This window comes from Aphanizomenon sp. CS-733/32 (genome assembly GCF_028330045.1).
In the GTDB taxonomy this organism is placed as follows: Bacteria; Cyanobacteriota; Cyanobacteriia; order Cyanobacteriales; family Nostocaceae; genus Dolichospermum; species Dolichospermum gracile.
In genome coordinates this window covers 1-57,671 of the sequence record NZ_JAQMSE010000033.1, presented here as the reverse complement: position 1 = coordinate 57,671, position 57,671 = coordinate 1, and the positions used below count along the sequence as shown (strand labels likewise).

At 38.1% G+C, this 57,671-nt stretch carries 53 protein-coding genes, 1 tRNA gene and 3 pseudogenes (1 of these 57 running past the window's edge); 41 read left to right on the top strand and 16 right to left on the bottom strand.

Features of this window, described 5'->3' with window-relative positions; genetic code table 11:
* Positions 1-821, bottom strand: the 5' portion of a protein-coding gene (locus PN471_RS02720; protein WP_442867124.1) for a mechanosensitive ion channel family protein. It extends 439 nt beyond the left edge of the window; only the first 821 of its 1,260 coding nucleotides appear in the window; the start codon lies at positions 819-821; its stop codon lies off the left edge, out of view.
* Between the two features lie 198 nt (positions 822-1,019).
* Here PN471_RS02720 and PN471_RS02715 point away from each other — a divergent pair, with 198 nt between their 5' ends.
* Complete coding sequence (locus PN471_RS02715) at positions 1,020-1,829, top strand: hypothetical protein (RefSeq protein ID WP_271775560.1); 810 nt, start codon at positions 1,020-1,022, stop codon at positions 1,827-1,829.
* A gap of 9 nt (positions 1,830-1,838) precedes the next feature.
* Here PN471_RS02715 and PN471_RS02710 read toward each other — a convergent pair whose 3' ends face one another.
* The gene (locus PN471_RS02710) at positions 1,839-2,156 is read right to left on the bottom strand and encodes a helix-turn-helix domain-containing protein (RefSeq protein WP_271775559.1); all 318 of its coding nucleotides are present in this window, start codon (positions 2,154-2,156) and stop codon (positions 1,839-1,841) included.
* 237 nt (positions 2,157-2,393) lie between these two features.
* On the opposite strand from PN471_RS02710, the gene ahcY reads away from it, so the two are divergent.
* Complete coding sequence (gene ahcY, locus PN471_RS02705; protein WP_271775558.1) at positions 2,394-3,671, top strand: adenosylhomocysteinase; 1,278 nt, start codon at positions 2,394-2,396, stop codon at positions 3,669-3,671.
* Between the two features lie 61 nt (positions 3,672-3,732).
* Here ahcY and PN471_RS02700 read toward each other — a convergent pair whose 3' ends face one another.
* Both PN471_RS02700 and PN471_RS02695 read right to left on the bottom strand, forming a co-directional pair.
* Positions 3,733-7,167 (bottom strand): nSTAND1 domain-containing NTPase, encoded by a 3,435-nt coding sequence (locus tag PN471_RS02700; protein ID WP_271775557.1) that lies wholly within the window; start codon positions 7,165-7,167, stop codon positions 3,733-3,735.
* Positions 7,151-7,489: a CU044_2847 family protein gene (locus PN471_RS02695; protein WP_271775556.1), complete on the bottom strand. Its 339-nt coding sequence runs from the start codon at positions 7,487-7,489 to the stop codon at positions 7,151-7,153. The genes PN471_RS02700 and PN471_RS02695 overlap by 17 nt, the downstream gene beginning before the upstream one ends.
* Positions 7,490-7,632: 143 nt before the next feature.
* Between PN471_RS02695 and PN471_RS02690 the strand changes: the two genes are divergently transcribed.
* The 13 genes and pseudogenes from PN471_RS02690 (at position 7,633) to PN471_RS02630 (ending at position 12,592) form a co-directional block, all read left to right on the top strand.
* Complete coding sequence (locus PN471_RS02690; RefSeq protein WP_271775591.1) at positions 7,633-7,923, top strand: XisI protein; 291 nt, start codon at positions 7,633-7,635, stop codon at positions 7,921-7,923.
* 169 nt (positions 7,924-8,092) lie between these two features.
* Positions 8,093-8,371: a hypothetical protein gene (locus PN471_RS02685; RefSeq protein ID WP_271775555.1), complete on the top strand. Its 279-nt coding sequence runs from the start codon at positions 8,093-8,095 to the stop codon at positions 8,369-8,371.
* Positions 8,371-8,775, top strand: coding sequence for a type II toxin-antitoxin system tRNA(fMet)-specific endonuclease VapC (gene vapC / locus PN471_RS02680; RefSeq protein ID WP_271775554.1), 405 nt, complete (start codon positions 8,371-8,373; stop codon positions 8,773-8,775). The genes PN471_RS02685 and vapC overlap by 1 nt, the downstream gene beginning before the upstream one ends.
* Before the next feature lie 25 nt (positions 8,776-8,800).
* Positions 8,801-9,217, top strand: coding sequence for a XisH family protein (locus tag PN471_RS02675; protein WP_193891799.1), 417 nt, complete (start codon positions 8,801-8,803; stop codon positions 9,215-9,217).
* Positions 9,205-9,534 (top strand): annotated as a pseudogene (locus tag PN471_RS02670) (XisI protein). Before PN471_RS02675 ends, PN471_RS02670 begins: the two are co-directional and overlap by 13 nt.
* Before the next feature lie 173 nt (positions 9,535-9,707).
* Positions 9,708-10,127 carry a XisH family protein gene (locus PN471_RS02665; RefSeq protein WP_271775553.1) on the top strand — a complete coding sequence of 140 codons (420 nt, stop codon included), beginning with the start codon at positions 9,708-9,710 and terminating at the stop codon, positions 10,125-10,127.
* On the top strand, positions 10,115-10,447 hold the full coding sequence (locus PN471_RS02660) for a XisI protein (RefSeq protein WP_271775552.1): 333 nt from the start codon (positions 10,115-10,117) through the stop codon (positions 10,445-10,447). Before PN471_RS02665 ends, PN471_RS02660 begins: the two co-directional genes overlap by 13 nt.
* 45 nt (positions 10,448-10,492) lie before the next feature.
* Positions 10,493-10,720, top strand: coding sequence for a hypothetical protein (locus tag PN471_RS02655; protein WP_271775551.1), 228 nt, complete (start codon positions 10,493-10,495; stop codon positions 10,718-10,720).
* Positions 10,710-11,126 carry a putative toxin-antitoxin system toxin component, PIN family gene (locus tag PN471_RS02650; protein WP_271775550.1) on the top strand — a complete coding sequence of 139 codons (417 nt, stop codon included), beginning with the start codon at positions 10,710-10,712 and terminating at the stop codon, positions 11,124-11,126. The genes PN471_RS02655 and PN471_RS02650 overlap by 11 nt, the downstream gene beginning before the upstream one ends.
* Positions 11,127-11,168: 42 nt before the next feature.
* Positions 11,169-11,576, top strand: a pseudogene (locus tag PN471_RS02645) (element excision factor XisH family protein).
* Positions 11,564-11,854, top strand: coding sequence for a XisI protein (locus PN471_RS02640; protein ID WP_271775549.1), 291 nt, complete (start codon positions 11,564-11,566; stop codon positions 11,852-11,854). The pseudogene PN471_RS02645 and the gene PN471_RS02640 overlap by 13 nt, the downstream one beginning before the upstream one ends.
* Before the next feature lie 212 nt (positions 11,855-12,066).
* Positions 12,067-12,315 (top strand): hypothetical protein, encoded by a 249-nt coding sequence (locus PN471_RS02635; protein ID WP_271775548.1) that lies wholly within the window; start codon positions 12,067-12,069, stop codon positions 12,313-12,315.
* A gap of 151 nt (positions 12,316-12,466) precedes the next feature.
* On the top strand, positions 12,467-12,592 hold the full coding sequence (locus PN471_RS02630; RefSeq protein ID WP_334311892.1) for a hypothetical protein: 126 nt from the start codon (positions 12,467-12,469) through the stop codon (positions 12,590-12,592).
* A 168-nt stretch (positions 12,593-12,760) separates the two neighbouring features.
* Here PN471_RS02630 and PN471_RS02625 read toward each other — a convergent pair whose 3' ends face one another.
* The gene (locus tag PN471_RS02625; RefSeq protein ID WP_271775547.1) at positions 12,761-13,084 is read right to left on the bottom strand and encodes a type II toxin-antitoxin system HicB family antitoxin; all 324 of its coding nucleotides are present in this window, start codon (positions 13,082-13,084) and stop codon (positions 12,761-12,763) included.
* Complete coding sequence (locus tag PN471_RS02620; RefSeq protein WP_271775546.1) at positions 13,077-13,349, bottom strand: toxin HicA; 273 nt, start codon at positions 13,347-13,349, stop codon at positions 13,077-13,079. Before PN471_RS02620 ends, PN471_RS02625 begins: the two co-directional genes overlap by 8 nt.
* A 284-nt stretch (positions 13,350-13,633) precedes the next feature.
* Here PN471_RS02620 and PN471_RS23390 point away from each other — a divergent pair, with 284 nt between their 5' ends.
* Complete coding sequence (locus tag PN471_RS23390) at positions 13,634-13,960, top strand: element excision factor XisI family protein (RefSeq protein ID WP_442867123.1); 327 nt, start codon at positions 13,634-13,636, stop codon at positions 13,958-13,960.
* Between the two features lie 71 nt (positions 13,961-14,031).
* Here PN471_RS23390 and PN471_RS02610 read toward each other — a convergent pair whose 3' ends face one another.
* Positions 14,032-14,997 (bottom strand): N-acetylmuramoyl-L-alanine amidase, encoded by a 966-nt coding sequence (locus PN471_RS02610; RefSeq protein ID WP_271775545.1) that lies wholly within the window; start codon positions 14,995-14,997, stop codon positions 14,032-14,034.
* Between the two features lie 163 nt (positions 14,998-15,160).
* Between PN471_RS02610 and bchH the strand changes: the two genes are divergently transcribed.
* From bchH to PN471_RS02595, 3 genes and pseudogenes are all read left to right on the top strand, one after another.
* Positions 15,161-18,844 (top strand): magnesium chelatase subunit H, encoded by a 3,684-nt coding sequence (bchH, locus tag PN471_RS02605; protein WP_271775544.1) that lies wholly within the window; start codon positions 15,161-15,163, stop codon positions 18,842-18,844.
* A gap of 132 nt (positions 18,845-18,976) precedes the next feature.
* A pseudogene (locus PN471_RS02600) lies at positions 18,977-19,345 on the top strand (Uma2 family endonuclease); the annotation flags it as partial.
* A 561-nt stretch (positions 19,346-19,906) separates the two neighbouring features.
* Positions 19,907-20,257, top strand: a complete 351-nt coding sequence (locus PN471_RS02595; RefSeq protein ID WP_027402922.1) for a hypothetical protein — start codon at positions 19,907-19,909, stop codon at positions 20,255-20,257.
* 3 nt (positions 20,258-20,260) lie between these two features.
* Here PN471_RS02595 and PN471_RS02590 read toward each other — a convergent pair whose 3' ends face one another.
* Positions 20,261-21,247, bottom strand: a complete 987-nt coding sequence (locus tag PN471_RS02590) for a cyanophycin synthetase (protein WP_271775543.1) — start codon at positions 21,245-21,247, stop codon at positions 20,261-20,263.
* Between the two features lie 626 nt (positions 21,248-21,873).
* On the opposite strand from PN471_RS02590, the gene PN471_RS02585 reads away from it, so the two are divergent.
* Positions 21,874-22,131, top strand: a complete 258-nt coding sequence (locus PN471_RS02585; RefSeq protein WP_271775542.1) for a hypothetical protein — start codon at positions 21,874-21,876, stop codon at positions 22,129-22,131.
* A gap of 85 nt (positions 22,132-22,216) precedes the next feature.
* On the opposite strand, the gene PN471_RS02580 is transcribed toward PN471_RS02585, so the two are convergent.
* Complete coding sequence (locus PN471_RS02580; protein ID WP_271775541.1) at positions 22,217-24,322, bottom strand: M3 family metallopeptidase; 2,106 nt, start codon at positions 24,320-24,322, stop codon at positions 22,217-22,219.
* Positions 24,323-24,849: 527 nt separating this feature from the next.
* Here PN471_RS02580 and PN471_RS02575 point away from each other — a divergent pair.
* Both PN471_RS02575 and PN471_RS02570 read left to right on the top strand, forming a co-directional pair.
* On the top strand, positions 24,850-25,227 hold the full coding sequence (locus PN471_RS02575) for a DUF1823 family protein (protein WP_271775540.1): 378 nt from the start codon (positions 24,850-24,852) through the stop codon (positions 25,225-25,227).
* A 315-nt stretch (positions 25,228-25,542) separates the two neighbouring features.
* Positions 25,543-26,586 carry a 3-deoxy-7-phosphoheptulonate synthase gene (locus tag PN471_RS02570; protein WP_271775539.1) on the top strand — a complete coding sequence of 348 codons (1,044 nt, stop codon included), beginning with the start codon at positions 25,543-25,545 and terminating at the stop codon, positions 26,584-26,586.
* 151 nt (positions 26,587-26,737) lie between these two features.
* Here PN471_RS02570 and PN471_RS02565 read toward each other — a convergent pair.
* Both PN471_RS02565 and PN471_RS02560 read right to left on the bottom strand, forming a co-directional pair.
* Positions 26,738-26,811, bottom strand: a tRNA-Arg gene (locus tag PN471_RS02565).
* Positions 26,812-26,844: 33 nt separating this feature from the next.
* On the bottom strand, positions 26,845-27,942 hold the full coding sequence (locus PN471_RS02560; protein ID WP_271775538.1) for a tocopherol cyclase family protein: 1,098 nt from the start codon (positions 27,940-27,942) through the stop codon (positions 26,845-26,847).
* 622 nt (positions 27,943-28,564) lie between these two features.
* On the opposite strand from PN471_RS02560, the gene PN471_RS02555 reads away from it, so the two are divergent.
* From PN471_RS02555 to tnpA, 15 genes are all read left to right on the top strand, one after another.
* Positions 28,565-29,905 carry a sugar transferase gene (locus tag PN471_RS02555; RefSeq protein ID WP_271775537.1) on the top strand — a complete coding sequence of 447 codons (1,341 nt, stop codon included), beginning with the start codon at positions 28,565-28,567 and terminating at the stop codon, positions 29,903-29,905.
* Complete coding sequence (galE, locus tag PN471_RS02550; protein ID WP_271775536.1) at positions 29,902-30,879, top strand: UDP-glucose 4-epimerase GalE; 978 nt, start codon at positions 29,902-29,904, stop codon at positions 30,877-30,879. The genes PN471_RS02555 and galE overlap by 4 nt, the downstream gene beginning before the upstream one ends.
* A 272-nt stretch (positions 30,880-31,151) precedes the next feature.
* Positions 31,152-33,344 carry a GumC family protein gene (locus PN471_RS02545; RefSeq protein WP_271775535.1) on the top strand — a complete coding sequence of 731 codons (2,193 nt, stop codon included), beginning with the start codon at positions 31,152-31,154 and terminating at the stop codon, positions 33,342-33,344.
* A gap of 524 nt (positions 33,345-33,868) precedes the next feature.
* Positions 33,869-34,441, top strand: a complete 573-nt coding sequence (locus PN471_RS02540) for a Uma2 family endonuclease (RefSeq protein ID WP_271775534.1) — start codon at positions 33,869-33,871, stop codon at positions 34,439-34,441.
* A 211-nt stretch (positions 34,442-34,652) separates the two neighbouring features.
* The gene (locus tag PN471_RS02535; RefSeq protein ID WP_271775533.1) at positions 34,653-35,225 is read left to right on the top strand and encodes a Uma2 family endonuclease; all 573 of its coding nucleotides are present in this window, start codon (positions 34,653-34,655) and stop codon (positions 35,223-35,225) included.
* 79 nt (positions 35,226-35,304) lie between these two features.
* Positions 35,305-36,132 (top strand): Uma2 family endonuclease, encoded by an 828-nt coding sequence (locus PN471_RS02530; RefSeq protein ID WP_271775532.1) that lies wholly within the window; start codon positions 35,305-35,307, stop codon positions 36,130-36,132.
* A gap of 102 nt (positions 36,133-36,234) precedes the next feature.
* Complete coding sequence (locus PN471_RS02525) at positions 36,235-36,825, top strand: hypothetical protein (protein WP_271775531.1); 591 nt, start codon at positions 36,235-36,237, stop codon at positions 36,823-36,825.
* 70 nt (positions 36,826-36,895) lie between these two features.
* Positions 36,896-38,362, top strand: coding sequence for an oligosaccharide flippase family protein (locus tag PN471_RS02520; protein ID WP_271775530.1), 1,467 nt, complete (start codon positions 36,896-36,898; stop codon positions 38,360-38,362).
* A 67-nt stretch (positions 38,363-38,429) separates the two neighbouring features.
* Positions 38,430-39,233, top strand: a complete 804-nt coding sequence (locus tag PN471_RS02515; protein ID WP_271775529.1) for a DUF268 domain-containing protein — start codon at positions 38,430-38,432, stop codon at positions 39,231-39,233.
* Positions 39,234-39,277: 44 nt separating this feature from the next.
* On the top strand, positions 39,278-40,603 hold the full coding sequence (locus PN471_RS02510) for a hypothetical protein (protein WP_271775528.1): 1,326 nt from the start codon (positions 39,278-39,280) through the stop codon (positions 40,601-40,603).
* Positions 40,604-40,891: 288 nt separating this feature from the next.
* The gene (locus PN471_RS02505) at positions 40,892-41,548 is read left to right on the top strand and encodes a hypothetical protein (protein WP_271775527.1); all 657 of its coding nucleotides are present in this window, start codon (positions 40,892-40,894) and stop codon (positions 41,546-41,548) included.
* A 637-nt stretch (positions 41,549-42,185) separates the two neighbouring features.
* The gene (locus PN471_RS02500; RefSeq protein WP_190383310.1) at positions 42,186-42,959 is read left to right on the top strand and encodes a hypothetical protein; all 774 of its coding nucleotides are present in this window, start codon (positions 42,186-42,188) and stop codon (positions 42,957-42,959) included.
* Complete coding sequence (locus tag PN471_RS02495) at positions 42,952-44,007, top strand: glycosyltransferase family 2 protein (RefSeq protein ID WP_271775526.1); 1,056 nt, start codon at positions 42,952-42,954, stop codon at positions 44,005-44,007. The genes PN471_RS02500 and PN471_RS02495 overlap by 8 nt, the downstream gene beginning before the upstream one ends.
* A 321-nt stretch (positions 44,008-44,328) precedes the next feature.
* Entirely contained in the window at positions 44,329-44,550 is a 222-nt protein-coding gene (locus tag PN471_RS02490; protein WP_271775525.1) for a hypothetical protein, read from the top strand.
* Between the two features lie 192 nt (positions 44,551-44,742).
* Positions 44,743-45,123, top strand: coding sequence for an IS200/IS605 family transposase (tnpA, locus tag PN471_RS02485; RefSeq protein WP_271775524.1), 381 nt, complete (start codon positions 44,743-44,745; stop codon positions 45,121-45,123).
* A 109-nt stretch (positions 45,124-45,232) separates the two neighbouring features.
* Here the strand turns inward: tnpA and PN471_RS02480 are convergent, their stop codons facing one another.
* Together PN471_RS02480 and groL are read right to left on the bottom strand one after the other, a co-directional pair.
* Complete coding sequence (locus tag PN471_RS02480; RefSeq protein WP_271775523.1) at positions 45,233-45,973, bottom strand: dienelactone hydrolase family protein; 741 nt, start codon at positions 45,971-45,973, stop codon at positions 45,233-45,235.
* Between the two features lie 336 nt (positions 45,974-46,309).
* Complete coding sequence (gene groL / locus PN471_RS02475) at positions 46,310-48,001, bottom strand: chaperonin GroEL (protein ID WP_271775522.1); 1,692 nt, start codon at positions 47,999-48,001, stop codon at positions 46,310-46,312.
* 162 nt (positions 48,002-48,163) lie between these two features.
* On the opposite strand from groL, the gene PN471_RS02470 reads away from it, so the two are divergent.
* Positions 48,164-49,243 (top strand): MraY family glycosyltransferase, encoded by a 1,080-nt coding sequence (locus PN471_RS02470; RefSeq protein WP_271775521.1) that lies wholly within the window; start codon positions 48,164-48,166, stop codon positions 49,241-49,243.
* 131 nt (positions 49,244-49,374) lie between these two features.
* Here PN471_RS02470 and fabG read toward each other — a convergent pair whose 3' ends face one another.
* Together fabG and PN471_RS02460 are read right to left on the bottom strand one after the other, a co-directional pair.
* Positions 49,375-50,115, bottom strand: coding sequence for a 3-oxoacyl-[acyl-carrier-protein] reductase (gene fabG / locus PN471_RS02465; protein ID WP_271775520.1), 741 nt, complete (start codon positions 50,113-50,115; stop codon positions 49,375-49,377).
* A gap of 79 nt (positions 50,116-50,194) precedes the next feature.
* Positions 50,195-50,959 carry a pantothenate kinase gene (locus PN471_RS02460; RefSeq protein ID WP_442867125.1) on the bottom strand — a complete coding sequence of 255 codons (765 nt, stop codon included), beginning with the start codon at positions 50,957-50,959 and terminating at the stop codon, positions 50,195-50,197.
* A 95-nt stretch (positions 50,960-51,054) separates the two neighbouring features.
* Between PN471_RS02460 and PN471_RS02455 the strand changes: the two genes are divergently transcribed.
* The 3 genes from PN471_RS02455 to PN471_RS02445 all read left to right on the top strand — a co-directional run bounded on the left by PN471_RS02455 (position 51,055) and on the right by PN471_RS02445 (position 55,690).
* Positions 51,055-51,651, top strand: a complete 597-nt coding sequence (locus tag PN471_RS02455) for a hypothetical protein (RefSeq protein WP_271775518.1) — start codon at positions 51,055-51,057, stop codon at positions 51,649-51,651.
* Positions 51,652-52,070: 419 nt separating this feature from the next.
* Positions 52,071-53,795, top strand: a complete 1,725-nt coding sequence (locus tag PN471_RS02450) for a diflavin flavoprotein (RefSeq protein WP_271775517.1) — start codon at positions 52,071-52,073, stop codon at positions 53,793-53,795.
* Positions 53,796-53,983: 188 nt separating this feature from the next.
* Positions 53,984-55,690 (top strand): diflavin flavoprotein, encoded by a 1,707-nt coding sequence (locus PN471_RS02445; RefSeq protein WP_271775516.1) that lies wholly within the window; start codon positions 53,984-53,986, stop codon positions 55,688-55,690.
* 92 nt (positions 55,691-55,782) lie between these two features.
* Here the strand turns inward: PN471_RS02445 and PN471_RS02440 are convergent, their stop codons facing one another.
* Entirely contained in the window at positions 55,783-57,216 is a 1,434-nt protein-coding gene (locus PN471_RS02440) for a GTP-binding protein (RefSeq protein WP_271775515.1), read from the bottom strand.
* Positions 57,217-57,671 lie beyond the last annotated feature (455 nt).

Here is a 57,671-nt window from a genome sequence, read left to right as displayed (position 1 = left end):
ACTGTAATCATATCACCCAAAGCATATTGATCTTCTAAAATAATTAAAAAGCCATTAATTGCATCTTTAATTAAGTTTTGAGAAGCCAGAGATACCGCTACACCAACTAAACCAGCACCAGCCAGAAGAGGAACAATATTTATTCCCAAGGCAATTAAGGACATTAAAATTCCCGCACCTACCCAAATAATGGTGGTGATACTTTTAGTGACACCGGAAAACGTGGATATTCTCAATTGGAGACGTTCGGAAGTTTCTGGAGTTAGTAATGCTCCACCACTAATGATGGTAGAGGTAAAATGATCTATGATCGCATAAGTAAACCGGACTATGACATAGGTTCCCACACCAACAATAATTAATTTGATGGGAATTTTGGCAATGGTGAGAATTCCAATTTGTAGGGCTTGGGTAGCAGGAAATAGTCCTAAAATAATTAAACTACCACTAACCCAAATTCCAGCTTGTGCGAGTTGAAATAGTCTGGTTTTAACTTCTTGAAGATGTTGCTGTTGTTGTTGATTAATTAATTTGGTAATGGGTTGATCCTCTAGGGAATTAGACTCAGAGGATGGTAGTAAATTATCACTTAAACGTTTTTGGAAACGACGGACTCCCCAACTCATAATCATCATAGTGATGGTACTAGCAGTAGCAATACCAACTTGTTGGAAAAACTGAGTTTGCGTTTCTGGTTGGGTTAATGCTGTTTTGATAAATGCAGTTTTGTGTAAATTCTCTGGAGTTTGGGCTGTAGCTTTAGGTATAGGTGCAATAGATATGATCATTGAACCCGTAATAGCTAAAAATTGAACTAGCACTCAAATACCTCCTTGGGTAACTCGCAAGGTTGCTATAGTCTTACCAGAGAAGGATGAAAAAGCCAAAAGTTAGATCAGGTCTTAATCTTACTTATATTGAAGATAAAGGTAGTATCTACTAGCTAATAGGTATTTATGATAAAATATGGCTAATTAAATGTATAATATCTTAGAAAGAATATTTCTGAAAAATTTCCTATGTCTCGACCATCTTTTGTGATTTTTGCCCAAGATTACCTTTCTATACTACTTAGTAATTATGGTAATATTTTCCTGAATGAACTTATTCCCCGCAACCCTAAATTAAGAGTCTATAAACATCCTTCTCGATCTGGTTGGGAACGTACATATATAGAAACACTCTTTACTAATAACCCTAATATATTAGTTAGTCCCGAAGTGGTAGCGGAAGCAAAAATAGTAGATGTATTGTTTGAACCTGATATCAATAAATCTAGGATATCCTTGGGATTATTGGGAGAACTTACTTCAACTCCCTGTATTATTCAACCTTTACGCTGGACACCAAACACGCAGGAAGTAAGAAACTGTATAAATCATTTTTTAACGTGGACAAGTGAAACTAATGGCGGGATTATTCCTGTAAATGAAACTTTAAAAGATATAGATCAGGAAAAATCGGAAGAGGATGATAATAAAACTCAATTGATCATCGTTCCCTCTATTTTTCCTGACCATTTTCAAGGATTTGGAATTAAATCATCTGCTGTGAATATTCCAGGCGTTTATAATTTACCTGCAATTTTTTCTACTACTATCGTTGTTACAAATGAACTACCTATAGATATTTCCACTCTCTGGTTGAGGATTTTAGGACGGGGAAAGACTCAAAGACAGGCGATAATAGAACTTTTTCACTCAGGTATTGATGATCCGCTTTATACTTTAGCTCGGCAACAGTTACAACAATGGTATCAATTTTTATTGCAAGGTGATATTGGTAAGGAATCTCATCTGTTAATGCAAACTTTGGCTTCATTAATTTAGAAAATACTCTCACCCCTGCACACTAGCAATTATCTGGCCGATATTCTGGGGAGTTGCACCAGTAGCTAACATTGCACGTATTAATAACTCAATGGAAACAGAAGCATCTCCATTTTCAGCATGAGCAATTCTGGGTTGACTAGAATGAATTTTAGTAGCTAATTCAGTCTGAGTCATTAAATTTTGTCTTCTTACTTTCAAGTTGCGACTGAGAGCTAATTTAATTTCTACTAATGCTGCTTCCTCTGGAGTTAATTCCAAAAATTCTGTCGCTGTGCCAATTTTCCCACCTTTAGCTTCTAGACGTTCTCTCTTTAATTGATCCATAAAATTTTATCTTCTCAGTTTTCACCTGTCCATGGAACCAAACTAGAGGTTTATCAGTTTGTTCCATATTTTTTGTTATATCAAATCTGATATATTTTGCCATATAAATGGAAAAATTACCTTTGCTGATAAATCGGGAATCAGTATTTACGAGAAAATATGGCTAGTTGTCAGAAAATATTGTTAAAGTACGTAAAGGTTTATAGACCTGTTTTATTTTTTAGAGGATAATTCTTCATGATTGCAACTGCTCCCATATTAAAGCACGAGGTTAAAGACCTCGCCCTCGCTCCCTTGGGAAGACAACGGATTGAATGGGCTGGAAGAGAAATGCCGGTATTGAAGCAAATCCGCGATCGCTTTGAGAAAGAAAAGCCCTTCGCTGGTTTACGCCTGGCTGCTTGCGCCCACGTGACCACAGAAACCGCACATTTAGCGATCGCCCTCAAAGCCGGTGGTGCTGATGCAGTTTTAATTGCGAGTAACCCCTTATCAACTCAAGATGACGTAGCTGCGAGCCTTGTAGCTGATCATGGTATTGCTGTATTTGCTCAAAAAGGCGAAGATGCCGCTACATATAACCGCCACGTGCAAATAGCATTAGATCATCGCCCCAACATCATTGTTGATGACGGTAGCGACGTGGTAGCAGAATTAGTTCAACACCGTAAACACCAAATTGCCGATTTAATTGGTAGCACCGAAGAAACCACCACTGGTATTGTGCGTTTACGCGCCATGTTTAAAGAAGGCGTTCTTACATTCCCCGCCATGAACGTCAACGACGCAGACACCAAGCACTTCTTTGATAACCGCTATGGTACTGGTCAATCTACCTTAGACGGAATTATCCGCGCTACAAATATTTTGTTAGCTGGTAAAACTGTTGTGGTTGTCGGTTATGGCTGGTGTGGTAAGGGTACAGCCCTCCGCGCTCGTGGTATGGGTGCAAATGTCATCGTCACCGAAATTGACCACATCAAGGCTATTGAAGCCGTTATGGATGGTTTCCGGGTGCTACCAATGGCAGAAGCAGCGCCTCACGGTGATATCTTCATTACTGTGACTGGTAACAAGCACGTCGTTCGCGGTGAACACTTCGATGTCATGAAAGACGGTGCGATCGTTTGTAACTCTGGTCACTTTGATCTGGAACTTGATTTGAAATACTTAGCCGCTAATGCTAAGGAAATCAAGGATGTCCGTCCTTTCACAGAAGAGTATAAATTGACAAATGGTAAATCCGTAGTTGTACTCGGACAAGGACGTTTGATTAATTTGGCTGCTGCTGAAGGACACCCCAGCGCAGTTATGGATATGAGTTTTGCTAACCAAGCTTTGGCTGTTGAATACCTGGTGAAGAATAAGGGTAGTTTAGCTGCTGGTTTGCATTCTATTCCTAGAGATGTGGATGAAGAAATTGCTCGTTTGAAGTTGCAAGCTATGGGCATTTTCATTGATAGTTTGACAGCCGAGCAAATTGACTATATCAATTCTTGGACTTCTGGAACGTAAGTCATTTAGTTGATTTTTTGGGGATAGGCTTTTGGGCTTATCCCTTTTTTTTCGTTTTGTGTTATGGATTTCTACAAGTATCATCTCTCGTTGTAGTTCGCTTAGAAACTGCTGGCGATAGCTTGATGCCTTTATCTTTGATGGTTTGGCAATCTAACCACGTATGAAATGGTGGCATTCCAACCGGCTCATGACCAAGTTTCTTTTCAGGATGATAAAAGTTTTTTAACAAGATTTCAGCACCTAATTCACCAACTTTCTTATCATATACAGATACGACAATTCCTGCGTATTTTACGTTTTCTGGAGCGTATGTTGATGGAATTACCCACTTATCTCTCAAAAGTTCGGCACCTCCTACACTATTAAGTATATTATCCAAACCGTACCATGCAAAATAGACTTCTTTTGCATCATTGGGATTTTTTGGATCACCCAAATCAGTTGGCTCAACAGGTCGAGGAAATGGACGGTTTATAAAACGGTCATCACCATTGTTTTTGAGTTGATCTATATCTTTAGCAACATAAGTATCCTGTGGTGTATCCTGATCGTATACAAAAACTAGCTTTTGATCTGGGGGAAAAAGAGAAGCAATCTCCTTACCATAATCAAGCCCACCTGTGCCGTAGCGCACACCAGCAATATTTGAGTTTTCGTAACGATTATCAAGAGATGTCACGATTCCGCTGCTAATAGGGTCAGTGACTCCAAGGAATATCTGTCCTTTGGCACCAAGTTTCTTAACTAAGTCAGCGTCTCTAATTGCTTTGGTAGCAAAAGATCCTGCTGTTACTATATAATCTATGTTCTGATCCTTATAGCGAATGGCAATGTCCTTAGTTATTTTGTTCCATAACTCTTTACCTGACAGTTTGCCTAAATGTCCACATGGCTCTTCGGGTATTTTCACGCTGTCGGGAGACTCAAGACAACCTTTTTCTGGAGGCGGAGCAATAAGCTTAATTTTAGGCTCATTTATGAGACGGTCACGAAAAGCTTGAATCATTATCTGTTCGTAGGGTACATTTTCGCTCGTTACTATCACAACAGATAATTTTTTTGAAGGCCAAAAATAGTAACTGATAACACCAATACTAAACAGAGAAGTGATTGCAAGCCCCCAATTAACTAACATCCGACGACGCTTTTGTTCCTTCTTTTTCTTGGCTTCAAATTCTAAACTTTGGTTAATAAAATTTTGTTCAGATGAACTCATTTCACTTCCCCTTTGCTGTAACTTTTCTCCAGCAATTACTAAAGATGTACCTTTTAATAATAAATTAGATTCCCTGTGAGCAGATTCCCATTCATTAATTTTTACCTTAAGTTGTTCTTGCCAAGTGCAAAACTCACGATTGGCCTCAAATTTTGAACTCTGCTGAATAAAATCTTGTTCAGACAAACTCATTTCATCTTTTCTTTCCTGTAACCATTCTTCAGCTATTACTAGAGATGTACCTCGTAGTAATGCATTATAGTCCCTGTTAACAGACTCCCATTCATTAATTTTTACCTTAAGTTGTTCTTGCCAAGTGCGAAACTTACGATTGTCCTCAAATTTTGAACTCTGCTGAATAAAATTCTGTTCAGACAAACTCATTTCATCTTTTCTTTCCTGTAACCATTTTTCAGCTTCAGGTAAAAATACACGTTGTAATAATGCCTGATTGTCCTTTTGAACAGACTCCCATTCCTTAATTTTTACCTTAAGTTGTTCTTGCCAAATGCGAAACGCCCGACTGTTTTCCATCCAAGTTTGTAGCGTTTTCCATTCTCGAATCAATGCTTCATGAATGATCTCGACGGTTTCTTGATCTGTTTCCTCTTTTTCATTAATCTTCTTGATTTTATTTATCACCACCAAACGAAAATTATGAGAAGCCAACTGTGTTACTAAATCCCAGTTATCTGCTCCAATTTCTTCACGGGTAGCTAATCTTCGAGTATCTTCTGTTCCCTCCCCTGGACGCACTAACTGAATAAATACTCTTTGCACTCGTAGTTGATCTTTTTCACTGAAACTTTGATATTTATCTTCAGCATATTTTGCGAGTGCCTTTTCTAGACGATCAATTTCGTCATAAGCCTGATGGGTTAACTGACCATTTTGCCGTTTTTCCCACAGTTTCGTAAGAGTAAATTCTAGTATCGGCAGGTTTCCAGGTTGAACGTTCACTGCATCCAAAATGCTTTCTGTTAGTCCACGCTCAATTGTTAATTGAAGCAGTTGGGCGGGTTTTTCAATGACATCTTTTAGTTCTTGTCTATTCATCGGACCAAGTATTTGATTAGCATCCTGCAAAGCTTCTGCAAAAGAACGCTCAGAAATCGCATATTTGAAAAAATCAGCCCGTAAGGTAAGAACAATCTTAAAATTCTCTATCTGCTTAATGGTTAATAACAATTGTTCAATAAATATATTGCGTTCCTTTTCCTGGCAAAGAGTGTAGAGTTCTTCAAATTGATCTGCTATCAGTAACAATTTAATACCAGAATTTTTATTCAAGATAGATGTTACGATATTCTTTAATCCTGAAACGTCCTGCTGAAATTCTTGAACTAGCCTATTTTGTGTAATCAACTGCTCACTACTACTGTTTTCAGGGTCTAGCAGAGAAACTAACTTAGTTACTAAATTTCTGAAAGGGTGATCGCCAGGACGAAAATCTACAATCAACCAATTTTTTTCCAAACGCAGTTGAGGGATTAAACCAGCAAACACCACAGAAGATTTACCGCTACCCGAAGCCCCAATTACAGTTACTAAAGGTTTCCTTTTTACAGATTCTACTAACTGCTTTATAAATTCATCTCGTCCAAAAAAGAATTTAGCGTCCTCTTCTCGAAAAGCAGATAAACCTCGATAAGGGCAATCTGCGATCGCTGGCCATGCTTTAATTAGCACATGAGAGGGAATCATAAAAGCAACTTTAGCATCGGGTCGTCTCATTTCAGCCGCCACAGCTATTCCTGCTACACCCTGAAGTTTTTCATCCCAGATAGGCGCACCACTAAAACCAGGTTCTAATCTAAAACCAGGTTGTTTCACATCCTCTAGCTGTACCCAATCTTTAGCTGTGCGTCCACGTAAAACCCCAGTAGCCCAAACACCATGTGGTTGTGCTGCTGGAAAACCATATACTCGGAAAGAATGTTCCTGCCAATCATCAGATGTAACTAATGGTACTTTTTGTGCTACTTGAGGAGAATTTTCTAACTCCAATCCAGCAATATCTTCTACTTGCTCATCGGGATTCACTGGTCGCCAAAAGACCACTTTAGCTGTGAAACGTGGTCTATCTGGCACTAGAGGAAAGTCCAAAGTAATTTCTACACCTAGCATTTCAGTAATATTTCTGGTATCTCCCAAAGCATCAGCTACTACATGAGCGCAGGTGAGAATGTACTTTTGGGAAACTAAGAAGCCAGCACCAATTACCCCGCCATTATTGGAGTAAATTCTGACAATAGATGAATCAAACTGTGGGCGCATCTTGTGAATCCTTTTTCCACTTTAAGGTGATTTCATAGTTGACTTCACTATTACCAGAAGCTACAACAGCCCCAAGTTGGGCGCTAATTTTGATACCAAACTTAACTTCCACTTCATCTGCTGGCTGTTTGAGGCTACTCACTTTGGTAATAATTGCATTTGCTATAGGCTTAACGGTTTCTAAAGCGGACTCAAAAGTTTGTGTAGCCTTATCAACTACTTGATCTCGCAAACCGATGCGATTATCGGTTTCTGTTGCTTCGTCGAGTTCAACAAAAATAAATTCGCCACTTTCAAGAGGAAATTTTACTATGCGTTTCATAATATACTTAAAAAAATGTGAAAATATCTTTTAAGTATAATCGCATAATTTAAGGCTGTGTGTCAATAATAATAATAATAATAATACCTGGCTTTTTATCTCCAGATATATACTTTAAAATATGAGAGGTTTTACTGCAATGGATACCTTACTTAGATAAATATCGCCAAATCATTCAAAAAATCTTAACCGAATATTCCCAACTTCCCTACGCTTACGGTGAACTAGAAAGACAACTAATAATAGACCAAACCGCCAACCATTACCTATTACTAACATTAGGCTGGGAAAATAATCAACGAGTACATGGTTGCTTAGTTCATATAGACATAATCAACCATAAAATCTGGATTCAAAGAGACGGAACAGAATACGGTATAGCCAACGAACTTGTTAACGCTGGTATTCCTAAAAATCAAATAGTTTTAGCCTGACCACCAGCCGATATCAGACAATATACAGAATTTGCAATTACTTAGTTTAAAACTTTAGTTGAAGCCTTTGGTTTTTCGTTGCAACTTAACCTAACCTGGGAATTATTACTAGGTAAAGAATAATGAAATTAGGATAGAATTTAATGTAAAACAATGATAAAATAAAGTAATGTCGAAAAAACGTAAATTACTAGAGAAAGGAAAATTAAAAATGGAAAGTTTAAGACTGCGATCGCGCATTGGTAAAGATGGACTATTAAAAATTCATTTACCACAGGCTAAAGAAGGAACTGAATTTGATATTATTGTTATTTATGAAATAGCTGTACCAAAAGAAGAAACAGCCACAGAACAAACCATGAAATTGAGTGATTTTTATGGTTGTATCCAAGATGAAACATTTATTAGACATCCACAATTAGAACAACCTGAAAGAGAAGCATTCTGATGATTTACTTATTAGATACCAATACCTGTATTATTTATCTTAAAGGTAAAAATATTCATCTAAAAGAGAAATTAGATAGTATCTCAACTTCTGAAATTGCAGTTTGTTCCATTGTCAAAAGTGAATTATTCTATGGTGCTATGCGGAGTGCTAAACCGGATAGTAATTTAAAATTACAACAAGGATTTCTTGATAAATTCGTCTCTTTACCCTTTAATGATGAAGCAGCTATAATTTTCGGTAATATTCGTGCTGAACTTACTAGCAAAGGAACACCCATTGGTGGTTATGATTTACAAATTGCTGCTATTGCTTTAGCTAATAATTTGATATTAGTTACACACAATACTAGGGAGTTTTCCCGCATTCCTCAATTACAATTACAAGACTGGGAAGTAACATAATTAAACATCATCACTTTAATTTTATATGTCCGCGAAAGATTTTTTTCACAATGCAGTTAGGTTAGCTTTAGAAAAAGATGGTTGGTTAATTACTGATGATCCTTTATCATTTACAGTAGATAGTCTTGATTTTAGAATTGATTTAGAAACAGAAATACTTTTAGGAGCAGAAAAAGAAGGTCAAAAAATAGCAGTTGAGGTAAAATCTTTTTTAGCTGACTCAATCGTAAATGAATTTCATACCGCTTTAGGACAAACACTTAATTATCGTACTGTTTTAAGAAAAAAAGAACCCAACCGCATTTTATATCTAGCAATTGGTAATGACATATACAAAGAGTTTTTTCTAATTCCGTTTATTCAAGAAATAATTGCTGAACATAAATTAAAATTATTGATTTTTGAAATTATTAAACAGGAGATTGTTTTATGGAAGGAATGAATTATCCTGAATTAGTAAAAACCGTGTTAGCAAGACATACCGAAAATCATAGATCAGAAGGAACCGAAAAGGAGTTAATTTTTGATAGTGAAAGAAATAGTTATTTAGTAGTTCATGTAGGATGGCAGAATAACTAAAGGGCTTATGGTACAGTTATTCATGTAGATATTAGAGATGGAAAAATCTGGATTCAGCGAGATTTAACTGAAGAAGGTGTAGCTAGTGAACTGGTAGAATTAGGAGTACCAAAAACCGATATAGTTTTAGGTTTTAAATCTCCTTTTGTGAGGGAATTTACTGGTTTTGCAGTGTGTTAGTTGTAGGTTGGGTTGAAAAACGTTCGCGTAGCGTGCCGTAGGCATAACCCAACATTTTTATAATTTGATTGCGTTGGGTTGCGATGCAGCTTAACCCAACTTACAAATATAATACAGAGCCATTACTTAAAAAACAAGGTATAATCCAATATAAAATATCACTTTAAATTTTTATGTCAGCAAAAGATATATTTCACAATACAGTTAAAATAGCATTAGAAAAAGAGAATTGGCAAATTACTGATGATCCTTTATATTTACGCCTAACAGCATTAGTGAAAATCAGGATAGATTTAGGAGCAGAAAAGCTAATTGGTGCTGAGAAAGATAATCAAAAGATAGCAGTAGAGGTAAAAAGTTTTCTCGGACTTTCAGCAATTTCCGAATTTCATACAGCAATTGGTCAATTTTTAAATTATAGGATAGCATTAGGACAGCAAGACCCTGAAAGAGTATTATATTTAGCTATATCTCAAGATATATATCAAGAGTTTTTTACTGATAGTTTCATTCAAACCGTTTTACAAACTTATGAGATTAAATTATTAGTTTTTGACATTAATAAGGAGGAAATAGTGTTATGGAAACCTTAAATTATCAAGAGATAGTAAAAGATATTATCTCTAAATATGCAAAAGACCAAGCAGAGGAAGATTTAGAAAATACAGAAATTGTTTTTGATACAGAACGGGATATTTATTTATTATTGTATACAGGATGGAAAGACGAAAATAGAATTTATGGTTGTCCCATTCATATTAGTATTAAAGATGGTAAAATTTGGATTGAAAGGGATTTTACAGAAGAAGGAATTCCTAATCAATTAGTAGAGTTAGGAGTACCGAAAACAGATATTGTGTTAGGTTTTAGAGCGCCTCATATTAGGCAGTTTACTGGTTTTGCAGAGGGTTGATTTTTACTCGATTTTCTGTGATTCTGATTCAAAAAATATAATACCATGATACAAAAAACATACCCACTTCCTCTAACCTTCGAGCAAATTCTTAATCTTGTATTACAACTTCCTCCACAAGAACAAGAAGAAATTATCCAACAAATAAAAATAAACTTACCAAAAAAGAAAGAAGAAGATTTACTGACTGTTGTTGATAGAATTGGTAAAAATGCTCAAGCAAAAGGACTTACAGAAGAAATTTTAGCAGAATTATTAGCTGATGAATCATAAACTAATTGTCATTGACACCAACGTTTTACTTAGTGCTGCACTCAGTCCAGATGGAACAGCCCGTAAAGCCCTAGATAAAGCCTATAAACAATTCAAAATAGCTCAAAGTGAGCAAACCTATCAAGAATTAAAAACACGCATTTACAAATCTAAATTTGATAAATATATTTCAGATGAAGAACGGCAAGATTTTTTAGAAGTAGTCAAAAAATACAGCCAATTTATAGAAATAACAACTCAAATAGATATCTGTAGAGATCCAGACGATAACAAATTTTTAGAACTCGCAAAAGAAGCCAATGCCGAATTTTTGATTACAGGAGATCAAGACCTTTTATCACTTAAAACTCTAGTCGAATATCAAAACCAGATTATTACTCCGAGAGACTTTATCAGCATTAATTAAATTTTCGCTTTCTTATCACCCCTTGAAGATGTTTGACTTTGCATAGACATTTACCATAATACCGTTAGAAATGCCCTAGAAAAAGATAATTGGCAAATCACCAAACATCCATTTGTTCTCAAATGGGGTATAAGAGATTTATATATAGACTTAGGTGCAGAAAAACTCATAGCAGCCGAAAAAACTGGACAGAAAATAGCAGTCGAAATTAAAAGCTTTATAGGTGCTTCTCTAGTCACCGACCTAGAAAACGCTTTAGGGCAATATATCTTATATTACGACATTGTCTCACGCTGAGAACCTGAACGCCGGTTATATCTCGCTATTCGTCAAGAAACCTACTCAGAACTATTTCAAGAACCAATTGGTAAAATATTATTAGAAAATCAACGCCTTTGTTTACTTGTCTTCGACTCCAAACGAGAGGAAATACTGCAATGGATACCTTAGATAAATATCGCCAAATCATTCAAAAAATCTTAACCGAATATTCCCAACTTCCCTACGCTTACGGTGAACTAGAAAGACAACTAATAATAGACCAAACCGCCAACCATTACCTACTACTCACATTAGGCTGGGAAAATAATCAACGAGTGCATGGTTGCTTAGTTCATATGGACATAATCAACGATAAAATCTGGATTCAAAGAGACGGAATAGAATACGGTATAGCTAACGAACTTGTTAACGCTGGTATTCCTAAAAATCAAATAGTTTTAGCCTGACCACCAGCCGATATCAGACAATATACTGAATTTGCAGTTGCTTAGTTTAAAACTTTAGTTGAAGCCTTTGGTTTTTCGTTGCAACTTCACCTAACCTGGGAATTATTACTAGGTAAAGAATAATGAAAGTAGGATAGAATTTAAGGTAAAAAAATGATAAAATAAAGTAATGTCCAAAAAACGTAAATTACTAGAGAAAGGAAAATTAAAAAATGGAAAGTTTAAGACTGCGATCGCGCATTGGGAAAGATGGACTATTAAAAATTCATTTACCACAGGCTAAAGAAGGAACTGAATTTGATATTATTGTTATTTATGAAATAGCTGTACCAAAAGAAGAAACAGCCACAGAAGAAACCATGAAATTGAGTGATTTTTATGGTTGTATCCAAGATGAAACATTTATTAGACATCCACAATTAGAACAACCTGAAAGAGAAGCATACAAGACTGGTAAATAACATAATTAAACATCATCACTTTAAATTTTTATGTCAGCAAAAGATTTTTTTCATAATGCAGTTAGGTTAGCTTTAGAAAAAGATTAGGACAAACACTTAATTATCGTTACATTTAAAAAAAGCAGCATCTGAGCGTCTTTTATATTTAGCAATTAGTTATGAAATATATACAGATTTTTTTCTGACTCCTGTAATTCAAGAAATAATTGCGGAACATCAATTAAAATTACTTATTTTTGAAAGTCTTAAACAGGAGATTGTTTTATGGAAGGAATGAATTATCCTCATAGTTTACTAGTTTTGCATCGGTTTAGATTTTTACTTGATTTTCTGTGATTCTGATTCAAAAAATATAATACCATGATACAAAAAACATACCCACTTCCTCTCATCATAAAAAAGGAGGCTTAAAACCTCCACCAAAATAAATTTTATTAATCAACAATCAAGAAAGTTTATAACTAATATATCGGTTCAGACTAACTTTTTCTTCTGCGGCTTCTATAGCTAATTTACGGTGTAGTGCCGGAGTGATGCGTACCTGAAATTTACCACTATATTGCTTTTCTGCTAGTGGTTCTGGAGGTATCTCCCCAGTAGTTTCCATATCAGCTAGTATATCTTTCACTAGCTCTGTAATACCTTTGAGAGCAGTAAGATTATCTTCATGAAGATAAGACAGGCTAGGAAATTCAGCACACAAACCCACAAATTCTTGATCCTCTTGTGACCAAGTAACTCTATATGTATAGTGGTTGTGATTAACCATTTTCCGATTCCTCAGTTTCTTCAATTGCTGCTAATTTTTCGATTGCATCTAAAACTTGTCTAACTTGATAGGGCTTGGCCTTTCCTTTGTCGTTTTGGATGTTGACTCGCGGATCTCCAGCCCAGGGCATTTTGTAGACACAGTGGCTTGTTCCTTGCTGTCTAGGTTCTCCAAAATAATGAGTACAAACCTTTACTAAATCAGTAAAATTTACGTTCTGAGGATTATTTTTGAGTTCAGCAAGGATTTTTTTTATTTGTGCCATCTTTAGGTTTCCTTTTGTATATAAAATCCATGTCAATGTCAATTAAGTAAAATCTAAGTGATTTTACTCAGTATTAACAATGCACGAATGTAGAAACCTTAAGCACTCTTCCCAGTCAAGGTGGATAAATGCTGATCATAAGAAATTGAACTTTAGATAGAATGCCATAATGTTGATAGCTCAATTATAGGATCAATATTGGTACTATGTCAATCCTTTTTTGATGGTAGATGTAGATATAGCGGAACTGTTACCAGGGGCAAGGTCAGTAGTTGTAGGTTGGGTTGTTCGCGTTAGCGTTGCGGAGCAATCGGAACGAATGGGAAAATAATCAACGGGTGCATGGTTGCTTAGTTCATATTGACATAATCAACGATAAAATCTGGATTCAAAGAGACGGAACAGAATACGGTATTGCTAACTCAGGACTAATAATAGCCATAGAACTTTTATACTACACACGGGTGAGATTTAAACTTTCCGAGTTATTTAGTCATCTTGAGATGACTTCTGCTATTAGACTGGGAACTCATTCCCAGGCGGGCTTTACCCCTACGTTTAGAATCAAACAGTCAAGCCCTTATAAAAATATAAATTTGTTTCTAGTATAGGGAGTAAAACCCCCTATTTACCAGCAATATCCTTTATGAAATCTGGATAGATATTAGCTAAAAAATTGCTCCTAACCTATCAATTTCTGCCAAGTCATTGCCCCAATAATACCATCAGCAGTTAAACCATTTTGCTGTTGAAATTTCTTGAGTGCTGCTTCCGTTTGCGAACCATAAATACCATCGGGATTAGCACCTATACGAAATTGTAAGTACCTGATAATTACGCCACTAGCATGAGTTCCTTGAATAACTCGTTTAGCTAATATCTGATTGATAGCATCCCAGGTAGTGTTACTAGCAATTCCTGTTGGTAAAACTCCCACAATTCTCTGGAATTTTTCCGTTGCTGAAGATGTAGCTGCTCCCATGCCATTATCTTCTACTAAGGGACGATTATTTTTATCAGTAATTTTCAGCCGATTTAAAGCCTGTTGTAGTCTGAGAATGCTCTTATCTTTATTCTGTTCCTCATCTATAACAGGATTTACAGGCGTATTAGAAGCAGGATTTACAGAAGTACTTGCTACTTTACCTGTCAACCCGGCAACTATGGCATTAGCCATTGCTTCACCATCATATATTTGCATATCTTTGGCAGAATCAATGAAGCAACCTTCTATGAGAATTCCTGGCATATTTGTGTTTCTGAGAACATAGAGGTGTGAACCACTTTTAACACCACGATTAAAAAAGCCTAATTTGACAATTTCATCTAATACTTTTTGGGCAACTTTTCTGCCGGCATCGCTAATAGCAAATACTTCTGTCCCATTAGCTTGTCCATTAAAAGCATTAAAATGAATAGATACAAAAAAATCTACTCGGTTATTATTGGCTTTGTTGCACCGGCTACCTAATGATTGATTTACTGTACTGGCACTATTTGGTTTGCATGAGATTACTGTATGTCCTAAACTTTCTAATTTAGCAATAACCTTATTACCCACTTCTGTTGTTAACTTATCTTCCGATTTAATACCACCTGCACCACTATCGGGAGGGCAGTTGTGACCAATATCAATGCCGAATTTCATTTTTATCTCCTTAATTGACTTTGTTGCTATGCCAAGAGTCTGCTACTGGTTAATTTAGTTCCAAAAAGCATAGACATCATTTTAATCTCTAGGTAGAGATTCCCCCATTAATCCCCAAAAATGTTTAAGATCAATGTAAAGAAATATTTCGTAGCAAAAGCGCATGAAACGCATTGTCTTGATTGCTGGGTTTGAATCGTTTAACGCGGACTTGTACCGAAAAGCGGCTGATTTGGCTAATTCCCGGTGTCCAGAGTTGGATATTCGAGTATTTAGCGATCGCAATATTACCACCAATAGCCCGGAAGTAGAAGCAGCACTCAAAAACGCAGATGTGTTTTTTGGCAGCTTACTATTTGACTATGACCAAGTTATGTGGTTGCGAGAGCGTGTCGCTAACATCCCTATCCGTCTCATTTTTGAGTCAGCACTGGAATTAATTAGTTTAACCAAAATAGGATCATTTGCGATCGGTGACAAACCCGCAGGAATGCCTAAACCCGTTAAATTCATCCTTGACAAATTCAGCAACGGTAAAGAAGAAGACAAACTCGCCGGTTATATCAGTTTCCTGAAAATCGGACCAAAGTTATTAAAATTTATCCCCGTCCAAAAAGTTCAAGACCTTCGTAATTGGTTAATTATCTATGGTTACTGGAACGCCGGCGGTTCAGAAAACGTCGCTGCCCTATTTTGGACAATTGCGGAAAAATACTTAGATTTAAAAGTTGGAGATATACCCCCACCTATCGAAACCCCCGACATGGGTTTATTACATCCCGAATATCAAGGGTTTTTTAGATCACCGCGTGAATATTTACAATGGTATCGGAAAAGAGACCAGGACGTAGGGGCGCAGGGCCTGCGCCCAATCATCGGTATCCTACTTTACCGAAAGCACGTTATCACCAAACTGCCCTATATTCCCCAACTAATCCGCTATTTTGAAAAAGCCGGGTTAACCCCCTTACCCATCTTTATCAACGGCGTAGAAGGTCACGTAGCCGTCAGAGATTGGATGACCAGTGACTACGAAACCCAACAACGTCAAAGAGGTAACATTGAAACTCCTTCCCTTACCACAGAAGCAGTAAAAATTGATGCCATAGTTTCTACCATTGGATTTCCCCTCGTTGGTGGTCCGGCTGGTTCAATGGAAGCCGGAAGACAGGTGGAAGTAGCTAAACGCATTCTCACAGCCAAAAATGTCCCTTATATCGTCGCTGCACCTTTATTAATTCAAGATATTTACTCTTGGACGCGCCAAGGTGTAGGCGGTTTACAAAGTGTTGTCCTATATGCTTTACCAGAATTAGATGGTGCGATTGATACAATTCCCCTCGGTGGTTTAGTCGGTGAACAAATTTATTTAGTTCCTGAACGAATGCAGCGATTAACTAATAGAGTTAAAAACTGGGTTTCCCTCCGCCAAAAACCTATTTCCCAACGAAAAATAGCCATTATTTTATATGGTTTTCCCCCTGGCTATGGTGCAGTGGGAACTGCTGCATTATTAAACGTTCCTCGCAGTTTAATTAAATTACTTCATGCACTCAAAGCACAAGGTTATAATGTCGGCGAAATTCCCGAAGATGGAGAAGAATTAATTCGCCAAGTTAAAGAAGCAGACGAAATTAATCCCATGAATGTAGAGATGTTTCATGAAACGTCTCCACAAAATAAAAATACCGTTAATGCCAGAACCTTAGAAAAATGGTTAGGTTATCTTTTCACAACTCGCATTGAAAAGCAATGGAAATACCTCACCGGTAGCGGCATTAAAACCTATGGTGATGAGTTCAATATTGGTGGTGTGCAATTAGGAAATGTGTGGATAGGTGTCCAGCCACCCTTGGGAATTCAAGGTGATCCCATGCGGTTAATGTTTGAAAGAGATTTAACCCCCCATCCCCAATATGCAGCTTATTATAAATGGCTACAAAATGATTTTCAAGCTGATGCAGTTGTTCATTTTGGAATGCACGGAACGGTAGAATGGTTGCCCGGTTCACCATTAGGAAATACTGGCTATTCTTGGTCGGATATTCTCTTGGGAAATATGCCCAATCTATATATCTATGCCGCAAATAATCCTTCTGAATCAATATTAGCTAAACGTCGCGGTTATGGAGTATTAATTTCTCACAATGTCCCTCCCTATGGACGCGCCGGTTTATACAAAGAGTTGGTGAATTTACGCGATTTAATCGCCGAATATCGGGAAGATCCAGAAAAGAATTATCTGTTAAAAGAAGGCATTTGTAAAAAAATAGTTGATACTGGTTTGGAAGTGGATTGTCCTTTTGATGATGCCAAAAGGTTGGGTATTCCCTTTACACCGGAAAATGTGAGAATGTTCAGTAATCATGCTTTTGATCATTATTTGGTCAAGTTGTATGAATATCTCCAAGTTCTCGAAAATCGTCTTTTTTCCTCTGGTTTACATACTTTAGGTGAAGCACCAAATCAGGAGGAGTTAATTGGTTATTTGGATGCTTATTTTGGCAACGAACCACAGAGGCACAGAGAACACAGAGAGGAGGAGGAAATTACAAGGTTATTAAATCAATCTACTGATGAGTTAACGAATCTTTTAAGAGGTTTAAATGGTGAATTTATTCCTCCTGCACCTGGTGGAGATTTATTGCGTGATGGTGCTGGTGTTTTACCGACGGGTAGGAATATTCACGCTTTAGATCCTTATCGGATGCCTTCTCCTGCGGCTTTTGAAAGAGGTAAGGAAATTGCCAAGAAAATCATCTCTCAGTCTTTGGATGAAAATAAGAAATATCCAGAAACTGTGGCGGTTTTATTATGGGGTTTGGATGCTATTAAAACTAAGGGTGAATCTTTGGGAATTCTCTTGGAATTGGTAGGCGCTGAACCTGTGAAGGAAGGAACAGGACGCATAGTTAGATATGATTTAAAACCTCTGGCTGAGGTTGGACATCCGCGTATTGATGTGTTAGCAAATCTATCGGGAATTTTTCGAGATAGTTTTGTAAATATCATTGAATTGTTGGATGATTTATTTCAACGGGCTGCGGAAATTGATGAACCAGAAGAAATGAATTTTATTAGAAAACACGCTTTGATTTTGAAAGCTAAAGGTGTGGAAAATTCTTCGGCTAGATTGTTTTCTAATCCTTCTGGTGATTTTGGTTCTTTAGTTAATGATAGAGTGGTTGATGGTAATTGGGAATCTGGAGAAGAGTTGGGGAATACTTGGGAAAGTCGCAATGTCTTTAGTTATGGTAGAAATGATAAAGGACAAGCTAGACCAGAAGTATTACAGACCCTATTAAAAACTAGCGATCGCATAATTCAAGAAATAGATTCGGTAGAATATGGATTAACCGATATTCAGGAATATTATGCCAACACAGGCGGTTTGAAAAAAGCCGCAGAAAAACAAAGCGGCAAAAAAGTACAAGCCAGTTTTGTCGAAAGTTTTTCTCAAGACACCACACCCCGCAATTTAGATGATTTATTGCGAATGGAATACAGAACCAAGTTATTAAACCCCAAATGGGCTGACGCAATGGCTAATCAAGGTTCTGGAGGTGCTTTTGAAATTTCCCAACGCATGACAGCCTTAATAGGTTGGGGTGGAACTGCCGATTTTCAAGACGATTGGGTATATGATCAAGCAGCAGAAACCTATGCTTTAGATCCAGAAATGGCAGAAAAATTACGCAAAGCCAATCCTGAAGCATTTAGAAATATTATCGGCAGAATGCTAGAAGCATCAGGACGCGGTTTATGGCAAGCTGATGGAGATAAATTAGACAAATTGCGTCAGTTGTATGAATTAAGCGATGAACAATTGGAAGGAGTGACAGTTTAATAGCTTTAATTGTAGGGTGCGTTAGCGACAGCGTAACGCACCACATTCCACATCATATTTTAAAATAATTCTCTAATACAATCTCTCAATATCTCAATCAATTCTTCTTTACTCACTTTATTATCAGCAACCTTCATCACCGACATGAAAACCAGAATAGAATCTATCAATCGTTTTTACTATCCTGATGTGATGGTTACTTGTGATGAAAGAGATAAAGCAACATTAGGTTATAAAAAATTCCCCTGTTTAATAATTGAAATATTATCTGATTCTACAGAAGCATTTGATCGTGGTGATAAATTTGCAGATTATCAAACCATAGAAACTTTACAAGAATACGTTTTAATTAATGTCAAAAAATCCAAAGTAGAATGTTTCCGTCGTAATTCTCAAGGTTTATGGGTATTACAATCTTATCCAGAATCATCTTTCGACTTACAAAGTATTAATTTTCATGGCAAGATGGATGATTTATATGAAGATGTAAATTTTTTATAACGGACAACTGTTTTTAAGGAACGGAATAAAAAATCTAACTTGAATTTAGGATGCGTTAGTGTTCTCAAAATCGCTTGCACTTTCAAAAGTAACCATAAAATTATTGATACACAATAAGTAGGTAGGCAAAAATAAATAGAACTATGTTAAGTAAGTTAACAGATTTTGAAATTGGCTCGTAGTTAGGGCTTTAGCCCTACTTTCAGGTCTAAAGCCCTAACTACAAACCTTTAATTATTTACGTTACTCTACTTAGATCACACTCTTATTCTTACCTAAAGTGTCTTACTAATTACCATTTCATCCTCGAACTTTCTATTTAAACTAGATATTATTAACCTTGAAATTATCCTCTAAATCATAGATAATACAATGTAACAATCAAATAAACCCTAGCACTCACAAGGGTTGAGTGCTAATTTCTAGCTTAATATTGAAACTGATGTAGTAGGCAAAAATTCTCCTTTTTCTAGATAGAGTTAGCGGACTTTTTCGCCATAGATTCTTGCCCAAAATTCAAGTTTCTCAGCAATTGATAAATTCATTCGGAGGACTAGAATGATTAAATACAGCTTCAATCTGGTAGGTGTATCTCCTGTTTTGCATTTTTTCAATCACCAACAACAGAGTTTTATAAAACCGCAGCATCAAGGCATAGAATATATAGGAACTCATACTTGCACATTAGATGCCTTTCTATCATCCATAGAACCAATCCCCGTTAAATGGGGTTGGAACTTAGATCAAGTAGTAGATACAGTCATTGACTTTTGGATGAATAATGCTGAAAGTATTAACTATTGGAAATCTCGGTTAAACGATGCCGGACATGATAGTTTACTTGTAGCTAGAGTCGCAGATATGAACTCTTTGTCAGAGGAACTCGAATCACTACTCAGAAAAAACTTGTAACCCTTAACTCTCATTCTCCATCAAGTGGAGAATCTTCAAATATAACTCTTCCACCCTCTTTGCTGCTACCTCACCACTAGCAGCATAGTGATTTAACCCAGGAGAACCATTCACCTCAATCAGCGTATAATCTACCATCGGCATAGTAATATCATGGGTAAGTATATCCACCCCAGCTAATCTTAGTCCCATATCTTTAGTAATATTAATTGCTAACTTCTGAAAATCAGGATGAATAGTTTCCGAAAAATCTACCACTTCACCTCCACTCGATAAATTAGCACTATCTAAAAGATAAACAGTATGATGATTAGGAATCACACTATCCCAATCAAGATTTTGTGTTTTTAATTTTTGGGAAATCCGAAAATCATCAAATTTAATCACATTTCTTCTACCCGTATTTAGGATTTTTTCCTGTTTTTGTTGTAGCAACTCCAAAACATTAGATATACCATCACCAACAACACACAAGGGAATTCTTTGATAAGCCGTAATCACCTCATCATCCAACACCACAATTCTATAGTCATTACCACCATAGAACTTTTCAACAATCAATCCTGATTTAATTTGGAATATCTTATTAGCCACATCATAATATTCTTCCCGATTATGCACCTTCGTCACCAATATACCTTGACTCAGATTCAGCGGCTTCACAATCACAGGAAATCCCATTGATTGTGCATAATGAAATCCATCATCAATATTCCGGGGATGAGCTATTTTAGCACACATCTGATCACTGAAAAACGTCTTGCCCTCTGTTACACGATATCCAAACTGCTTCAGGAAAAAATTACTATGGGCTTTATCTTTAGCTAATTCGGCTGAAGCAAAACCATTAATATTCAATTTAGCATGACTAAAAACTGACTTTTTCCCATTTTTAAACGTAATATGCCCCACAAATTCATATTCAGGTTCAACTAAAACCACCGCCCCTATTTGCAAAGCCACTTTTTGGATGATTGATGTAATTGACATTGTTTATTTTCTCGGATTCTTTCAAAATTACCCTGAAAAAGTATGGCAATATTCGTAAATACAGCAGGTTAAATAAGCAGGTGAACACAATAAAACCAAACTGTGTAAAGAAACGTAAAATCGCTGAAAACTTTTTTAATCTTGCCTCTTGCTTTGCTATAACCACAATTTTCAACGCCAACCTACTAGTCTGTCAATCCAAAAATGACGGGTAAAGGCAAGTAGGGGGAGAAGAGGGGGTAGGGGGAGTAGGGGAGGGAAAACAGAAGTTTTTTCCTATCATTACCCGTCAAAATAAATTTGACGAACTACTACTTATTTATGAGGTACAAAATCTCAATTGAGACCCATACACAAAGCCAGTTTTACTCTTGACCACTGAATTATGCCACATATTATACAAGGATTTTCATCTTTATGTATGTCTAAACACTAAAATACTCAGTAAATGCTCATTGGCATCAAATAAAACTAAACATTTTTAAAAGATAAGTTGTTGCATTACGTATTGACAATTTTGAAAATATGTAATAACAAGATGGCATCATCAATAAAAGACGCTAGTACATCTTTGGCTAAGAGACATACTAACGCCCTTCACTCAAGTTCATACGCATAAAATAATCATGCCACAAAATACGGATTACAAAAATATCACCTCAGAAAATCAAGCCATGCCTACAGTAAGAGAAGATAACGCCTACAAAAAAAGGCTGAATGGTTGGGCTGTAGCCCGTGTCGTTACTGAACAAGAAAAAGTAATTGTTTCCCGGTTTCGCAGTCGTTCTGATGCCGAAGGCTATATTCAGCACATCCGTCAGATGATTCCTGACACTGTTTTTGAGCTTTTCTTTGATTGCCAACGGGAAGAAATAGTCCTGTAAATCTACTAGAGGCAAGAGGTAAGAGGCAAGAGGCAAAATTCCAGATAAACATTCTCCTGATTCCCTCATCCCTTCCATTCCTAACTTACACAGCAGCCAGCAGCCCATTGTGCTTGAGTAAAGCCTTGGTACTGGGTTCTCGCCCCCGGAAGGTTTTAAAGACATCCATGGGATGCTGACTGCCACCTAGTGCTAACACCGTATCTCGGTAACGTCTGCCAATCGCATGGATTGCAGCCTCATCTTCCAAACCTACTTCCTCAAAAGCAGCAAAAGCATCAGCACTGAGAACTTCAGCCCATTTATAGCTATAGTATCCCGCTGCATAACCCCCTTCAAAAATATGACCGAAAGCACATAAAAACGCATCTTCGGGTAATGGTGGTAACACAGTCGTTAACTTAGCAATCCGATGTCGCACATCTGTCACAGTTTCCTGACTATTAGGGCAGTAGCGGTAATGTAACTCCAAATCCACACTACTAAAATCCAGTTGCCGCAACATACTTGAACCACTCATGTAATTACGTGCCGCCAACAATTTTTGGTAATAATGTTCCGGTAATGCTTCTCCCGTTTCATAATGTTTCGCCATACCAAACAATGTTTGACGGTCATAACACCAGTTTTCCATAAACTGGCTCGGTAATTCCACTGCATCCCATTCAACATTATTAATACCTGCCGCCCCCAGATAATCCACCTTAGTCAGCATATGATGTAAACCATGTCCAAATTCATGGAACAATGTCTCAACTTCATCAAAAGCCATCAAACTCGGATTACCATCCACAGGGGGAGTTTGATTAGAAATCAAATAAGCTACAGGTAGGCTAACAGTAGTCAAACCATTTTCTGTAACTTTGCGACGGTGAATACAAGCATCCATCCAAGCACCACCACGCTTTTCCGCAGGACGGCTGTAAGCATCTAAGTAAAAATAGGCAATGGGTTCACCATATTTATCAGCAATTTGGAAATAACGAACATCCTCATGCCATATTGGGGCTTGACCATCAGCAGGTGTCACAGTCACCCCAAAAAGCCTTTTTACCAGCCCAAATAGCCCATCTAGAACTTGAGGCAGGGGAAAATAGGGAAGTAACTCCTCAGCCGTAAAGGCAAATTTTTCTTCCCGTTGGCGTTCAGCCCAAAAGCTAATATCCCAATGCTGCAAATTTTCGGCTTCTGCTGCTCCTTTCGCCTTCGCAAAAGCTTTGAGTTTTTCTAAATCTTTGACAGCAGCATTATAACTAGCTTGACGGAGTTCTTCTAATAGCTTTTCGACGGAGGGAATATCCTTAGCCATCTTACTAGCCAAACTCAGTTCCGCAAAAGTTTCAAAGCCAATTAATTTAGCTAGTTCTTTTCTTAACTCTAAAATTCGGATAATCAAAGGATTATTATCTAATTCCCCGGAAGATGCTCTGGTAATATAAGCCTTATAGAGTTTTTCCCGCAAATCCCGCCGGGTACTGTGCTGCATGAATGGGAAATAACTAGGAAAATCTAAAGTAATATGCCAAGGTCCATATTCTGGGGTGGCATTTTCTTCTCCAGATGCACGAGCAGCTTGGGCTGCAAGACTCAACAAGCTACTTGGTAAGCCATCAATCTCATGAGGGGTGGCGAGAACTAAAATAAAGCCTTTCGTCGCATCTAGAACGTGATTAGCAAACCTGGTTGCCAGTTCCGCTAATTCCATCTGAATACTATTAAAACGTTCTCTATCTTTTCCTTCTAATCCAACACCAGACAATTCTGCATCCCGAATTGCAGCTTTGATGATTCTCTGTTGGGCTGAATCTAAAGTTTCCCAGGTAGGACTATTCCGAATTGCTTTAAAAGCATTATAAATAGGTTGACTTTGACCCAGGATATTCATAAACTGAACTACTTGCGGCTGCACCTTTTCATAGGCAATACGTAGTTCTGGACTATTTTTTACACCCATTAAATGATTCAGTATTCCCCAACTCCAATTTAGTCTTTCTGTCAATTTTTCTAGAGGTTCTACTAAACCGCTCCAAGTAGGCTCTATATTTGCCTCCAAGTCAATTAATTGCTTTTCTAGTTCTGCCAACAGATGACTAAAAGCTGGTTCGACCTGCTCCGATTTAATAGCCGCAAATGCGGGTAAACCACAGCTTTGAAGTAGGGGATTCTGATCAATGGTAGCAATTGCACGCATGGTAGTGAGTTAATAGCCGATGAATTAGTGGGGAACAACGATTGATTTTTCTTTATATAACTAATAATTTAGCGTTGCGACAAAATTTCGCGTTGCTAGAATGGCAATCTTACTAAACAGAAGTTAGGAGATTAGCATCAACTAAGTATGTTTTTATACGAAAAATGATTTATCTACCTCTATTCTTATGCCAGTTATACAAAAAGTTCACTCTGATAGCGTAGCGTAGTGTGGCGTAAACCATACTCCTGCAACTTTATAACTACTGAATTTATTTTTGATAGCTCAGACATATCATAGAAAACCAATATGGGGAAGATTAACAATCAAAAGTTCTTCCAAATGCCTTTGGGTAAGTAATGGGACGGAATTAATTACACAACTGATTTTTCTGTTCCCTGTTCCCTCTCTCAACGAGTGAATTTAATTTTGTCTGACTACTTGTTATCTAAGTATATTCTGTCCGCAGAATCTCACTCCCTTTAGGGATGAGAGTGTCAACTATTCCTTCCTATTCTCTTAAAATCATGTCTAATCTTCCACCGCTAAATACACAAACAATTTGGGCAATTATTAACGATACAATTGATGATCCTACTGTAAACCAATTATTATGGTATCACTTAGGTTATCGTTATGATGCAATTACAGAAACTTGGGATAATAGTCAAGTAGCAACAACATGGCGAGATGAATATCCACAACCACCGGATTTCATTGATTCTCGTCCAGCAATCATGAAATTAACTCGTTCTATTCCCCAAGAAAATAAACAGATACTCAAGGAGAAACTCGGTTTTAAAGGTTACAAAATTGGTGAATTTGGTCCTCGACAAACTCGCAGAGCAACAGCAGCAAATTGGTTATTAAGTTATATGTTGGTAACTACTGGTACAATTGAGTAAAATTGCTACATTCGGTAATTGATCAAAACATCCCCAACTTCTCTAAGTAGTTGGGGATATGAGCTTTTTCCCTGATTGGCAAAATTAAATTATTGTTTTATGTCTAAATGTTATGGAAATAACACGGACTTATCTTGTATTTTCTCACAAAACTGTGTATATTAATATATTCTACCCTTGCATATAGTAATCTTGGCTAATTTGTGCAACTTGTTTTTCTAACTAACTACTTTAGGGGTAACAAGAATAAAAACCGAGTTCACAAATAATTTAGGTAGGATTACTACTGTAAACACAAATCAAGAGATTTCTGCTATGATCAACAAATTAATTAATACTAACATTAAGAGTTCTCATGTTTTACTAACTCCTAATGAGGTTAAGGTAAAATTACCCTTAACTAAAACTGCTGAAAATACAATTTTAAAATTCAGACAAGAAATAGAAAATATTTTAGATTTTCAAGATCGACGTAAATTCATTGTAGTCGGTCCTTGTTCAATTCATGATCCAAAAGCAGCGATAGAATATGGAGAAAGGTTGCTAAGTTTAGCAGAAAAGGTTCAGGATAAACTACTGTTAATTATGCGGGTTTATTTTGAAAAACCCAGAACTACTGTAGGCTGGAAAGGATTAATTAATGATCCCAAAATGGACGATTCTTTTCATGTAGAAGAAGGAATTTTGATTGCCCGAAACTTACTATTAAAGTTGACAGATTTAGGATTACCAACTGCTACAGAAGCACTTGATCCAATCATCCCTCAATATATAAGCGAACTGGTTTCCTGGTCTGCAATTGGTGCAAGGACAACCGAATCGCAAACACACCGAGAAATGGCTAGTGGGTTATCTATGCCAGTAGGGTTTAAAAATGGCACTGACGGTAATATTCAAGTTGCTGTAAATGCCCTCAAATCAGCAAAAACCCCCCATAATTTCCTGGGTATTAATCAAAAGGGACAAGTGAGTGTATTTCAAACTAGAGGAAATGCTCATGGTCATGTAATTTTGCGTGGTGGAAATCAGCCTAATTTTGATGCCGAGAATATTCAATTAGTAGAGGAACAATTAAAAGCAGCTAACTTATCACCAAGAATAGTTGTTGATTGTAGTCATGGTAATACTAATAAAGATTACAGATTACAATCTATGGTGTTTGAAAATATTATTCAGCAAATAGTGGATGGTAATAATTCCATTGTAGGCATGATGCTAGAATCGAATTTGCATGAAGGTAGTCAAGTAATTACAGGGAATCGTGAAGATTTAAAATATGGTGTTTCCGTAACAGATAAATGTATCAATTGGCAAGAAACAGAAAGAATTATTTTAGCTGCTCACGCTAAATTGGAGTAAACTTACAGCATTTTTCATGTATTTACTTTCTTCCTTTGCTTTGCGTCTTTGCGCCTTTGCGTGAGACTTAAAAATGTGGTTAATTTACCTAAAAAATAGCTGCTTTGTAGTTGCGCTTTAATTCAAAGTGCAGCTACATGACAAATACAAATGGGATTGGTGCGGATCGAACGCACGGCCTAGCGCTTAGGAGGCGCTCGCTCTATCCAACTGAGCTACAACCCCAAGGATAACGTAAATATCATAATAGCAGCATTTTTATGGCGATCGCCAACAATCATCCCAATCATCACCGCCAACCTCTAACCCGCAAAGATTACTACTTGCAGTCAGGATAACTTGAGATTTGCCGCTATTAAGTTCTCGCAGTTCTAAGTTTATTTCTCCTTGCATGGTATCTCGACAACAAAAAGTTAAACCATTAGTTGTGGGTGCGCGGAGGGGTGTACCGGGAAGATTAGTAGTACCTGTTAGTTCAATTTCGTAATTGAGGTTTTTGGCTTGTATTTGCCATCTACCCCAAGGTTGAATTTGCCATGTTACCTGTGAGTTCCAGGGAACAAATTCATAAAATTTACCTTGGTGGTGAATACCAATCATGGCGACTGATTCCATCCACCATAATACACCACGTTTGCCGCCACCGGCTGTTAAAGCTAAGTCTGGTTGATTGATGAAGGCATTGCAATTTAGCCAAAACCATTTTTGGGGAAAAGCACCACCCCAGTTTTTTTCCGCGTATGCTGGGGCATTTGTGAACTCATAAATTTTACCATGCCAATCTATCCAACCACTCGCTAAACCATGAGCCATTAAAATTTGCCAACCAGGTTCAAATATCTGAGAAAATGATAACCAACCGGCGGTTGATTGCTGGAAACTACTTTGATTACCCCATGCGTATACAGGTTGAATTGCATACTCCCATCGGCAATAATTACCAGTGGTAGGATCTGTAATTATGCCTTGGTTTAAGGTAGCTGTGGCTTGATAGCCTTCTTGAATATGGTGTGTAAATTCACTGGGAATAAGGTATAAAGGTGAAACTTGTAAGTTGGTTTTTCCCCAATGTCCTAATCCCAAAATATCCCGACTTGCCCAAAATTTGTTGATATTAGGGAAAGTGCGACAAAGGTATTCATCATTTATACCCAGGATTTGGGCTGCTCCGCCACTGTAGGGCTGATTGCCTCTTGGGTCTTCGATGGAATACATGAAGGCGATTGTTTGCTGAATTTCGGGCAGTGTGACGCGGTAATACCAGCCCTCAAAAAAACGGCGATCGCTCCCATCCCAATGATAGCCGCTATGGGGAGTTTGGGTGAAATCAAAGAAACTTTTGGGAATATTCAGCATAGGTTATGTTTGATTATTTATTTTTTGGTATTGGCAATGGGGAAATTTTCGATTAAAATGGAGCATTCATTACATATTCCGTATTTTAAACGTCATCATCAATTACTGAACAAAAAATGTCAGCCAAAAATAAAAGTTAGATCCTCCTGTTACAAAAAGACATTTTATCAACCATCTTCCACATTCCGCGATGATACTTAGCTTGATGCGTCTCGGAATCAATCCTATGTTGTCCCGCTTCCTATCACTGAGTCTCAACTCCAACGCTTAATAGTTATGCAACTGAGTATGGCGGTTGATTAAATACGTCCTGATTAAGTGTTTAACATTAGGTAAACGTATTTTAAATTTACTTACCAACTGTTGTCAAATCTCACCTTGTGGTAAAGTATATGCATTCGGGAATATTTATCAAAGATAGTGCTTGTTCTTCTACGATTATACATCATCCCGTTTAGACTCTTTTCGTTTATAAGTTAACTGAAGAGCCAGGGAAAGCATTGCTACAAGTTTATGTACAAGCGAAGCTAACAAAAAAACACTTATGCTAGAGATAGGATTTGAGACTAATAGGAACCCTATTAAGTTAGTAAAACTCCCACGCTTGATCTCTCTATTTCTGATGATGGGAGATGTTCTTGGCCTATTTGTCTGTTTAGGAATTAGTTCTTACGGGACTTTGGATCATCCATTGACAGGATTTGATCCATTGGTATATGGATTCATAATACTGACTTTAACAGGAATGTATTTGTTAGATACATACCATCCAGAGAAAGAAATTGCTGGATTACAAGCTCCGACTCGCATCCTGATCAGCAGTTTAATAGTTGCCATCATAACCTCCGTGTTAATTAACCTATCGGGAAACTGGGAACGTAATCCAGTTGGGATGCGGAGTATACTGCTGGTTAACCTGGGAATCTTTACTATCTGGGCAATGATCTTAAGAATATGGGCATTTAATTGGTGGCGATCGCAAGCTCAACAAAGTCGTTGGTTAATGCTAGGAGTCAACAATCATGCCATAAAATTTGCCCAAATGTTCTTAACCCAAAATCCATTAGGGCGATTAGTGATTCTGACGGAAACTGGTCAACATATCCCTGAATTAGCAGAAATCGAACCCCAATTAAGTCATGAAGGCTCTCTCAATGACTTATCTTATTGGAGTCATCAACCCTTATCGGGAGTGGTAGTAGGAACTCAAATCAGTCTCTCTGATCAACAAGTGCAGAGTCTCATGCAACTCCGACTAAAAGGGGTTCCCGTGTACCGTCTACCTGATATTTGGGAAACTCTATGCTACAAACTTCCCTCATCTCTACTTGAGGATGAGTGGTTTGCCTTTAGTAGTGGGTTTAACCTCGTATTTTGTGGTGACAGACTCAAAATCAAGCGGATTATGGATATAATCGTCACTGGTCTGTTGTCTGTGCTGGTGTCGCCACTCATGATACTCGTAGGACTGATCATCAAATTAGATAGTCCAGGGCCAATTTTTTATAGCCAATTACGAACAGGATTATATGGTAAACCATTTCGGGTTTACAAATTCCGTTCCATGTATCAAGACGCAGAAAAGAGAGGCGCACAATGGGCCAGTCAACGTGACCCACGCATTACCAGAGTAGGATATTGGCTAAGAGTTCTGCGAATTGATGAACTTCCCCAAATTTGGAATGTATTATGTGGAGAAATGAGTCTGATTGGTCCGCGTCCAGAAAGGCCAGAGTTTGATGTTAAGCTCAAAGAAGCAATTCCCTATTACGAAATGCGTTATCTAGTCAAACCAGGAATTACTGGTTGGGCCCAGGTGCTTTATGCCTACGGAGCTTCCCTAGAAGATGCCTATGAAAAGCTATCTTACGACCTTTACTACATCAAAAACTATTCGTTATGGTTGGACATAGCCATAGTCTTGAAAACCATCAGAGTTGTTTTATTAGGTAAAGGCAGATGAATCAAAAAGTCTTGGTGACAGGAGGTGCCGGCTATATTGGTTCCCACGTGGTGCGTCAACTAGGTGAAGCTGGTTATGATATGGTTGTATATGATAATTGTTCTACAGGAGTAGCACAAGCTGTACTTCATGGTGAGCTAATTGTTGGCGACTTAGGAGATATAGACCGCCTTTACCAAGTCTTTGGCAAACATCAATTTAGTGCAGTGCTGCATTTTGCCGCCAGTCTAGTTGTACCAGAATCCGTTGCCCAGCCCCTTGATTACTACGCCAACAACACCCGGAACACTCTGAACTTACTCCGGTGCTGTAGTGTCATGGGGGTTAAGCAATTGATATTTTCCAGCACAGCTGCGGTTTACGGCGAACCTAAAGAAAATCCCGTCACAGAGCTTGCTCCTGCCCTGCCCATTAACCCCTACGGTCGCTCCAAACTGATCAGCGAATGGATGATTCAAGACTACGGAATGGCATCTCGTCTGCGGTATGTAATTCTCCGCTATTTCAACGTCGCCGGAGCAGACCCCGGCGGTAGAATCGGACAAAACTCAAGCAATGCAACTCACTTGATTGCCAATGCTTGTAATGCAGCCCTGAAACGCCAACCAGAATTCAAGATATTTGGCAATGATTTCCCCACCCCAGATGGGACAGGAATTAGAGATTATATCCATGTTGAAGACCTAGCCGCAGCCCATGTTGATGGGTTACGCTATCTAGAACGGGGTGGTGAAAGTCAAATCCTTAATTGTGGTTATGGAGAAGGTTATAGTGTCAGGCAAGTTGTGGAACGGGTCAAGACAATTTCTGGGGTAAATTTTCCCGTGATTGAAGTGGCGCGTCGTCCTGGAGATCCAGCCTGTGTTACCGCTGATGCAGAAAAAATCAAACAGGTATTGAATTGGCAACCCAAGTATAATAACCTAGATAATATCATCTCTAGCTTTCTCGCTTGGGAAAGAAGCAAAGTTTGACAGAATTATCCGGTAAGCGTAAAGCTGAGTGTCGTGTCTTTGATTAAAGAATCCCAGGGGCTTCAGCCCTAAGAGTGTCAATTAGTTTGATACGCCTTATGTGAGTTAAAAATGTCCTGGTTATTTTAAGGGTTTCAGACTTCACTTTACCGACAAGTCCTAGTCTTACGAACTAGATTGCGTTGTCCTAGCCGCCAACTCAGATAAACAAATAATCTACAATTTGCACAGCGTGTAAGTCCTATATTTAGTATATTTTCTTGAATTAATTTATGTCCATTAACCAAGAAGACCAAGATTCCTCTATTGATATCCAACAATACTGGCTAATATTCAAAAGACGTTGGCCTGTGGCATCAGTTGTCTTTGCTCTTGTCTTCGGAGTCACAGCCCTTGTCACTTACTCAACAAAACCAGTTTATGAGTCAGAAGGGAAATTGGTTTTCACTAAAAAAAGTGGTGCTTCATCACTCACAAGTCTCTCCCAACAAGTGGGAGAACTGGGCGCACTGACAAACCTCAGCAACCCAGTAGATACAGAATCCGAGATCATTCGTTCCTACCCCATTGTTAACAAAACTATTACCACCCTGAAGTTAACTGATGATCAAGGCAAACAGCTTTCCTTAGAAGTTTTTCTCAAAAAATTGAAGCTGAAAACTATCCGAGGTACGGATGTCATGCAGCTTTCTTACAGGAGTACAAATCCCCAGGAAGCAGCCAAGGTGGTAAATTCCATCATGAAATATTACCTAGAGAGTAATGTTCGCACCAATCGTACAGAAGCTAGATCAGCGCGAGAATTTTTATCTAAGCAATTACCAGAGGTTGAGAAACGAGTTACAAAAGCAGAAATGAACCTGCGTAGGTTTAAAGAAAACAATCGAGTAGTCGCTCTGGATGTAGAAGCCAAAACCGGCTTAGAATCTCTAGGAAAATTAGATGAAGCAATTACAAAAAGCCAAGGGGAATTAGCGGCGGTCTTGACTCGTTCTGTAGCCTTACAGAATGAAATGAAATTGGGTACGCAACAGGCCGTTGATCTCAGTAGCTTAAGTCAATCCCCTGGTGTACAACAGGTACTTACAGAATACCAAAAAACACAATCTGAACTAGCAATAGCACGAAGTCTTTACACCAATGACAATCCAAAAGTTGTGGATTTAGTCATGAAAGAGGCATCCCTGAAAAACGTACTCAAACAGCGAGTTACCCAGACAGTTGGTAGTTCCGAATCCCTACCCAAACAGAACTTGCACATAGGAGAACTCAAACAATCACTAACTCAAGACCTTGTCAAATCAGAGGTAGAAAGGTTAGCATTAACAAAACAAGTAGAGGAACTGCAAAGGGTATTTATAGTTAACAGAAGACGTTTGGATAGTTTGCCTCGACTGGAACAACAACAACTACAGCTACAGCGGCAGTTAACCGTAGCACAACTCACTTATCAAGAACTCCTCAAGCAATTCCAGTTCATTGAAGTATTGGAGAATCAGAATGTCGGTAATTCACGGATTATATCTGAGGCTTTAGTTCCTGAGCGTCCCGTTTCTCCCAAAATTCCCCTCAACTTAGCACTAGGCGGATTTTTAGGAATTATTTTGGGTGCAGGAACAGCCTTGGTGTTGGAATCCATGAATCAATGCCTCAAAAATATTGAAGAAGCCAATCGGCTGTTGGGCTTTCCTTTACTGGGAACTATCCCCCAATATATTGAAAAGAATCCTAAGAATCCCCAAGAAGGTCGGCAAGAATTACCTGTGTTGAATAACCCCTATTCACCAGTCAGTACATCCTTTGAAATGCTTCAGACTAACCTGGGATTCACCCTATCTGACAAAGAATTACGGGTAATTTTGCTGACTAGTTCCATACCTGGAGAGGGTAAATCTTTCGTGGTGGCAAATTTAGCCTTAGCAGCCGCCGCCCAGCCAGGAAGACGAGTGCTATTAGTGGATGCCGATATGCGTCGTCCCCGTCAACAAAGCATTTGGGAAATACATAATTTATTGGGACTAAGCAATATCCTAGCTGGTCAGGTGGAGTTAAAAAATGCTGTCCAGGAAGTATCTCCCCAGGTGCATATATTACCAGCAGGAAGAACTCCACCCAGCCCAGTCACACTTTTGGATTCCCAGCGTATGGCTGACTTAATTGAAGAAGCAAGGCATGAATATGATTTTATAATTATTGACACGCCACCCTTAACTGCCGTTACTGATCCCCTGATTGTTAGCAAATACGTAGATGGATTACTGCTGGTTGTCCGACCTGGTGTTGTGGAGTATTCAGCGGTGAAATCTGCGAAGTCATTACTTGAGCAGGCGAAAGTGCTTACTCTAGGAATGGTCGTGAATGGTATTAGTGAGGAAAATGGTTATGGAGGTTATTACAAGTATAAGGATTATTACGGAGAAAAAGTAGTAAATAAGGAGAAGCGATCGCAAGCTAATGTGCGGTAAGGCTTGCCCCTTGCCTGGCTATAAGGACGGTTTTCAATGCTAACCTACTTAGCTGAAAAACAACTTGAATTATCTGTGTTTTAGGAGTTGAGCTTTGATGGTCTTTTGATCTCGGTTCCTCCCTCGCAACCCGCTCATAACTGAGAAGGCCGAAGCAGGGGAAAGCTGTGTCTAATTATGGTGTAACCCTCGAAACAATATCTGAGATCGCCAACTAATACTGATGCAGAAACCCGATATTCTGCCTGCATTGGCAGGAGTAGATTTAAAATTAACTGTTGATCATGTATTTGGCTGGTTGAAAATGGCTTAACTAAGTAATATATTGGATAAGATAAGAATCTTAGAGACTTCCAATAAAAAAATATCCCAAAATTTCTTGTAGTGCAGGCATCTTGCCTGCTAATAATACAAGCAGTTCATCTTTTTTGTGGAGTTCTCTTAGAGGATGTTTGAAAAGGGTAACTTATTTTTTGGTGTTCCCTTAAACGATTTCCACAGTCGGCTACCCCAATCATAAAGATATGACCATCAGTGCCGTAAAAGATATTACAAAAGATATTACATTAGAAAAGTTCTTAATGATGCCCGAGACCAAGCCCGCATTAGAGTTCTTGGCTGGAAATATTATTCAAAAACCTATGCCTAAAGGAAGACACAGTTGTTTACAGTACGAATTATGTAATGGAATTAATCAGATTACAAAAAAGGGGAAGTTAGCTTATGCTTTCCCTGAATTGAGGTGTAGCTTTGGTAATCGTTCAATTGTTCCTGATATAGCAGTTTTTACATGGGAACATATTCCTTTCCTTAGCAGTGGAGAAGTCCCAGATAGATTTGAACAGTCTCCAGATTGGGTAATTGAAATTCTCTCTCCTGAACAGAAATCAAATAAAGTGATTGGCAATATCTTGTATTGTATGGAGCATGGATGTAAATTAGGATGGTTTCTTGATCCTGATGATTTAAGTATTCTAGTATTTTTGTGCGATCGCCAACCAATACTGATGGAAAAAACTGACATTCTGCCTGCATTGGCAGGAATAGAGTTAAAATTAACTGTTGATGATGTATTTGGCTGGTTGAAAATGGCTTAACTAAGCAATATATTGGATAAGATAAGAATCTTAGGGACTTTCAATAAAAAAATATCCCAAAATTTCTTGTAGTGCAGGCATCTTACCTGCTAACAATGCAAGCAGTTCATCTTTTTTGTGGAGTTCCCTTAGATGATGTTTGAAAGGGGTAACTTATTTTTTGGTGTTCCCTTAAACGATTTCCACAGTCGGCTACCCCAATCATAAAGATATGACCATCAGTGCCGTAAAAGATATTACAAAAGATATTACATTAGAAAAGTTCTTAATGATGCCGGAGACCAAGCCCGCATTAGAGTTCTTGGCTGGAGATATTATTCAAAAACCCATGCCTAAAGGAAGACACAGCCGACTACAAGGGAAACTTAGCAGCGAGATTAATTTGGTGAGTGAATCTGAAAAAATTGCCTATGCTTTTCCTGAACTCAGGTGTAGCTTTGGTAGTAGGTCAATTGTTCCTGATATAGCAGTTTTTACATGGGAACATATTCCTTTCCTTAGCAGTGGAGAAGTCCCAGATAGATTTGAACAGTCTCCAGATTGGGTAATTGAGATTCTTTCTCCTGAACAGAAATCAAATAAAGTGATTGGCAATATCTTGTATTGTATGGAGCATGGATGTAAATTAGGATGGTTTCTTGATCCTGATGATTTAAGTATTCTAGTATTTTTATGCGATCGCCAACCAATACTGATGGAAAAAACCGATATTCTGCCTGTATTGGCAGGAATAGAGTTAAAATTAACTGTTGATGATGTATTTGGCTGGTTAAAAATGGCTTAATCAAACAATACCTTAGAGAAGTTATCTCCCCGCCACCAATGTTAAATTAGTCCCTATGGGGATGCCATCGCAGGATACTATGACTGAATCAACATTGTCTAAACTAAGTAACCCACAGATAGATAGTTTATCACCAGATTTTGTTAAGCCGCCGACACAAGACGAATTACTCTACGATGATGGGATTCCCATGGAGACTTACCGCCATAAACTGCAAATGGATTTACTAGTTGATCCTTTGTCATATTGGCTACGCGATCGCGATGCCTTTGTGGGCGGAAATATGTTTGTTTATTTTAGCCCCCATCAATTAAAAAATCACGATTTTCGCGGTCCAGATATGTTTGCCGTGCTAGACGTTCCCAAAGGTGAGCGTAAATGCTGGGTAACTTGGGAAGAGGGTAAAAGTCCAGATGTAGTAGTAGAGTTACTGTCTGCAAGCACCGCGTCGCTGGATAAAACAGAGAAAAAAGAAATTTACCAAAAACGGCTGCGAGTACCAGAGTATTTCTGGTTTGATCCCTTTAATCCCAGTGATTTTGCTGGGTTTAGTATGGGCAGTGATGGTTATGAACCGATAATTCCCGATGACCAAAATAGACTGGTTAGTAAGCAGTTAGGGTTAGCCTTAGTGCAGTGGTCGGGGGTGTTTGGCTATGCCGATACTGTTTGGTGTCGGTGGGCAACTTTGGATGGGGTTCTTTTACCTACGGAGCATGAACTGGCTCAGGAAGCACAACAGCAAGCTCAGGAAGCACAACAGCAAGCTCGAAAGGCACAACAGCAAGCTCAAGAGGCACAACAAAGAGCAGAGGGAGCAGAATTATTACTAGCACAAGAACAACAGAGAATGGAGAAGTTGCTGGCACAATTACGGGCAAAGGGAATAGATCTCAATGAACTCTAGTAGAATCGAAAAAACTATCAAGAATTTCTCTAAAATCACCATTGACAAGATCTAGAATGAAGTAACCCGGCATACAAACCATACTCCCCAAAGAGCAAAATCATGTCTTATAATCAGTACAAAAATATTGCCCAAGTCTTAGGGGATTTTCCTTTAACTTATCAAGAAGAGAATTTCATCCAAGAAAATCCCTTAGAGATTGATGATTACTTTCGTAATCGTTTTGAATTGGTTTTACGGGAAGGAGTTGTATTTAACTCAGAGTATGCTATTTGTGAAGGAGTTATTTTTCCTATTTTAATTGAAATTTGGCAAAAGTATAAAGATAAGTTATTAATATGGAGTCATCAGCCATTAAATTTTGATGAAAGACTATCAGGTATCCCTGATTATATTGTTGCTAAAAGATCGCCTAGAGGCAAAATTGTTTTTGAGTCTCCTTATTTAATATTAGTAGAAGCTAAAAAAGACAACTTTGAGGAAGGTTGGGGACAATGTTTAGCCGAATTAATTGCCGCTCAGAAGATAAATAATCAACCGGAACAATTATTATATGGTATTGTTTCTAATGGTAAAATATGGGAATTTGGACAACTGCGAGAACAGAATTTTATTAAAAATATCCAAGAGTATAGTATATCTAATTTAGATAAATTATTTGCCGGACTTAACTATGTTTTTCGACAAAGTTAGTTATTTATGCCAGGAAATATGCCTAAAATGAAAATTAGCCCATGCTAAGTAAATTAAATTTCAAGAAAAAGTGAACAACAATTTTTTAAAGAATGGATTATATAATGCCGCTGGTGGAATTATCCGAATTGGATTAGCTATCCTGACAATTCCCTTACTAATTCGCCTGATTGGCGTTGAGGAATACGGTTTGTGGACACTTTCTTCCACTGTAATTACAATTGTTGCTTTAGCTGAGGCTGGTCTTGCTACAGCAACTACTGTGTTTGTTTCCCAGGATTTAGGAAAAGAAGATATTAATGAGTTATCGCAAACTTTAACCGTAACTGTTGGGGGTATGCTTATACTGGCTACCATCGCAGCGATCGCTCTTTTCTTTGGTGCTGATGGTATTACTGATCTGTTTCCTAAAGTAGGAACAACAAAACATTCAGTAGTTGTACAAGCGTTACAGATTGGTGGACTCGTTATCTGGGCAAAGTTATTTCAACAAGTTTTAATAGGTATAGAGCAAGCTTACCAGCGTTATAGTTTACTAAATATCTTGAATACGATTCAGAATTTTTTGCTGAGTTTTGGGCTATTTGGGGTAGCCTGGTTTGGTGGTCGGACGGTAGCACTCATGCAGTGGCAAGCTTTGACTACAATAGTAGCATTATTAAGTCATATTTGGGTGGTACTATCTCTAATTCGTGGTGTCAACCTAAAGCCTATTTGGAAAACAGAAAAGGTTATGGCAATTGCTAACTACAGCTTAACTATCTGGTTAATGTCATTAGGGACTGCTGTATTCAGTAGGGGGGATCGGCTGATTGTTGGTTATTTTTTGGGTTCTGAAACCCTGGGAATGTATGCTGGAATTACTGATGCAACATCGGCAATTAATTCATTTTCAGCATTACCTGTTCAGCCTCTTGTTCCAGTTCTGAGTAATTACTCAGCAACCGATGGTATGGGTAATCCAGGGTTTACCCAAAAGATAAAACAGGCTTTGGAAGTGAACGCTCTCTTTGCCCTTGCTTCGGCTGGTTGGTTGTTTATGTTTGCCCCATTAGTTATGAATTTAATGTTTGCAGGTGTAGCTACTGAAAGCACTGTACTAGCTTTTAGGATTGCGACATTAATTTATGGACTTTTTTCACTGAATGCTGTGGGATTTTTCATCCTCCTGAGTATTGCCCCCAAGCTAGTGATGATCATTCAGTTGATCAGTGGGTGCTTTTCATTAACACTGATTGCTATTGGGGCAAGCAAATTCGGTTTTTTAGGTGCTGTGGCAGGTAATATTGGATTTCTTTTAACTTGGCTGATGATTTTCTCAGGACTTAAACTGTTAAAGTTACCTAAATGGTTTTGGCTAAAATCTTTAATATTTCCTTTAATTTGGTTTCTGATATGTACACTAATTGGATTATTAGTTTCTCAACTTGAGTTTATGGTTATTATTTCTACAATCCATGTAATGATCTTAATTGGTTGGTTTATCAATATTTATAAGCAAACAATTATTGTTATGCTAAGTAAAACAAGTTTTTAGTAACTCATCAATAAAATAGAGATAATTGCCCTATCAGTCCATCTTCAAAACAAACATGAACAAAAATATGAGCCAATCATTGATGCCCAAAATACGTTATAATCTTAAGATAGTTTATCATGTTATTTCCGAATTAGGATTTACTCCTCTTAATACAATTTCATTTTTCAGAGGTGTTCCTATTTATATTTCTCAGTTCCTAAAATTTTATTTGGAAAGTCAGAAATCCAATCGAGCTATTGCTATAGGAAATCTATTTCCATGTATGATAGACAGATATGAAGGGGCTGGTCATATCACTAAACATTATTTTCACCAAGACCTATGGGCAGCACGCAAAGTCTATCAAAATAATCCAGAGCATCACATAGATGTTGGCTCAAGAATTGATGGTTTTGTATCCCATCTGCTGACTTTCCGTGATATTGAAATTCTCGATGTTAGACCTATGGCTTCAAATGTTTCTGGCATGACTTTTCGTCAAGCTGATTTGATGCAATCGGAAAGCGTACCAGTCAACATTTGTGATTCTCTTTCTTGTTTGCATGCATTAGAACATTTTGGACTGGGGCGATATGGAGATCCAATTGATCCCGAAGGGCATATTAAAGGTTTAACTTCTTTAACAAAGTTATTAAAACCAGGTGGAACTTTATTGTTATCAGTTCCTATTGGTTTTGAGAGAGTTGAATTTAATGGACATCGTGTATTTTCAGTTGAAACTATTCTCTCCTTAACTAAATCAGATTATGATCTGATTTCTTTTTCTTACATTGATGATAATGATGATTTTTACGAAAATTATGATCCGGCAAAGGTTCCAGCCATAATTTATGGCTGTGGTCTATTTGAGTTTAAGTTTAAAAAGTAGCTTTTATCAACAGAACAGCAAAAGCCAATTTTATTAGAATGAAAATGAGTCATTTAGAAAAAATTACAATAACATCGTCTAAATTAGAAATTAACCTTATTAATATTATTTTTATTTCATGTCTTTTTCCTTTCTTTAAGGTAATACCATATATAACTGCTGAAGTGCAGCCTATAGCTAGTATTTTTGCTGCCATATACATTTGGTTTTTTCCTTTAAAAAGAAAGTATAGATTTATGCATAAAATAGTATTGATATACTGTACAGTTATTTTATTTTATTTTGTGTCCGCCATTTTACAGTCACAATATGAATTAGTGAATTTTCTGGATTCTCTACAGTCTTTAATAATATTAATCTCTCCTCTTCTCATCTTTATTGTACTTCTAGAAAAACTAGAATTGGTCTCTGTTAGACTTTTTAGATTAGCTTATTACGCATGGTTTATAATAAGTTTTTTTCAATTACATCTTTCTGGAATCTTAAATTTTACAGGTATTTCACTTTTGTTGACTATCTTGATACCAAGATTTTCCGCAGAGCAGCTAGTTGACTGGGATAGAGGAGTTGTAGCATTTGCGCCTGAACCTTCATATGGTGCACACGTCATTCTTCTGCTCTTTGCTTTTAGTTTTTTTCTGTATAGAAGAAAATTAATAAAAAATACTGAATTTAGTGTTTTAGCTTTTCTGTTTTTATTTATGGTTTACGCAAATCAATCTATAACTATGGGGGGGATAATATCTGTATTTTTTGTAACCTATACCATATTAGAATTATTTATTGGTACAAATTATTCTAAATGCTGGATGTTCTTGATACTATTATTACTATTGTTTTTGTTTACTTTTATTCTGGCGTTTGCAAATACAAACCTTCAAGAGATTAGGGTATTTGATGCATTATCTGGTGTAATTTCTAAAGGAATTGATAATAACTTTTTCGTTGAATTGGGAACATCATACGGTAGTACTAGAGAAATTGGAGTTAATACAGGCTACTATAATGTTCTGATTACCCATGGTATGGGTTCTGGGTTAGGGGGTTGGGGAACCTATTCTCTTGACTCGCTTGCTTCTAATCCTAATATTCCACCTACTATGGTAAATCTTCAAAATACACTTGGCAATTTTAAGCCTTATGCATATGCATCTCTTGTTGCTTTTGATTTAGGGTTACCAGGATTAATTTCATTATCAAGCATATTTATTGGAATGATATTAGTAAAACTAAATGATTATAAGAAAATTTCTAGTTATTCGCTTAGTTGTCTAGCTACGTTTTTTTTGGGTTTATACTTCAATTCTCCTACGTCTTTACCAATTTACTGGATATTTTTTATACTTTTCATGAAAGATGGAAAAGAATAATAAATATTGTATCCCTGTTCTGTCAGATTGGAAAAATGCAATACATGAAAGGTTTAGGAGGCTTTGATTTTGACATTTTATACAGCAATTTTATTTTTTAATACATAAAAAAGTGCCAAACCTTGATGAAATAAGAATTGCAAAAGATAGATTCGATTATTGTTTTCCGAGAGTGACAGGACATTTGATCACAATGGGAGCGGTAGAACCTAAATTAATAGTTTCTGTCATTTTGCAGAAAAAGGTGAATTATTGCTAATAATTAAGTTAATATTCGACAAATATAATATGTCCCAGCTCTCAATTCTTGTTTGTTCATCAGATAAATACAAATCTTTGTGGACTCTAAACTTTGATTTTCTCGAAAAATATTGGTCTGATTGCCCATATCCAGTCTATTTAGGAACAGACTCTTTGCTTTCTGAAAGGAGTAAAACTCTTGTAAATAGAAAAGGTCAATATCTAAGTTGGTCTTCCTGCTTATTAGAATGGATTAATCAGATTGATACTGAGTACGTCCTGTTAACACTGGATGATTTTATTATCCGCAAAAAAATAAATCAACTGCAAATAGAGAATTGTCTAGAATTTATCATCAGGAAAAATATTGACTCTCTTAGACTTGTCCGTCGTCCAAAACCTTTTTATCCAGAAAATGAAAATAGTTTATTTGGTAGATACGATATGATGATGCCATATCTAGCATCTCTTCAAGCTTCTATATGGAAAAAATCTTCACTTTTATCTTTGATTAAAGAGGGTGAGAGTATATGGGAGTTTGAAAATTCTGGTAGTTCCAGAGCGCGTGAGCAAGGACGACTGAGTTTTTATGGTGTCTATGAAACTGTATTTGATTATGGAGAACACATTATTGATGGTGGTAAATTGTTAAGAACATCAACTTACAATCTTCCTATTGATAAGTATAAATTACGGCTTATGTGAATTAAATGCGGAAACCCTTGTAATACCGTTGATGATTCTGGAATTATCGTTCTAGAGAACTCTGGAAACCCTAATAAAACCACAATATTTTTAACTCACATAAGGCGTAAATTGGATTTTACACCCAACTCATTTCCGTCAGAAATAAATATCTTATTAAAGAGATTGCTGCACTTTTGTATTCACAATACTCCGACTTATTTAAGACTGAAATTGATAAATTTTTTATATTCAAAATACAAAAGTAATACAGTTGAGCAGAAAACTATTTTACTCACTATTGTCTATAATAGTGATTATTCTAAACCCTATCCTGACCTTTAGATATATTTTCCCATTTACACCATTTATATTTGCTTGCTTTGACTTACAGTCTATACGAATCAAAAATTATGTTATATACTTCTCAGGTATTATTACCTTATTGAGTATATGGTTTTCGATGACATATATGTATGACCTCAGCATGGAGATAACTAGTAATGAAGCAATACCTGATTTTCTCCAATGGTTATAAATTTATATAGCAATACTGATTTATTCGTAAGTATAGTGTGCTAGTATGGACAGATATAGCAAAGTCCATAATTCTGCTTTCTGTTAGATTAAAACTATCATTTGTTTAATTGTAATTTAAATGACTATACCTATTTTGGTCGTTTCGTGTGACAAATATCAAGATGTTTGGCATCCCTTCTTTCATTGCTTCTTCAAAAATTGGCCAGACTGTCCATACCCAATTTATTTAGTTTCTAATACTCTCGAATATCCAGATGATCGTGTATCATCTATACTCATTAATCCTGATATTGATTACAGTTCTAACCTCATCAAAGCGCTAAACCAAATTCCACAAGAATGGGTTATTTTTTGGGTTGAGGATCGTCCTCCTGCGATTCCTGTAGATACTGCTCGATTAGTAAAGCTAATTCAGTTAGCTCAATCAAAAAATGCGGGGTACTTGAAGCTGATTCCTTGTAATCCTCCAGCTTTGGTAGATGAAGCAGAAGAAATAGGAGAACTTCCTAAAGGCTCTCGTTACCGCATTTCTATGACAGTTGCTTTATGGAAGAAAGAAACTTTGCTGAAAATTTTGAAAGCTGGTGAAACAGCATGGGATATTGAGAAACGTGGAGGTCTGCAACGGGCTAATGAAATAAATGATAGGTTCTATGCTTTACCTATTGGGTCTTTCTCTAATCCTCCTCTATTAGATATACATCTGATTTCTAAAAGACAACTGATGTGGAGAGGAACCAAACTTTTAAAGAATGAAAATATATTTCATTATTTAGAAGATCGCCCTAAAGCATCCTCCTGGAAAAATATTTACTTTGAGTGCTATGATTTGATTTGGAATTTATACTATCGCATGATTTGGTTTTACAAAAAAATAAAATCCCATGAATAATTTACCCACCATTTCTCTTGCCATTCCCACCTACAACGAATCAGCTAATATAGAACGAGTCATCAAAGGTTTCTTAGCAACAGAATATCAGAATTTAATTGAAGTCATAATCGCTGATGGTGGGAGTAATGACAACACTCAAGAGATAGTAAAAAGATTATCTACACAAGATTCCCGAATTAAACTCATACATAACCCTTTAAAGGTTCAATCTGCTGGACTAAATCTCATATTACAAGAATGTAAGGGAGATATTTTTCTCCGAGCCGATGCTCACTCAGATTACGCACCTGATTATATTGAAAAGTGTGTCGAAGCATTATTGTTATCTCAATCTCTTAATGTGGGTGGAGCGCAACTTTTTGCTGCTAAAACACCTTTTCAAGCGGGAATAGCTCTAAGTTCCAAGAGTATTTTAGGTAGTGGAGGAGCAAAATATAGAGACCCAAATTATAACGGTTATGCAGAAACTGTTTATTTAGGATGTTTTTGGAAGAAGGCTTTGACAGAAGTATCAGGTTATTCAACAGAAGCAACTGCTAATGAAGATGCAGAACTCAACCAAAAACTACTGCAAAAAAACCAAAATGCAATCTACATCAGTTCCAAAATTCGCGTTTGGTACTATCCCAGAAAAACATGGAAATCCCTTTGTATTCAATATTTTAAATACGGTAGAGGACGTTATTTAACTAGCATAAAACATTCTATTAAATCACAAATAAGAGGTATAATACCATTTTTGGTAATATCATCAATAACTTTATTATTAATAATTGATTTATTGTTTCCTCAACTGGGGCTACCGATTGAAATATTCGTTATACTGGGGCTGTTATTGCCATTTTCAGAAAGTCTGCGAGTTACTTTCAAATTAAGAAATAGTTTCGAGTCAGAAATTTGGCGGGGTGAAAAAGATAAAATACCATCATTCCTAAGTCGCTGGTTCTTATGTGGAATCGTCTTATTAACAATGCCGATTGCTCATTCTTTAGGTTATGCCTATCAGCTAATAAAACGTAAAATTCTTGGTTTAAATGGCTGGTAATAATTGTAAATTCCAAAATGGAGATTAACTATGCAAGAACATAAAACAGAGATCGATATATCAAGGATCGAGTGTGAACAAACGGTACTGCAAGAGGTGATTAAGATAATTCAGGATAGTGTGTACTGCAAGGGGGGTAATTTAACTTGTGTGTACACCATAGCTCCTAAGAGGAGAGAATTAGGGAGAAGTGCGGGGAAGAGGCTTTGAACCTTGTTCTTTGTATGATAAAAAAGTCCAGCTTCTAGCCGTTTTGAGTATAAAACAGAAATAATTGGCGATCGCTATAATAAAACTAGACTAATTAACTTGTAACTTATCATGGAAAACATTACCATTCAAGTTGAGCCAGAAATTGCCAAAGCGTACCGAGAAGCAGAACCAGAAAAACAGCAAAAAATCCAAATATTTCTCAACATAATGCTGCAAAAAGCAGTCAGTCAAAAACCACTCTTAGATATCATGGAAGAAGCGAGTCAACAAGCCATTGCTAAGGGAATGACCCCAGAAATTTTAGAATCTATTCTCAAGGATGAAAACTAACCGTATCGTAATTGATACAAATGTAATTGTCAGTGCATTAATCCTCTCTAAATCTACCACAATGCAAGCTCCTAGAGAAGCCAAACAAAACAGAGTAATCTTACAGCAAATTGTCATCAAACCCGGAACAAGAACCCCACCCCCAACCCCCTCCCCGCAAGCGATGAGGGGGCTAAGATGTACCTTATATGATTGGAAATCGCTGTAATTTCTGTGGAGATTTTATCAGAATTAATTGATGTACTCAGTCGTCCAAAATTTGACCGCTATCTATCGAGAGAAATTCGTGAAGACTTTTTAGCCAGTTTAGCCAGAGAAACAGAATTAATCACAATTAATGAAACAATGGAGATTATGCCGGATCATGTCCATCTGTTTTTAAATGTGAAGCCAACCGATGATCCATCTAGCATCATGAGGAAAATCAAGGGGAGAGCATCTCATCATCTTAGGAAAGAATTTCCCGAACTTTTAAAAATACCTACGCTGTGGACACCAAGCTATTTTGTTAGTACCGCTGGGAATATCTGCACAGAAACGGTTAAGAAATATATTGAACAGCAACGCGATTAACGTCAATGTAGGATAAATCCTGCACCTAGCCTTCATCCCTTGTCTAAAGCACAGATGTAGCTTCCTAAGTCAGCTACATCTTCAAGGGTTTTCGGCATTTCCCTTATAATTATCTTCTAAATTTCCGTTCTAGAAAAGCAATAATTTGTGACCATGAGGAAGTAGCAGCAACAGGATCATAACGATAACCGTCATCTCTCATAAAAGTATGTTCGGCTTCATAAGCGAAAAATTGATGATGGATTTTAGCATCTTCCAAAGCATTAATTATCGTATGTCTATCATGTTCAGAAATATGTGGATCTTCAGTTCCAAATATTAACAACATTTCTCCTTTAATTTCTGCGAATCTGTGAATAGTATCTGCCACACCTTTACCTAATTTACCACTAGGAATACCTGTCGGATAACAACAAACAGCCGCTGCAATTTCCCTTTCAAAAGCAGCACGCACAGCTAAATGTCCACCAATACAAAAACCCAAAGTGCCGATTTGATCAGCAATAACTGAACTGTCGTTTTTGAGGAAATCAATTACCGCACGAGTATCAGCATCATATTCAGAAATTAATGTCCGTCGGGCATCATCATTACCGCGCATTCTCCCAAGATCATTAGGTTCAATTACAGAACCTATCGGTTCAATGCGGTGAAAAATTTCCGGTGCTGCGACAACATAACCAAATCCAGCCAAATAATTAACTAACCGAATTATGGCATCACCTAATTGATAAATATCACTGTAAAAAACAATTCCTGGATATTTACCTGCTGGTTTGGGAGATGCCACATAAACCCGCATTAAACTATCATCAACTTTTAACTCAATATTGCGTTTGAGGATTTGCATTTCTCATATTTTAGTAATGTGGTAATTTGTAATTCTGCGGATTTAATAATCATCAGTAAATTTTGATTAAATAATATGTTCAGGCAAAAGGAATATAGGAATTTCTGTTTATTAAAAAAACGTGCAATTATTGTTGAGGTACTTAATATAGCGGTAATCACGCTTGGTGCAATATAATCGAGGGCGCAGGCCCTGCGCCCCTACAGGCTTGACGATTTGCTGACTGTATCTCATTCAAGTGCATACTGCTATAACGGTTAAAAAAACCCACCCTTACTAAGTTTAGGGGTGGGTTATTCGGTTATTTATAAATTATGGATTTGGTAACGTGGCAAATTAGAACATACCCATGCCGCCCATGCCGCCCATACCGCCCATACCGCCCATACCACCCATACCACCCATGCCGCCCATGCCACCCATGCCACCATCAGGGGCCCCAGCGGATTGTTTTTCAGGTTTTTCGGCAATAATGGCTTCGGTGGTTAGAACCATACTGGCAATGGAAGAAGCATTTTGTAAAGCGGAACGAACCACTTTCGCAGGATCAATAATACCAGCAGCTATTAAGTCTTCAAATTCGCCTGTAGCTGCGTTATAACCGATATTCAAATCAGTTTCTCGAACTCTGGCAACAATGACAGAACCTTCGGCCCCAGCGTTCTCTGAGATTTGCCGCAGGGGTGCTTCTAAAGCTTTCTTAACAATATCAGCGCCAATTCTTTCTTCAGGAGTGAGGCTGTTTTTAATAGCATCTACCTTGGTAGATAGATAAATTAAGGTTGCACCACCACCAGGAACAATACCTTCTTCTACTGCGGCTTTGGTGGCGTTGAGTGCGTCTTCAATCCGCAAGGTTCTGTCCTTGAGTTCGGTTTCTGTGGCGGCACCGACTTTAATTACGGCAATCCCACCAGCTAACTTAGCAATGCGTTCTTGGAGTTTTTCGGTATCATAGTCGGAGTCAGTTGCGGCTAACTGTTTACGAATTTGCTCAATCCGAATTTGGATTTCTGGTTTAGCAGCATTACCAGCCACAATGGTGGTATTTTCCTTGTCAATGTGGATTTTTTCCGCAGTTCCCAACATTTCCAAAGTGGCAGTATCTAAGCTTAAGCCAATGTCTTCAGAAATCATTTGTCCATCGGTGAGAATGGCAATGTCTTCTAACATAGCTTTGCGACGTTCGCCAAAACCAGGGGCTTTAATGGCTGCGATCGCTAATACACCACGTGCTTTATTTACAACCAAAGTTGCTAAAGCATCACCGTCTACATCCTCGGCAATAATTAATAAAGGTTGACCAGAACGGGCAACTTTTTCCAAGATGGGAACTAAATCTTGAATGCTGCTGATTTTTTTATCGGTAATCAGGATGCGAGCATTTTCAAACTCTACTGTCATCCGTTCGTTGTTGGTGATGAAGTAGGGAGAAATATAACCTCTATCAATTTGCATTCCTTCTACCACTTCTAGTTCAGTAGTGAAGGATTTAGATTCTTCAACGGTGATCACACCGTCTTTAGTCACTTTCTCCATCGCCCTGGCGATCATTTGTCCAACTTCTGCATCATTACCAGCGGAAACTGTAGCAACTTGAGAAATGGCACTTCCTTCTACAGGTTTAGCGATATTGGCAATTTCCTTGACCAGCGCCTCAACGGTTTTATCAATACCCCGTTTTAAGCTCATGGGATTTGTCCCAGCCGCTACATTCTTTAACCCTTCCTTAATCAAGGCTTGTGCTAGAACTGTGGCAGTGGTAGTCCCATCACCAGCTATATCCTTGGTTTTTGATGCCACTTCTTGAATTAGTCTAGCGCCAGTATTTTCTAGAGGATCTTCTAATTCAATTTCTTTAGCAACAGTGATACCATCGTTAACAATTTGGGGAGTACCAAATTTTTTCTCTAATAGGACGTTACGACCTCTTGGACCTAAGGTGATTTTCACTGCATCTGCCAGGGCGTTAATACCCTTTTCTAAAGCACGCCGTGATTCTTCATTAAATGCAATAATCTTAGTCATGTTTTATTTTCTATTGCTTCCATTAGACAATTTAGCACTCACTGACCAAGAGTGCTAATCCCTTTCTCCAATTTAGATTAACAATCAAAATCCCAAAATTGATTAATACTAACAGTTGATACTTATGTTTGACCATAAAACTAATGATTATATTGGGAGCAGATGAACTTAGCCAACTCCCTTAAATCCCTTGGCATTGCTGACCCTAGCGGCTCCGGCTGGTTAGCTGTAGTATTTACCTTTCTATTAGCTTTGGTTGTCACCTGGCGGTTAATTCCCACAATTCGTAAATTTGCCTTAGAGGTAGGTTGGGCAGATCAACCCAACGCTCGACGATTGAATCAAGAACCTTTACCTAATGCGGGAGGTTTGGCAATCTACGCGGGGGTAATTGCGGCTTTGGTCTTAGCTAGTCTCTTGCGGCCGATTGAACTGCAAGGGGTTTTAGCTCAGGTCTTAACGATTCTCCTCGGTGGTTCAATTTTAGTTCTGGTGGGCTTTATTGATGACCAATTTGGCTTACCTCCGTCTGTGCGGTTATGGGCGCAGGTAACAACAGCACTTTTGTTGGTTGGTAATGGGATTAGCATCCAAGTTGCCTTTGGTACACCCATTGATTCTCTTTTATCTATGGCGTTAACGGTGCTGTGGGTGGTGGGGATCACTAATGCTGTTAACCTCATGGATGGGATGGATGGTTTAGCAGGTGGTATCAGCTTTATTACTGCTATCAGTTTGTTAGGCGTGTCTGCCCAGTTTGATAACCGCGCTGCTGCTACTTTGGTTTTAGCGGCTTTGGGAGGGGCGGCACTGGGCTTTTTACGCCATAATTTTCACCCCTCACACATCATTATGGGTGATGCTGGTGCATACTTTTTTGGTTATGTTTTAGCAGCGACCAGCATTTTAGGCAAACTCCAATTAAATACAATCTATGCCCTAATCCCGACGGTTTTATTTCTGCTGTTGCCAGTTATTGACACTACTCAAGTGTTTGTTCGCCGGCTTATGGCAGGAAAAAACCCTCTGAGTACACCTGGTAAAGACCACATCCATCATCGCTTGTTGGCTTGGGGACTATCCCAACGGAATGCGGCTTTTATTTTGTGGTCAATTACTTTAGGTTGTAATTTGCTGGCAATGAAAGTTCAGGGTATGAGTTTACCAGTAATGCTGGCTACTGCTGCCGGTATTATCTTGCTGTTAGGGTTTGCCCTGGGGCAAAGAATGATCCGTGAATAGGTGACAGGTGACAGGGAACAGGTGACAGGTGACAGGTGACAGGTGACAGGTGACAGGGAACAGGTGACAGGGAAAAGGGAAGAGGGAACAGGAATTTTACAACTGACCACTAACAACTGACAACTGACACATTACATCACCATACCGCCATCAACGTTAAGTACTTGCCCTGTGATGTAGGCGGCGGCGGGATCTGATGCTAAAAAGCGCACCATGCCGGCAATTTCTTCGGGTTTACCAAATCGCCCCAGGGGGATATATTGCAGGATACCATCGGCTTTGATATCGCTGGTCATGTCGGTGGTAATAAAACCAGGGGCAACGGCATTGACGGTGATGCCACGAGAAGAGAGTTCTTTGGCTACTGTTTTGGTAAAGCCAATTACTCCGGCTTTGGCGGCGCTGTAGTTGGCTTGTCCAGGGTTGCCCATTTGTCCAGCGACGGAAGCGATGTTAATAATCCGCCCGGAACGTTGTTTGAGCATAATTTTACTGACGGCTTTTGTACATAGAAATACACCAGTCAAGTTAAGGTCTATGACTGCTTGCCATTCTTCTAATTTCATTCTTAATAGGAGGGTGTCACGGGTAATACCTGCATTGTTGACTAAGACATCCACTCGCTGGAATTTTTCTAAGGTGGTTTTAATGAGTGTATCTACTTGATTTTCTTGAGAAACATCTGCTTGGAGAGCGATCGCTTCTCCTCCTGCTGCTGCAATTTCTGCGACTACTTCATCTGCTGCGGTGCTGAAACTAGCGTAGTTAACAACTACTTTTGCACCTTGGGATGCTAGTTGGATAGCGATCGCTCTACCAATTCCCCGTGATGCACCTGTGACAATTGCCACCTGATCTTTTAATAAACTCATCTGATTTTCCTCAATTTCTGGAAACACCGCGCTAATTATCTATGTCAGCGTAATTCTTCACGGTTGCCCAAATAGTAATTTACGTAATTAATATATTGCCAATTCCCTGAAATATCAATTTATTATCTACAATTATTCGGTTTGCTATATCTGGAAATTGTTGCTGAAGATAGGTTTTCAATAAATTACTATCACCACCAGTCATCACAATCTGACTTTCAGGAAATAACCGCCACCAAGCTTCAATAAAATCCTTTATCCCACTTAATAAAGTGTAAATTACTCCACTTTGAATTGCATCTGATGTATTCATGGCAAAACGTGATGGTAAAGTTGTCATTAACTCGGCTTCTAATAATGGTAATTGTCCGGTTTTTTGCCCCAAACTAGCAAATTGTAACCCTAAACCCGGCAAAATTGACCCACCAACAAAGCATTGATGATTATCTGCACCTGTGAAAGTCAATGCTGTACCCGCATCAATTACTAAAATGGGAAATCCCAATAGTTTTCCTGCACCCCAGACAGCTAAAGCCCTATCAATTCCTAATGTGGGATACATTTCCTGTAATGGTACATCTTCTAAGGTAATAATGTTAAGATGGGGGTAAGTTTGCCACAGTGCGGTTTGACTGGGAACGACAGAAGCAAGAATCAGGGGAATGGGGTAATCTGGGATAATGGGAAGATTGGTAGGTAAAGAAATTGCTGTCAGCCAATTATCTAAGGTGGGATCTTCAGCTAATTGTTGGATAATAGATTCAGGTAAATGAAATGTGTCCCCAGTTGAGTATAAGGTTTTATCTATGAATAATGCCCAATGGAGACGGGAATTACCAACCATAAGGACTATAGAAAGACGCTGTTGGTATTTTGACGGGGAATTATTGCTCACAGTTTTGATGTTCTTAACTTAGCTATAGGTTTTTTAATAAAAATATGTCTTACAGTGATTTTACGTTAGAAACTGTCAAAAAAACATTGAATCTCAATATTTCTACTAGAGAAAATATCTTTCCCGAAGTTGCACCATTACCGATTACTGAATATTTACAAGAAACTTTAGCTTATAATGTGCCTTTTGCTTTAGCTAGTAATACAGAAAAATCTCGTTCAGAGATGATTATTGCACCGATTCTATTAGAACTAACTAAGAAATTCTTTAATCAAATTAGTTTATTTTCTGGAGTAGAATTTAATATTGAACCTAGTCAGGGTTTAAGTGGAAATTGTGATTTTCTCATTAGTCGTTCTTCTGAGTTTTTATTAATTAATACGCCTGTGATTGTAATTGTGGAAGCAAAGAAGGAAAATATTAAAGGGGGTTTGGGTCAATGTATAGCCGAAATGTATGCAGCTACTTTATTTAATCAACGGGAAGGAAATGAAGATACAGAAATTTATGGAGTGGTAACTACAGGAGAAATTTGGAAATTTTTAAAGTTGTCGGGTACAAGAGTGCAGGTTGATTTAGCTGAGTATTTCTTAAATGATGTCAATAAGATTTTGGGAATTTTGGCGAGCGCTGTCCAATGACTTAATATATAGCAGGAGTCATGAGGAAAATTAACTTGGTGTCTGGCTTTAAACTTAGACAGGACTTACGCAAAATATCTCTCAAACCCTCTTTTCTTCGTTCTCTTCGTTCCTATGCCTTCGGCACGCTTCGCGAACGTGGTTCATTATTCCGTAACTTGTGCGTAAGTCCTACTTAGATTCTGTACCTGAATATGCAATCTGTTGTAAAATCCCCCAGTAATTTCCTCTAATATACGTAAATAAGTTTTACTATTCATTAAGTATGGGGTTTCATCTATGAATCATACCCATTGGCATGGGGAATTACCAATTTAATTTTCTTAACTTAGCTATAGGTTTTTTAATAAAAATTAATATTCAACCTGTGCCACAATAGGGGAAAGGCATAAATACTCAATTTATTAAAGAGGGGCGTTATGGTATTGCTTACCGAGAAACTAGAAAAGCGTCTGACTATAAATACTGTAGAGATTAGTGAAGATACTACCGCAATTCGGTCTTTAGATTGGGACCGCGATCGCTTTGATATTGAATTTGGTTTACAAAATGGCACGACATACAACTCTTTTCTGATTCGGGGTGAGAAAATCGCCCTGGTTGATACCTCCCATGAAAAATTTCGCCAACTTTATTTTGATACACTCACGGGTTTAATTAATCCCCAAGATATTGACTATTTAATTGTTAGTCACACTGAACCAGATCACAGCGGGTTAGTAAAAGACTTGTTACAACTCGCGCCTCATATCACTGTAGTTGCGTCAAAAGTGGCAATTCAGTTTTTGGAAGATATGGTACATCAACCATTTAACCGGAAAATTGTTAAAAATGGCGATCGCCTAGATTTAGGAAATGGTCATGAATTTGAATTTGTCATCGCTCCTAATTTACACTGGCCGGATACCATTTTCAGCTTTGACCACAAAACCCAAATTCTCTACACCTGCGACGCTTTTGGGTTACATTACTGCTCAGAAAGTACCTTTGATGACAATTTAGCAGCAATAGAAGCCGATTTTCAATATTACTACGAATGTTTAATGGGACCAAATGCCCGTTCCGTCCTTTCCGCAATGAAGCGCATGGCAGAATTGAAAACAATTCGCATAATTGCCACCGGACACGGACCGCTATTATACCATAATGTTGAGGAATTAACCGGACGTTATCGCAGTTGGAGTCAAGGACAAACCAAAGCCGAAACCCCTGTAGGGATATTTTACGTCTCCGAGTACGGGTTTGGCACGCAAATAGCCCAATCTATCGCTAACGGGATTACAAAAACCGGTGTCGCTGTGGAAATAGTAGACTTAGCCAGTATTCACGAATTACAAGAACTGCGGGAACTGGTAGGACGTTGTACAGGTTTAGTAGTAGGAATGCCTCCAGTATCAGCTAATTCTAACATTCAAGCTGCCCTCAGCACCGTTTTAGGTTCAGCCAAAGAAAAACAAGCCATTGGCATTTTTGAAACCGGTGGAGGAGATGATGAACCTACCTATCCCATATTAAATAAATTCCGGGCTTTAGGCTTAAATGTCGCTTTCCCCGTCATTGAAATTCGGGAAACACCCACAGCTAACACTTATAAAAAGTGTGAAGAAGCGGGGACAGACTTAGGACAATGGGTGACAAGAGACAAAAGTATCAAAGCCATGAAATCTCTCGGTGCTGATTTAGATAAAGCCTTGGGCAGAATTAGCGGCGGTTTATATATTATCACAGCCAAAAAAGACGACGTATCCAGCGCCATGTTAGCTTCCTGGGTCAGTCAAGCCAGTTTCAAACCCTTGGGCTTTTCCATCGCCGTCGCCAAAGACCGAGCCATAGAATCACTGATGCAAGTAGGCGATCGCTTCGTTCTGAATATACTCGAAGAAGGCAACTATCAACCCTTAATGAAACACTTCTTAAAGAGATTTGCCCCCGGTGCAGATCGTTTTCAAGGAGTGAAAACCCAACCGGCGGAAAATGGCGCACCTATACTTACAGATGCCCTAGCATACATAGAATGTGAAGTCATCAGCCGCATGGACTGTGGTGATCATTGGGCAGTATACAGCACAGCCTACGCCGGTAGAGTATCAAATCCCGATGCCATGACAGCAGTACACCACCGCAAAGTAGGAAACCACTATTAAAAAAAGGGAACAGAGAATAGGGAATAGGGGAACTTCCTCGTTACCTTACGAGAGGGGTAAAAGTTTTTCCCAATTACCAATAAATAGGACTTATGCAAAATATCTCTCAAACCCTCATTTCTCCGTGACCTCTGTGCCTCTGTGGTTCGTTATTCCGTGACACTTATGTAAGTCTTAACCAATTACCAATGACCACTAAACCCCGTGATGTACAAATATTGCCCATTGGTACAGATACCATAGTATTGCGATCGCGCAGTTGGGCAAGATTAAGATTTGAAATTGAATATGCTTTAGCCAAGGGAACAACAGCTAATTCTTATCTCATCCAAGGCGATGAAAATGCCCTGCTTGACCCCCCTGGCGAAACTTTTACCGAAATTTATCTCCAAGCCTTACAACAGCGGTTTAATGTCAAAAATCTCGATTATGTGATCCTTGGTCACGTTAACCCTAACCGGGCTGCGACGTTAAAAGCTTTACTGGAAATTGCACCCCAAATTACCTTTGTTTGTTCTAACCCAGGGGCGATAAATTTACGCGCTGCTTTGGAAAATCAGGATTTACAAATTTTGGTCATGCGGGGAGAAGATACCCTAGATTTAGGAAAAGGACATCATTTACAATTTATTCCCACACCTAACCCCCGTTACGCTGACGAACTTTGTACATGGGACCCACAAACAGAAATCTTGTTTGCTGATAAATTATTTGGAGCGCATATTTGCTCAGATCAAGTTTTTGATGAAGGTTGGGAAGTATTTAACGAAGATAGACGCTATTATTTTGACTGTTTAATGGCACCTCACGCTAAACAAGTCGAAACGGCTTTAGAGAAATTAGCAGATTTGCCAGTGCGAATGTATGCTACTGGTCATGGTCCAATAGTCCGCTATGGTTTAATTGATATTACCAAAGGCTATCGGGAATGGACTAAACAGCAAACTTCCGCTGATATGACAGTGGCTTTAATTTATGCTTCTGCCTATGGCAATACTGCAACTTTAGCACAGGCGATCGCTCACGGCATCACCAAAGCCGGTGTCAGTGTCGAATCTATCAACTGCGAATTTACCGAACCCGAAGAAATCAAAGCCGCAATTGCAAAATCCGCCGGTTTCGTCATAGGTTCTCCGACTTTAGGTGGACACGCACCCACACCTGTGCAAACAGCTTTAGGAATTGTCCTCTCTACTGCTGCTAACAATCAATTAGCCGGTGTATTTGGTTCTTTTGGTTGGAGTGGAGAAGCCGTTGATTTAATTGAAAGTAAACTCAAAGACGCGGGATACAGATTTGGTTTTGAGACCATTCGCGTTAAATTCAAACCCAATCAAGTCACATTACAAACCTGCGAAGAAGCGGGAACTGATTTCGCCCAAGCATTGAAACGCGCCGCCAAAAAATCAGTTGTGGCTAGACAACCTGCTACTAATGTGGAACAAGCAGTGGGGCGGATTGTTGGTTCTTTGTGTGTAGTTACAGCCACTCAAGGTGAAGTAAAAACGGGAATGTTAGCCTCTTGGGTGACACAAGCCAGTTTTAATCCGCCTGGTTTAACTATTGCGGTAGCCAAAGAACGGGCTATGGAATCCCTATCCTATACAAATAACAAATTCGTTGTGAATATCTTGGCGGAAGGCAAGGAAATTCGTAAGCAATTTATGAAAATCTACGCCCCTGGACAAGATAGATTTGCTGGTTTGGACACTCAAGAAGCCAATAATGGCGGAATTATTCTCAATGGTGCTTTAGCGTATCTGGAATGTTCTGTTCAGAGCCGGATGGAAGCAGGTGATCATTGGTTAGTGTATGCCACTGTTGATGATGGTAAAGTCTTAAATCAAGATGGTGTCACAGCAGTACATCATCGCAAATCCGCGAGTTATTATTAAACAACATGGTGGGCATTGCCCCACCTAAATAAACAATAAAGATGGTGCCTTACGCTGTCGCTAACACATCCTACTAGAAATTTGCTCAAAATTCATGTTTTTTTTCTGAGTCTAATTTTAATTAGCAATTCATCTTTAATCCGGTTTAAAATTGAAGTTTCATTTAAAGTTGATAGAATTTGACTAACTACTGCTTTGGGTCCATCTGGTCCCCAGGTTGCACCATTGGCTAAATAGGCTTTGGTAACTTGACCGATACTGTATGAAGACACTCCAGCTACTCCTGCTTGGGTTATGGCTATGGATAAATAGGGTCCGATTGTCATGCCGGCGGTTGCTGTTGCAGAGATACCCAGTAGGGTTTTTAAGCTACTTAAACCCAAATTTGCTAATAGTTCACTAGCACCGATACCACCCATACTCAGGGCGATTTTTTGGAGTAATTTGACTGCACCGGTTTCGGTCATGGGGATACCGTAAAGCTTGGACAAACCTAAAATTAAGGAGATATCTATAATTACGGCGCTGAGTATATCCACTACTGTAACAGGATTGAGGGCGATCGCTAATCCTTTAGTAATAACTGCTTTCCAAATTAACTGATTAGCATTTTCTTCTCTAATTATCAGTTTACGTTGTACCAATTGCTGATTAACAGCATCAGCATAAAGCATAGTATTTAAAGCTACTAATGCCTTACCTTCATGGTGCAGAATTTCCAATATCTTCAATTTTAATTCGTCAACCTGTGATTGTCCTTTTTGGAGTTTTATACCTCTAGTACCATCAGGATTTTGTACCGCCATTCTTACCAACGGTGAAGCTGCGGACATGACGATTTCTGCTGGTGAAATTAATTCCCGCACTCTATCATCTCGAATTTTTTCATAAATTGTAATTCTGTCAGTTTCGGGATATTGATCAACTTTATTAAAGACTAAAATAATCGGTTTACCTACTTCTCGTAATTGGGATAATGCTATTTGTTCAATCTTAGTCATATCTCCCGAAATTACAAATAAAATTAAATCTGCTTGCTTGGCAATTTGTTCAGCCAAAGCTGCGCGAGTTTCACCGTCTACTTCATCTAATCCAGGAGTATCAATTAATTCAACTTGGGATTGACCATTGCTGGGTAATGTGGCTTTTAAAGTTCCTAAAGCCGCTTCACTAATACTCCAATTTACAGTTTGTGCATCACGAGTAACACCATGTAGAGGACCTGTAACAAAGACTTCCTGACCAACTAAAGCATTGAGAAGGGAAGATTTACCCCGTCCTACCATCCCAAAAGCAGCAATTTGGACTACCATGCTTTCTAGTTTATCTAGCATGGTTTCTAAATCATGAATTTCTGCTTCTAAGCCTGATTTTTCAACAGGGGAAAGGTCAAGATTGTTAACTAGATTTCGTAGTGCGCTTTTGGCTTGTTTGTAGTTAAGTTCAGCTTGAATATCGTCAAAGGTAAAAATGGCATTATCCAATTCTTCTTCCCAATTGGAGATGGATTCGGGTATAGTGTTCATTTTAGAAAGCGAAAAACAGGGAGTAATTAAAAGTTACACTAGCATAAACCCACATTTCGCACTTCAATAATTCAGTAATTTCTATGTCCGATATTTTATTATTCCTCAGAGGTTGTTTGAAAAGTTTCCGGCGATTAGAAAGATGCCGGAGGCCTCTTTCTAATCGCCATTGCAAGTAATAAATTAGACTTTTCAGACACTTATTTAATTGGGGATTTATCTATAGACATCTCCAGAAATTGGGTTTTCACCTAGACAGGTTAAGGGTTTCAGATTCTTTTTTGGAGATGTCTAATAACTCAAGTTGCTAGTTATCTAAGTAGGTAGACAAAAATAAATAGAACTATGTTAAGTAAGTTAACAGATTCTGAAATTGGCTCGTAGTTAGGGCTTTAGCCCTACTTTCAGGTCTAAAGACCTTACTACAAACCTTTAATTATTTACGTTACTCTACT

What these genes read in the sequence shown, in the direction of transcription:
- PN471_RS02710 (WP_271775559.1), bottom strand. Translation starts at nt 2,156, where the DNA reads ATGGATCAATTAAAGAGAGAACGTCTAGAAGCTAAAGGTGGGAAAATT.
- PN471_RS02660 (WP_271775552.1), top strand. Translation starts at nt 10,115, where the DNA reads ATGGAAACCTTAAATTATCAAGAGATAGTAAAAGATATTATCTCTAAA.
- PN471_RS02575 (WP_271775540.1), top strand. Translation starts at nt 24,850, where the DNA reads ATGTCTAATCTTCCACCGCTAAATACACAAACAATTTGGGCAATTATT.
- PN471_RS02480 (WP_271775523.1), bottom strand. Translation starts at nt 45,973, where the DNA reads ATGCAAATCCTCAAACGCAATATTGAGTTAAAAGTTGATGATAGTTTA.
- PN471_RS02535 (WP_271775533.1), top strand. Translation starts at nt 34,653, where the DNA reads ATGACCATCAGTGCCGTAAAAGATATTACAAAAGATATTACATTAGAA.
- bchH (WP_271775544.1), top strand. Translation starts at nt 15,161, where the DNA reads ATGAAACGCATTGTCTTGATTGCTGGGTTTGAATCGTTTAACGCGGAC.
- ahcY (WP_271775558.1), top strand. Translation starts at nt 2,394, where the DNA reads ATGATTGCAACTGCTCCCATATTAAAGCACGAGGTTAAAGACCTCGCC.
- PN471_RS02445 (WP_271775516.1), top strand. Translation starts at nt 53,984, where the DNA reads ATGACCACTAAACCCCGTGATGTACAAATATTGCCCATTGGTACAGAT.
- PN471_RS02500 (WP_190383310.1), top strand. Translation starts at nt 42,186, where the DNA reads ATGACTATACCTATTTTGGTCGTTTCGTGTGACAAATATCAAGATGTT.
- PN471_RS02675 (WP_193891799.1), top strand. Translation starts at nt 8,801, where the DNA reads ATGTCCGCGAAAGATTTTTTTCACAATGCAGTTAGGTTAGCTTTAGAA.
- PN471_RS02440 (WP_271775515.1), bottom strand. Translation starts at nt 57,216, where the DNA reads ATGAACACTATACCCGAATCCATCTCCAATTGGGAAGAAGAATTGGAT.
- vapC (WP_271775554.1), top strand. Translation starts at nt 8,371, where the DNA reads ATGATTTACTTATTAGATACCAATACCTGTATTATTTATCTTAAAGGT.
- PN471_RS02685 (WP_271775555.1), top strand. Translation starts at nt 8,093, where the DNA reads ATGTCGAAAAAACGTAAATTACTAGAGAAAGGAAAATTAAAAATGGAA.
- PN471_RS02580 (WP_271775541.1), bottom strand. Translation starts at nt 24,322, where the DNA reads ATGCGTGCAATTGCTACCATTGATCAGAATCCCCTACTTCAAAGCTGT.
- fabG (WP_271775520.1), bottom strand. Translation starts at nt 50,115, where the DNA reads ATGAGTTTATTAAAAGATCAGGTGGCAATTGTCACAGGTGCATCACGG.
- PN471_RS02510 (WP_271775528.1), top strand. Translation starts at nt 39,278, where the DNA reads ATGAGTCATTTAGAAAAAATTACAATAACATCGTCTAAATTAGAAATT.
- PN471_RS02495 (WP_271775526.1), top strand. Translation starts at nt 42,952, where the DNA reads ATGAATAATTTACCCACCATTTCTCTTGCCATTCCCACCTACAACGAA.
- PN471_RS02505 (WP_271775527.1), top strand. Translation starts at nt 40,892, where the DNA reads ATGTCCCAGCTCTCAATTCTTGTTTGTTCATCAGATAAATACAAATCT.
- PN471_RS02460 (WP_442867125.1), bottom strand. Translation starts at nt 50,959, where the DNA reads ATGGTTGGTAATTCCCGTCTCCATTGGGCATTATTCATAGATAAAACC.
- PN471_RS02570 (WP_271775539.1), top strand. Translation starts at nt 25,543, where the DNA reads ATGATCAACAAATTAATTAATACTAACATTAAGAGTTCTCATGTTTTA.
- PN471_RS02530 (WP_271775532.1), top strand. Translation starts at nt 35,305, where the DNA reads ATGACTGAATCAACATTGTCTAAACTAAGTAACCCACAGATAGATAGT.
- PN471_RS02585 (WP_271775542.1), top strand. Translation starts at nt 21,874, where the DNA reads ATGCCACAAAATACGGATTACAAAAATATCACCTCAGAAAATCAAGCC.
- PN471_RS02640 (WP_271775549.1), top strand. Translation starts at nt 11,564, where the DNA reads ATGGATACCTTAGATAAATATCGCCAAATCATTCAAAAAATCTTAACC.
- PN471_RS02695 (WP_271775556.1), bottom strand. Translation starts at nt 7,489, where the DNA reads ATGAAACGCATAGTAAAATTTCCTCTTGAAAGTGGCGAATTTATTTTT.
- groL (WP_271775522.1), bottom strand. Translation starts at nt 48,001, where the DNA reads ATGACTAAGATTATTGCATTTAATGAAGAATCACGGCGTGCTTTAGAA.
- PN471_RS02665 (WP_271775553.1), top strand. Translation starts at nt 9,708, where the DNA reads ATGTCAGCAAAAGATATATTTCACAATACAGTTAAAATAGCATTAGAA.
- PN471_RS02470 (WP_271775521.1), top strand. Translation starts at nt 48,164, where the DNA reads ATGAACTTAGCCAACTCCCTTAAATCCCTTGGCATTGCTGACCCTAGC.
- PN471_RS02555 (WP_271775537.1), top strand. Translation starts at nt 28,565, where the DNA reads ATGATGGGAGATGTTCTTGGCCTATTTGTCTGTTTAGGAATTAGTTCT.
- PN471_RS02545 (WP_271775535.1), top strand. Translation starts at nt 31,152, where the DNA reads ATGTCCATTAACCAAGAAGACCAAGATTCCTCTATTGATATCCAACAA.
- PN471_RS02635 (WP_271775548.1), top strand. Translation starts at nt 12,067, where the DNA reads ATGGAAAGTTTAAGACTGCGATCGCGCATTGGGAAAGATGGACTATTA.
- PN471_RS02700 (WP_271775557.1), bottom strand. Translation starts at nt 7,167, where the DNA reads ATGCGCCCACAGTTTGATTCATCTATTGTCAGAATTTACTCCAATAAT.
- PN471_RS02525 (WP_271775531.1), top strand. Translation starts at nt 36,235, where the DNA reads ATGTCTTATAATCAGTACAAAAATATTGCCCAAGTCTTAGGGGATTTT.
- PN471_RS02540 (WP_271775534.1), top strand. Translation starts at nt 33,869, where the DNA reads ATGACCATCAGTGCCGTAAAAGATATTACAAAAGATATTACATTAGAA.
- PN471_RS02455 (WP_271775518.1), top strand. Translation starts at nt 51,055, where the DNA reads ATGTCTTACAGTGATTTTACGTTAGAAACTGTCAAAAAAACATTGAAT.
- PN471_RS02490 (WP_271775525.1), top strand. Translation starts at nt 44,329, where the DNA reads ATGGAAAACATTACCATTCAAGTTGAGCCAGAAATTGCCAAAGCGTAC.
- PN471_RS02560 (WP_271775538.1), bottom strand. Translation starts at nt 27,942, where the DNA reads ATGCTGAATATTCCCAAAAGTTTCTTTGATTTCACCCAAACTCCCCAT.
- PN471_RS02515 (WP_271775529.1), top strand. Translation starts at nt 38,430, where the DNA reads ATGAGCCAATCATTGATGCCCAAAATACGTTATAATCTTAAGATAGTT.
- PN471_RS02590 (WP_271775543.1), bottom strand. Translation starts at nt 21,247, where the DNA reads ATGTCAATTACATCAATCATCCAAAAAGTGGCTTTGCAAATAGGGGCG.
- PN471_RS02655 (WP_271775551.1), top strand. Translation starts at nt 10,493, where the DNA reads ATGATACAAAAAACATACCCACTTCCTCTAACCTTCGAGCAAATTCTT.
- PN471_RS02715 (WP_271775560.1), top strand. Translation starts at nt 1,020, where the DNA reads ATGTCTCGACCATCTTTTGTGATTTTTGCCCAAGATTACCTTTCTATA.
- PN471_RS02625 (WP_271775547.1), bottom strand. Translation starts at nt 13,084, where the DNA reads ATGGTTAATCACAACCACTATACATATAGAGTTACTTGGTCACAAGAG.
- PN471_RS02650 (WP_271775550.1), top strand. Translation starts at nt 10,710, where the DNA reads ATGAATCATAAACTAATTGTCATTGACACCAACGTTTTACTTAGTGCT.
- PN471_RS02610 (WP_271775545.1), bottom strand. Translation starts at nt 14,997, where the DNA reads ATGAAATTCGGCATTGATATTGGTCACAACTGCCCTCCCGATAGTGGT.
- PN471_RS02450 (WP_271775517.1), top strand. Translation starts at nt 52,071, where the DNA reads ATGGTATTGCTTACCGAGAAACTAGAAAAGCGTCTGACTATAAATACT.
- galE (WP_271775536.1), top strand. Translation starts at nt 29,902, where the DNA reads ATGAATCAAAAAGTCTTGGTGACAGGAGGTGCCGGCTATATTGGTTCC.
- PN471_RS02620 (WP_271775546.1), bottom strand. Translation starts at nt 13,349, where the DNA reads ATGGCACAAATAAAAAAAATCCTTGCTGAACTCAAAAATAATCCTCAG.